Source organism: Streptomyces sp. NPDC002306, assembly GCF_053593435.1.
Window position 1 is genome coordinate 114,486 of the sequence record NZ_JBSFCK010000013.1, and the last position, 57,117, is coordinate 171,602.

51 protein-coding genes (2 of these 51 running past the window's edge) are annotated in these 57,117 nt (G+C 71.7%); 41 read left to right on the plus strand and 10 right to left on the minus strand.

The window, feature by feature from the left end:
* The 3 genes in view from ACWCQK_RS24960 to ACWCQK_RS24970 are tightly spaced (at most 59 nt apart) and all read left to right on the plus strand, a layout consistent with a single transcriptional unit that may run on beyond the window.
* On the plus strand, positions 1-606 hold the 3' portion of the coding sequence (locus ACWCQK_RS24960) for a lysophospholipid acyltransferase family protein (RefSeq protein ID WP_451158412.1). It extends 219 nt beyond the left edge of the window; only the last 606 of its 825 coding nucleotides appear in the window; its start codon lies off the left edge, out of view; it ends in the stop codon at positions 604-606.
* The gene (locus ACWCQK_RS24965) at positions 603-1,613 is read left to right on the plus strand and encodes an NAD(P)H-dependent glycerol-3-phosphate dehydrogenase (protein ID WP_451158414.1); all 1,011 of its coding nucleotides are present in this window, start codon (positions 603-605) and stop codon (positions 1,611-1,613) included. Before ACWCQK_RS24960 ends, ACWCQK_RS24965 begins: the two co-directional genes overlap by 4 nt.
* A gap of 59 nt (positions 1,614-1,672) precedes the next feature.
* The gene (locus ACWCQK_RS24970) at positions 1,673-2,830 is read left to right on the plus strand and encodes a D-alanine--D-alanine ligase family protein (protein WP_451158416.1); all 1,158 of its coding nucleotides are present in this window, start codon (positions 1,673-1,675) and stop codon (positions 2,828-2,830) included.
* Positions 2,831-2,890: 60 nt separating this feature from the next.
* Here ACWCQK_RS24970 and ACWCQK_RS24975 read toward each other — a convergent pair whose 3' ends face one another.
* Both ACWCQK_RS24975 and ACWCQK_RS24980 read right to left on the minus strand, forming a co-directional pair.
* Positions 2,891-3,382 (minus strand): DUF3515 domain-containing protein, encoded by a 492-nt coding sequence (locus ACWCQK_RS24975; protein ID WP_451158418.1) that lies wholly within the window; start codon positions 3,380-3,382, stop codon positions 2,891-2,893.
* A 20-nt stretch (positions 3,383-3,402) separates the two neighbouring features.
* Positions 3,403-3,636 carry an Lrp/AsnC family transcriptional regulator gene (locus ACWCQK_RS24980; protein WP_003997603.1) on the minus strand — a complete coding sequence of 78 codons (234 nt, stop codon included), beginning with the start codon at positions 3,634-3,636 and terminating at the stop codon, positions 3,403-3,405.
* Positions 3,637-3,842: 206 nt separating this feature from the next.
* Here ACWCQK_RS24980 and ACWCQK_RS24985 point away from each other — a divergent pair, with 206 nt between their 5' ends.
* On the plus strand, positions 3,843-4,808 hold the full coding sequence (locus tag ACWCQK_RS24985) for a thiamine-phosphate kinase (RefSeq protein ID WP_451158420.1): 966 nt from the start codon (positions 3,843-3,845) through the stop codon (positions 4,806-4,808).
* Positions 4,805-5,608 carry a bifunctional hydroxymethylpyrimidine kinase/phosphomethylpyrimidine kinase gene (gene thiD / locus ACWCQK_RS24990; RefSeq protein WP_451158422.1) on the plus strand — a complete coding sequence of 268 codons (804 nt, stop codon included), beginning with the start codon at positions 4,805-4,807 and terminating at the stop codon, positions 5,606-5,608. Before ACWCQK_RS24985 ends, thiD begins: the two co-directional genes overlap by 4 nt.
* Positions 5,609-5,716: 108 nt before the next feature.
* On the opposite strand, the gene rpmB is transcribed toward thiD, so the two are convergent.
* Positions 5,717-5,902 carry a 50S ribosomal protein L28 gene (rpmB, locus tag ACWCQK_RS24995; RefSeq protein ID WP_004924906.1) on the minus strand — a complete coding sequence of 62 codons (186 nt, stop codon included), beginning with the start codon at positions 5,900-5,902 and terminating at the stop codon, positions 5,717-5,719.
* Between the two features lie 249 nt (positions 5,903-6,151).
* Between rpmB and ACWCQK_RS25000 the strand changes: the two genes are divergently transcribed.
* Positions 6,152-7,912, plus strand: a complete 1,761-nt coding sequence (locus tag ACWCQK_RS25000) for a DAK2 domain-containing protein (protein WP_451158424.1) — start codon at positions 6,152-6,154, stop codon at positions 7,910-7,912.
* A 580-nt stretch (positions 7,913-8,492) separates the two neighbouring features.
* Here the strand turns inward: ACWCQK_RS25000 and ACWCQK_RS25005 are convergent.
* Together ACWCQK_RS25005 and ACWCQK_RS25010 are read right to left on the minus strand one after the other, a co-directional pair.
* Positions 8,493-11,420 (minus strand): tetratricopeptide repeat protein, encoded by a 2,928-nt coding sequence (locus ACWCQK_RS25005; RefSeq protein WP_451158426.1) that lies wholly within the window; start codon positions 11,418-11,420, stop codon positions 8,493-8,495.
* Positions 11,417-13,246 carry an HSP90 family protein gene (locus tag ACWCQK_RS25010; RefSeq protein ID WP_451158428.1) on the minus strand — a complete coding sequence of 610 codons (1,830 nt, stop codon included), beginning with the start codon at positions 13,244-13,246 and terminating at the stop codon, positions 11,417-11,419. Before ACWCQK_RS25010 ends, ACWCQK_RS25005 begins: the two co-directional genes overlap by 4 nt.
* Before the next feature lie 168 nt (positions 13,247-13,414).
* On the opposite strand from ACWCQK_RS25010, the gene recG reads away from it, so the two are divergent.
* The 8 genes from recG to mutM all read left to right on the plus strand — a co-directional run bounded on the left by recG (position 13,415) and on the right by mutM (position 22,015).
* On the plus strand, positions 13,415-15,631 hold the full coding sequence (recG, locus tag ACWCQK_RS25015) for an ATP-dependent DNA helicase RecG (protein WP_451158430.1): 2,217 nt from the start codon (positions 13,415-13,417) through the stop codon (positions 15,629-15,631).
* A 1,241-nt stretch (positions 15,632-16,872) separates the two neighbouring features.
* Complete coding sequence (gene rsmD / locus ACWCQK_RS25020; RefSeq protein WP_451158432.1) at positions 16,873-17,460, plus strand: 16S rRNA (guanine(966)-N(2))-methyltransferase RsmD; 588 nt, start codon at positions 16,873-16,875, stop codon at positions 17,458-17,460.
* 26 nt (positions 17,461-17,486) lie between these two features.
* On the plus strand, positions 17,487-17,966 hold the full coding sequence (gene coaD / locus ACWCQK_RS25025; RefSeq protein WP_451158546.1) for a pantetheine-phosphate adenylyltransferase: 480 nt from the start codon (positions 17,487-17,489) through the stop codon (positions 17,964-17,966).
* A gap of 133 nt (positions 17,967-18,099) precedes the next feature.
* Positions 18,100-19,194 (plus strand): cell division initiation protein, encoded by a 1,095-nt coding sequence (locus tag ACWCQK_RS25030; protein ID WP_451158434.1) that lies wholly within the window; start codon positions 18,100-18,102, stop codon positions 19,192-19,194.
* Between the two features lie 174 nt (positions 19,195-19,368).
* Positions 19,369-20,013, plus strand: a complete 645-nt coding sequence (locus ACWCQK_RS25035) for a YceD family protein (RefSeq protein ID WP_451158436.1) — start codon at positions 19,369-19,371, stop codon at positions 20,011-20,013.
* Between the two features lie 2 nt (positions 20,014-20,015).
* On the plus strand, positions 20,016-20,189 hold the full coding sequence (gene rpmF, locus ACWCQK_RS25040) for a 50S ribosomal protein L32 (RefSeq protein ID WP_007493396.1): 174 nt from the start codon (positions 20,016-20,018) through the stop codon (positions 20,187-20,189).
* Between the two features lie 19 nt (positions 20,190-20,208).
* Entirely contained in the window at positions 20,209-21,078 is an 870-nt protein-coding gene (rnc, locus tag ACWCQK_RS25045) for a ribonuclease III (RefSeq protein ID WP_451158438.1), read from the plus strand.
* 76 nt (positions 21,079-21,154) lie between these two features.
* The gene (gene mutM / locus ACWCQK_RS25050) at positions 21,155-22,015 is read left to right on the plus strand and encodes a bifunctional DNA-formamidopyrimidine glycosylase/DNA-(apurinic or apyrimidinic site) lyase (RefSeq protein ID WP_451158440.1); all 861 of its coding nucleotides are present in this window, start codon (positions 21,155-21,157) and stop codon (positions 22,013-22,015) included.
* Here mutM and ACWCQK_RS25055 read toward each other — a convergent pair.
* Entirely contained in the window at positions 21,988-22,389 is a 402-nt protein-coding gene (locus ACWCQK_RS25055) for a winged helix-turn-helix transcriptional regulator (protein WP_451158442.1), read from the minus strand. The two genes, mutM and ACWCQK_RS25055, sit on opposite strands and share 28 nt — an antisense overlap.
* 138 nt (positions 22,390-22,527) lie before the next feature.
* Here ACWCQK_RS25055 and ACWCQK_RS25060 point away from each other — a divergent pair, with 138 nt between their 5' ends.
* Positions 22,528-23,112 carry a flavodoxin family protein gene (locus ACWCQK_RS25060; protein ID WP_451158444.1) on the plus strand — a complete coding sequence of 195 codons (585 nt, stop codon included), beginning with the start codon at positions 22,528-22,530 and terminating at the stop codon, positions 23,110-23,112.
* A gap of 118 nt (positions 23,113-23,230) precedes the next feature.
* Here the strand turns inward: ACWCQK_RS25060 and ACWCQK_RS25065 are convergent, their stop codons facing one another.
* Positions 23,231-24,235, minus strand: a complete 1,005-nt coding sequence (locus ACWCQK_RS25065) for a CAP domain-containing protein (RefSeq protein ID WP_451158548.1) — start codon at positions 24,233-24,235, stop codon at positions 23,231-23,233.
* A 769-nt stretch (positions 24,236-25,004) separates the two neighbouring features.
* Here ACWCQK_RS25065 and ACWCQK_RS25070 point away from each other — a divergent pair.
* From ACWCQK_RS25070 to ACWCQK_RS25085, 4 genes are all read left to right on the plus strand, one after another.
* Positions 25,005-25,286: an acylphosphatase gene (locus tag ACWCQK_RS25070; protein ID WP_385780389.1), complete on the plus strand. Its 282-nt coding sequence runs from the start codon at positions 25,005-25,007 to the stop codon at positions 25,284-25,286.
* 380 nt (positions 25,287-25,666) lie between these two features.
* Entirely contained in the window at positions 25,667-25,870 is a 204-nt protein-coding gene (locus tag ACWCQK_RS25075; RefSeq protein WP_385780386.1) for a hypothetical protein, read from the plus strand.
* 244 nt (positions 25,871-26,114) lie between these two features.
* Positions 26,115-29,669 carry a chromosome segregation protein SMC gene (gene smc / locus ACWCQK_RS25080; protein WP_451158446.1) on the plus strand — a complete coding sequence of 1,185 codons (3,555 nt, stop codon included), beginning with the start codon at positions 26,115-26,117 and terminating at the stop codon, positions 29,667-29,669.
* Between the two features lie 251 nt (positions 29,670-29,920).
* Entirely contained in the window at positions 29,921-31,339 is a 1,419-nt protein-coding gene (locus ACWCQK_RS25085; protein WP_451158448.1) for a sugar porter family MFS transporter, read from the plus strand.
* 78 nt (positions 31,340-31,417) lie between these two features.
* On the opposite strand, the gene ACWCQK_RS25090 is transcribed toward ACWCQK_RS25085, so the two are convergent.
* Positions 31,418-32,389, minus strand: a complete 972-nt coding sequence (locus ACWCQK_RS25090) for an LLM class flavin-dependent oxidoreductase (protein ID WP_451158450.1) — start codon at positions 32,387-32,389, stop codon at positions 31,418-31,420.
* 158 nt (positions 32,390-32,547) lie between these two features.
* Between ACWCQK_RS25090 and ftsY the strand changes: the two genes are divergently transcribed.
* Positions 32,548-33,750: a signal recognition particle-docking protein FtsY gene (gene ftsY / locus ACWCQK_RS25095; protein ID WP_451158452.1), complete on the plus strand. Its 1,203-nt coding sequence runs from the start codon at positions 32,548-32,550 to the stop codon at positions 33,748-33,750.
* Between the two features lie 433 nt (positions 33,751-34,183).
* Here ftsY and ACWCQK_RS25100 read toward each other — a convergent pair whose 3' ends face one another.
* Positions 34,184-34,849: a bifunctional DNA primase/polymerase gene (locus ACWCQK_RS25100; RefSeq protein WP_451158454.1), complete on the minus strand. Its 666-nt coding sequence runs from the start codon at positions 34,847-34,849 to the stop codon at positions 34,184-34,186.
* A 457-nt stretch (positions 34,850-35,306) separates the two neighbouring features.
* On the opposite strand from ACWCQK_RS25100, the gene nsdA reads away from it, so the two are divergent.
* The 5 genes from nsdA to ffh all read left to right on the plus strand — a co-directional run bounded on the left by nsdA (position 35,307) and on the right by ffh (position 42,961).
* Positions 35,307-36,782, plus strand: coding sequence for a transcriptional repressor NsdA (gene nsdA / locus ACWCQK_RS25105; protein ID WP_451158456.1), 1,476 nt, complete (start codon positions 35,307-35,309; stop codon positions 36,780-36,782).
* A 313-nt stretch (positions 36,783-37,095) separates the two neighbouring features.
* Complete coding sequence (locus tag ACWCQK_RS25110) at positions 37,096-38,439, plus strand: ammonium transporter (RefSeq protein ID WP_451158458.1); 1,344 nt, start codon at positions 37,096-37,098, stop codon at positions 38,437-38,439.
* Entirely contained in the window at positions 38,436-38,774 is a 339-nt protein-coding gene (locus ACWCQK_RS25115; RefSeq protein ID WP_006379495.1) for a P-II family nitrogen regulator, read from the plus strand. Before ACWCQK_RS25110 ends, ACWCQK_RS25115 begins: the two co-directional genes overlap by 4 nt.
* Positions 38,775-38,799: 25 nt before the next feature.
* Positions 38,800-41,253: a [protein-PII] uridylyltransferase gene (locus ACWCQK_RS25120; protein ID WP_451158460.1), complete on the plus strand. Its 2,454-nt coding sequence runs from the start codon at positions 38,800-38,802 to the stop codon at positions 41,251-41,253.
* A 157-nt stretch (positions 41,254-41,410) separates the two neighbouring features.
* Entirely contained in the window at positions 41,411-42,961 is a 1,551-nt protein-coding gene (gene ffh / locus ACWCQK_RS25125; RefSeq protein WP_451158462.1) for a signal recognition particle protein, read from the plus strand.
* Between the two features lie 448 nt (positions 42,962-43,409).
* Here the strand turns inward: ffh and ACWCQK_RS25130 are convergent, their stop codons facing one another.
* A complete protein-coding gene (locus ACWCQK_RS25130; RefSeq protein ID WP_451158464.1) occupies positions 43,410-44,267 on the minus strand; it encodes an SAM-dependent methyltransferase in 858 nt (285 codons plus the stop codon).
* A gap of 198 nt (positions 44,268-44,465) precedes the next feature.
* Between ACWCQK_RS25130 and proS the strand changes: the two genes are divergently transcribed.
* The 16 genes from proS to dprA form a co-directional block, all read left to right on the plus strand.
* Positions 44,466-45,881 carry a proline--tRNA ligase gene (gene proS / locus ACWCQK_RS25135; RefSeq protein ID WP_451158466.1) on the plus strand — a complete coding sequence of 472 codons (1,416 nt, stop codon included), beginning with the start codon at positions 44,466-44,468 and terminating at the stop codon, positions 45,879-45,881.
* Between the two features lie 259 nt (positions 45,882-46,140).
* The gene (locus ACWCQK_RS25140; RefSeq protein WP_385780353.1) at positions 46,141-46,740 is read left to right on the plus strand and encodes a hypothetical protein; all 600 of its coding nucleotides are present in this window, start codon (positions 46,141-46,143) and stop codon (positions 46,738-46,740) included.
* 277 nt (positions 46,741-47,017) lie between these two features.
* Entirely contained in the window at positions 47,018-47,446 is a 429-nt protein-coding gene (rpsP, locus tag ACWCQK_RS25145) for a 30S ribosomal protein S16 (protein ID WP_451158468.1), read from the plus strand.
* A 2-nt stretch (positions 47,447-47,448) separates the two neighbouring features.
* Entirely contained in the window at positions 47,449-47,688 is a 240-nt protein-coding gene (locus tag ACWCQK_RS25150) for an RNA-binding protein (protein ID WP_033321114.1), read from the plus strand.
* Positions 47,689-47,796: 108 nt separating this feature from the next.
* A complete protein-coding gene (rimM, locus tag ACWCQK_RS25155; protein ID WP_451158470.1) occupies positions 47,797-48,342 on the plus strand; it encodes a ribosome maturation factor RimM in 546 nt (181 codons plus the stop codon).
* Positions 48,339-49,172, plus strand: a complete 834-nt coding sequence (gene trmD, locus ACWCQK_RS25160) for a tRNA (guanosine(37)-N1)-methyltransferase TrmD (protein WP_451158472.1) — start codon at positions 48,339-48,341, stop codon at positions 49,170-49,172. Before rimM ends, trmD begins: the two co-directional genes overlap by 4 nt.
* A 134-nt stretch (positions 49,173-49,306) precedes the next feature.
* Positions 49,307-49,657, plus strand: a complete 351-nt coding sequence (gene rplS, locus ACWCQK_RS25165; protein ID WP_451158474.1) for a 50S ribosomal protein L19 — start codon at positions 49,307-49,309, stop codon at positions 49,655-49,657.
* Positions 49,658-49,738: 81 nt separating this feature from the next.
* The gene (gene lepB, locus ACWCQK_RS25170; RefSeq protein WP_451158476.1) at positions 49,739-50,455 is read left to right on the plus strand and encodes a signal peptidase I; all 717 of its coding nucleotides are present in this window, start codon (positions 49,739-49,741) and stop codon (positions 50,453-50,455) included.
* The gene (gene lepB, locus ACWCQK_RS25175; protein ID WP_451158478.1) at positions 50,448-51,542 is read left to right on the plus strand and encodes a signal peptidase I; all 1,095 of its coding nucleotides are present in this window, start codon (positions 50,448-50,450) and stop codon (positions 51,540-51,542) included. Before lepB (ACWCQK_RS25170) ends, lepB (ACWCQK_RS25175) begins: the two co-directional genes overlap by 8 nt.
* On the plus strand, positions 51,430-52,419 hold the full coding sequence (lepB, locus tag ACWCQK_RS25180; RefSeq protein ID WP_451158480.1) for a signal peptidase I: 990 nt from the start codon (positions 51,430-51,432) through the stop codon (positions 52,417-52,419). The genes lepB (ACWCQK_RS25175) and lepB (ACWCQK_RS25180) overlap by 113 nt, the downstream gene beginning before the upstream one ends.
* Before the next feature lie 223 nt (positions 52,420-52,642).
* Positions 52,643-53,419: a signal peptidase I gene (gene lepB / locus ACWCQK_RS25185; protein WP_451158482.1), complete on the plus strand. Its 777-nt coding sequence runs from the start codon at positions 52,643-52,645 to the stop codon at positions 53,417-53,419.
* Entirely contained in the window at positions 53,409-53,957 is a 549-nt protein-coding gene (locus tag ACWCQK_RS25190; RefSeq protein WP_451158484.1) for an NUDIX hydrolase, read from the plus strand. Before lepB (ACWCQK_RS25185) ends, ACWCQK_RS25190 begins: the two co-directional genes overlap by 11 nt.
* A gap of 56 nt (positions 53,958-54,013) precedes the next feature.
* Positions 54,014-54,322, plus strand: a complete 309-nt coding sequence (locus tag ACWCQK_RS25195) for a DUF2469 domain-containing protein (RefSeq protein WP_003965949.1) — start codon at positions 54,014-54,016, stop codon at positions 54,320-54,322.
* 124 nt (positions 54,323-54,446) lie between these two features.
* Positions 54,447-54,848 carry a YraN family protein gene (locus ACWCQK_RS25200; protein WP_451158486.1) on the plus strand — a complete coding sequence of 134 codons (402 nt, stop codon included), beginning with the start codon at positions 54,447-54,449 and terminating at the stop codon, positions 54,846-54,848.
* Between the two features lies 1 nt (position 54,849).
* Positions 54,850-56,475, plus strand: a complete 1,626-nt coding sequence (locus tag ACWCQK_RS25205) for a YifB family Mg chelatase-like AAA ATPase (RefSeq protein WP_451158488.1) — start codon at positions 54,850-54,852, stop codon at positions 56,473-56,475.
* On the plus strand, positions 56,472-57,117 hold the 5' portion of the coding sequence (gene dprA, locus ACWCQK_RS25210) for a DNA-processing protein DprA (RefSeq protein ID WP_451158490.1). The gene runs 551 nt beyond the window's last position; the window shows 646 of its 1,197 coding nt (coding positions 1-646); the start codon lies at positions 56,472-56,474; its stop codon lies beyond the right edge, outside the window. The genes ACWCQK_RS25205 and dprA overlap by 4 nt, the downstream gene beginning before the upstream one ends.

Below are 57,117 nucleotides of genomic sequence, written 5' to 3' on the forward strand. Positions count from 1 at the left end.
GGCCTTTTCCGGAAGGGATTCGTCGGCGCCGCGATGCGCGGTACCGGACAGATCCCCGTCTATCGCGAGAGCACCGACGCGCTGAGCGCCTTCCGGGCCGCGATCGACGCCGTCGAGCGCGGCGAGTGCGTCGCCTTCTACCCCGAGGGCACCCTCACCCGCGACCCGGACGGCTGGCCCATGACCGGCAAGACGGGTGCCGCGCGCGTGGCGCTGCAGACCAGGTGTCCGGTGATCCCGGTCGCCCAGTGGGGCGCCAACGCGCTGCTGCCGCCGTACGCGAAGAAGCCCGACATCTTCCCGCGCAAGACCCACCACGTGCTCGCGGGCCCGCCCGTGGACCTCTCCCGCTTCTACGGCAAGGAGATGACCCCGGAACTCCTGAAGGAGGCGACCGAGGTCATCATGGCCGCCGTCACCCGCCTGCTGGAGGAGATCCGCGGCGAGCGGGCGCCCGAGACGCCGTACGACCCGCGCCAGGAACGGATCGAGCAGCGGCGCCGCACCCAGGCGCAGACGCTGGGGGAGCCGCAGTCGCCGCCCCGGCCGCGCGGCCAGGTGGACACGCAGGAGAAGGCCAGGCAGGAAGAGGGGCAGAGCAAGTGATCAAGCCGGTCAAGGCGGCGGTCTTCAGCGCCGGTTCGTGGGGCACCGCCTTCGGTATGGTGCTCGCCGACGCGGGCTGCGAGGTGACCCTCTGGGCGCGCCGCGCGGAGGTCGCGGAAGCGATCAACTCCACCCGGACGAATCCCGGCTACTTCCCGGGCATCGAACTCCCGGAGAACCTGCGGGCCACCACCGACCCGGCCGAGGCCGCCGCCGGCGCCGACTTCACGGTCCTCTCGATCCCCTCGCAGAGCCTGCGCGCCAACCTCGCCGAGTGGACGCCCCTGCTGGCCCGCGGCACGGTCCTCGTCTCCCTCATGAAGGGCGTCGAACTCGGTACGACGATGCGGATGACCGAGGTCGTCGAGGACGTCGCGAAGGTCGGCCCCGAACGGGTCGCCGTGGTCACCGGCCCCAACCTGGCGCGCGAGATCGCCTCCCGCAGGCCGGCCGCGGCCGTGGTCGCCTGCACCGACGAGGTCGTCGCCCAGCGCCTCCAGGCCGCCTGCCACACGCCCTACTTCCGCCCCTACACCAACACGGACGTGGTGGGCTGCGAGCTCGGCGGCGCGGTCAAGAACGTCATCGGCCTGGCCGTCGGCATCGCGGACGGCATGGGCCTCGGCGACAACGCCAAGGGCTCCCTGATCACCCGGGGTCTCGCCGAGACCACCCGGCTCGGCCTGGCCATGGGCGCCGACCCGCTGACCTTCTCCGGACTCGCCGGTCTGGGCGACCTGGTGGCGACCTGCTCCTCTCCGCTGTCGCGCAACCACACCTTCGGCACCAACCTCGGCAGGGGCATGACCCTCCAGGAGACCATCGCGGTCACCAAGCAGACCGCCGAGGGCGTCAAGTCCTGCGAGTCCGTGCTGGATCTGGCCCGCAGGCACGGTGTCGACATGCCCATCACCGAGACGGTGGTCGGGATCGTGCACGAGGGCAAGCCTCCGGTGGTCGCTCTCAAGGAGCTGATGTCGCGCAGCGCGAAGCCCGAGCGACGCTGAGCGAACCCGCCCCGCCGACGCTGACTCAGGGCCCTACCACCGGGTACTCTCAACGCGATATGAGCAGCGAGAACCTCCCCCAGAGCCCCGAGCAGCCGTCCCGTAAGCCGCGTGTGGCCGTCGTGTTCGGCGGACGCAGCTCCGAACACGGGATCTCCGTGGTCACCGCGGGCGCCGTACTGCGGGCGATCGACCGGACCAAGTACGAGGTCCTGCCGATCGGCATCACCCGGGACGGCCGTTGGGCCCTGACCGCCGACGAACCGGACCGCATGGCGATCACCGACCGCCGTACGCCGAGCGTCGACGAGCTCGCCGAGTCGAGCGAGGGCGGCGTGGTGCTCCCCGTCGACCCGGCCAACCGCGAGGTCGTCTACAGCGAGCCCGGTTCGGTGCCCAAGGCCCTCGGCGAGGTCGACGTCGTCTTCCCGGTGCTGCACGGCCCGTACGGCGAGGACGGCACCCTCCAGGGCCTTCTGGAGCTCTCCGGTGTCCCGTACGTCGGCGCGGGCGTGCTCGCCTCGGCCGTCGGCCAGGACAAGGAGTACATGAAGCGGGTGTTCACCTCGTTCGGGCTGAAGGTGGGCCCGTACGTGGTGATCCGGCCGCGCGAGTGGCGGCAGGACGAGTCGGCCGCCCGCAAGAAGATCGTCGACTTCGCGGGCGAGCACGGCTGGCCGCTGTTCGTGAAGCCCGCGCGCGCGGGCTCGTCGATCGGCATCACCAAGGTCGACGACCTCTCAGGGCTCGACGAGGCCATCGCCGAGGCCCAGCGGCACGACCCGAAGATCCTCGTCGAGGCCGCGCTGCGCGGCCGGGAGATCGAGTGCGGCGTCCTGGAGTTCGAGGACGGTCCCCGGGCCTCCGTCCCGGCCGAGATCCCGCCGCCGGACGCGCACGCGTACTACGACTTCGACGCGAAGTACATCGACTCGACGCCGGGCCTCGTGCCGGCCCCGCTGACCTCCGAGGAGACCGCGGAGGTACGGCGGCTCGCCGTCGACGCCTTCGAGGCGGCCTCTTGCGAGGGCCTGGTGCGGGCGGACTTCTTCCTCACCGAGGACGGGGAGTTCGTGATCAACGAGATCAACACGATGCCGGGCTTCACGCCGATCTCGATGTACCCGCAGATGTGGCAGGCGAGCGGGATCGGCTATCCCGAGCTGGTGGACCTGCTGGTCCAGGCGGCCCTGCGCAGGTCCACCGGACTGCGCTGACCCGCACCGGGGCGGAGCGGCGGGGGAAGCGCCAGGCCGGCGATTCCCCCGGAGAACGGCCTAGTCGGCGATCCCCTCCGGGATCGCCTTCTTGACGGCGGGCGCCAGGTCGACCAACGGCGCCATGCCGTCACCGGTGCGCCGCGCCGGAATCGCCACCTCGACGTAGGCCCTGCGCAGTGTCGTGGTGAAGCGGAACGAACCGTCGCCGCGCTTCTCCAGCAGCCACCCGACCCCGTCGACCTCGACCCCGTCGGCCTCCGGATCGCTCATCTTCCCGGGCCGGGGGACACCGCAGCGCAGTATGATCGCCGGGTTCCCCCAGCCCGCGGTCAGCGCGGAGGCGGGCTCGGGATCTCGTCGGCCGAGACCGTCCACCTTCGACGGCAGCGCCTCGTCCAGGTCCCGGCACAGCTTCGAGACCTTCGCGTCGGCGGCGGGAACCGCCGCCGACGCGCTGTCGTCTGCGGAGGAGCAGCCCGCGGCAGCGGCAAGCAGGACGAGCGCGGGCGGCCCGAGAACAGTGCGGAGCCGGTGACGGGAGAAGTTCACCGGCCAAGGGTAGACGGGGGCTACAGATGGACCACCGGGCAGGTCAGGGTACGGGTGATGCCGTCCACCTGCTGGACCTTGGCGACCACCATGCGACCGAGGTCGTCGACGGTGTCGGCCTGTGCGCGCACGATGACGTCATACGGTCCTGTCACGTCCTCGGCCTGGATCACCCCAGGAATCTTGCTGATCGTCTCGGCGACGGTCGACGCTTTGCCGACCTCCGTCTGGATCAGGATGTACGCCTGTACCACGGAACCTCCAGGGCGGCCACGAGGATCATGTGGGGAAAAGGAACGCCACGGTATCGCGTCGCCGCTCGCCGCGGGGAGACCTGCGGAGAGCGTGGCTTGCGCGCCGGGGTGCAGGCACGACAGAAGTTGACGGTCACCTCGACCGTATCGAGGACACTGGTGACGCGCGACCGGGTATGGACAGGGACAGAAGGGGAGCAAGGGTAATGAAGGGCACTGTTGGTGAGCTCGGGGAGTTCGGGCTCATCAGGGAGCTCACCTCCCGTCTCACCACCACCCCGGCGGTCCGGGTCGGCCCCGGCGACGACGCCGCCGTGGTCGCCGCCCCCGACCGCAGGGTCGTGGCGAGCACCGACATCCTGCTCGAGGGACGGCACTTCCGCCGCGACTGGTCCACGGCCTACGACGTGGGCCGCAAGGCCGCCGCGCAGAACCTCGCCGACATCGCCGCCATGGGCGCGGTGCCGACGGCGCTGCTGCTCGGGCTGGTGGTGCCCGCCGAACTCCCGGTGGCCTGGCCGACCGAACTGATGGACGGACTGCGCGACGAGTGCCAGGTCGCCGGCGCCTCCGTGGTCGGCGGCGACGTGGTGCGCGGGGACACGATCATGGTGTCCATCACCGCGCTCGGCGATCTGCGCAACCAGGAACCCGTGACCCGGGGAGGCGCGCAGCCCGGGGACATCATCGCGGTCACCGGCTGGCTGGGCTGGTCCGCCGCCGGGTACGCGGTGCTCTCCCGCGGCTTCCGCTCCCCGCGCGCCTTCGTCGAGGCCCACCGCCGCCCCGAGCCGCCCTACCACGCGGGGCCGGCCGCCGCCGGGCTGGGCGCGACCGCCATGTGCGACGTGAGCGACGGGCTCATCGCCGACCTCGGTCATATCGCGGAGGCCAGCAAGGTCCGGATCGACATCCGCTCCGGGGCCATCGACATCCCGTCCCAGATGAACGACATCGGTCAGGCCGTCGGCGTGGACCCGATGCAGTGGGTGCTGACCGGGGGAGAGGACCACGCGATCGTGGCGGCCTTCCCGCCGGACACCAAGCTGCCCGCCCGCTGGAAGGTGATCGGCGAGGTGCTCAACCCGTCGGCGCTGCCCCAGGTGACGGTCGACGGGGCGCCCTGGACCAGCAAGGGCGGCTGGGACCACTTCGGGGACATCGAGTCATGAGCGCGCCACCGAGGGTGCTGACGGTCGCGGGCTCCGACTCCGGCGGCGGCGCGGGCGTCCAGGCCGACCTGAAGACGATGCTCGCGCTCGGTGTGCACGGCATGAGCGTGATCACCGCGGTCACCGCGCAGAACTCTCTGGGTGTCCAGGGCGCTTGGGAGCTGCCGGCGGAGGCGGTGCGGGCCCAGTACCGCAGCGTCGTCGACGACATCGGCGTCCAGGCGGTGAAGACCGGGATGCTGGCCTCCGCCGAACTCGTCGAGACGGTGGCCGAGTTGCTCACCTCCACGGACGCGCCGGTCGTGGTGGATCCGGTGAGCGTCTCCAAGCACGGTGACCCGCTGCTGGCGTCCGCCGCGCTGGACTCCGTACGCACGAAACTGCTGCCGCTCGCGACGGTCGCCACCCCGAACCTCGACGAGGTGGCACAACTCACCGGCGTTCATGTCGCGTCGGAGACCGGGATGCGGGAGGCCGCGGCGGCCGTCCTGGCGTACGGGCCGCGATGGGTGGTGATCAAGGGCGGGCATCTCTCCGGAGAGGCGGTCGACCTGCTCACCGACGGCGCCGAGGAGCACTGGCTGCGCGCCCCCCGCCACGACAACCGGCACACGCACGGCACCGGCTGCACCCTCGCCTCCGCGATCGCGTCGCACCTGGCGCGGGGGCGGTCCGTGCCGGAGGCGGTGTCCGCAGCCAAGGAGTACGTCACCGGGGCGCTCGCGGCCGGGTTCGCGCTGGGCGGCGGCATCGGGCCCGTGGACCACGGCTGGGCCTTCCGCCCCCGGGCCGAGGGGTAGCCGTCCCGCTCGCTGTCCGTCGCCGCGGGCAAGGCAAAAAGCCGATCCACCCGAGGGTGGACCGGCTTTTTACAGCGAACCAGCAGTGGCCGCGCGCTTAGCTGTGCGTCAGCGCGAGACCTTGCCGGCCTTGATGCACGAGGTGCAAGCGTTCACGCGCTTCGGCGTCCCGCCGACCACGGTACGGACGCGCTGGATGTTCGGGTTCCAGCGGCGCGGCGTACGGCGGTGCGAGTGCGAGATGTTATTGCCGAAGCCCGGCCCCTTGCCGCAGACGTCGCAGTTGGCAGCCACGGGTCACTCCAAAGACTTCAGATGCACTTACGGTTGATCCCGGCATGCCGGGATCAGGACCAGAGGATCTGAGTGGCGGTGCCAGGGGGAGAGCCCGATGTGTATCGGGCAACCGGAGCAGCATACAACGACTGCGCCAGTACAACGAAACTACCATGGCTGGTCGGGGCCCTCGCCCACGCCCTCTTCCGGCGCACACCCCACCTGGGTCTACGCTGCCTCCCAGTCCAGCAGCTCAAGGAGGCGCAGGTGCCGCAGGTGCCGCAGACATTCTTCGATGCTCTCGCGGTACGTACCTGGTGCGGTCTCGCGTTGCAGGCGCTGGGCCGGGCGCGCGAGGAGATCGACGCGATCAACGTCTATCCCGTCGCGGACGGCGACACCGGCACGAACCTGTATCTGACGCTGGAGTCGGCCTTCGCGGCCGTCGAGGCGGCGTTCGCGGGGCACGAGGCCGGATCCGGCGCGGAAGCCTTCCCCGGTTCCTCCCCCGCCCTCCCCCCGCTGTCTCCCTCTCTCGCGGACGCCGCGCGCGCGATGGCGCACGGGGCTCTCATCGGGGCGCGGGGCAACTCCGGGACGATCCTCGCGCAGCTGCTGCGGGGCATGGCGCAGGTGTTCGCCGACGACGGTGAGGTCGCTCACACCGACGGTCGGGGACTGCGGCTCGCCCTGCGGCACGCGGCCGACTCCGCCCGCCAGGCCGTGGCCCACCCCGTGGAGGGCACGGTCCTGTCGGTCGCCTCCGCCGCGGCGGACGCGGCCGAGGGCGCCGAGGGGGACTGCGGGGCGGTCGCGCGGGCGGCCTATCAGGGGGCGCGCGCGGCCCTGGCCGCGACCCCGGCCCAGCTGGCGGTGCTGAAGCGGGCCGGAGTGGTCGACGCCGGGGGCCGGGGGCTGGTGACGGTGCTCGGGGCGCTGGTCGAGACGCTCACGGGGGAGAGCGGTGACCTCCGGGGCGACGCCGTTCCTGCCGGCACGGGCGCCGCCGGCCGCGTGGGCGACGACGCCGACGACATCCGTGCCGTCGACGCCGACGATGACGTCGAGGCCTGTGGGGACGGGCCCGCGGCTGTGGAGGAGGGCGGCCCCGCCTTCGAGGTGATCTACCTGCTGGAGGCCGAGGACGCGGCCGTGACGCGGCTGCGGACGCGGCTCGACGCCCTCGGTGACTCGCTCGTCGTGGTCGGCGGCGACGGGCTGTGGAACGTCCATGTGCACGTCGACGACGCGGGTGCCGCCGTCGAGGCGGGCGTCGAGGCCGGACGGCCGCACCGGATCCGGATCACCCACTTCGGCGCGGGCGACGTGCACACCCGGGGCGGCGGACGGCCGCCCCGGGAGCGGGTCCAGCGCGCCGTCGTGGCGGTCGTGCCCGGCGAGGGCCTGGCCGGGCTGTACACGGAGGCGGGCGCCACCACCGTGCTCGCGCGCCCCGGGGAGCCGCCCGCGAGCGGTGAACTCGTCGCCGCCGTACGCCGGGCCCACGCGCGCGAGGTGGTCCTGCTGCCCAACGACGCCGACCTGCGCCACACCGCCGCCGCGGCGGCCGAACAGGCCCGTACGGAGGGCATCCGGGTGGCCCTGATCCCGACCCGCTCCGCGGTCCAGGGCATCGCCGCGCTCGCCGTGCACGAACCCGACCGGCGCTTCGACGAGGACGTCGTCGCCATGACCTCGGCGGCCGGCGCCACCCGCTACGCCGAGCTCCTCGTCGCCGAACGCCAGTCCTGGACCATGGCCGGCATCTGCCAGGCCGGGGACGTCCTCGGCCTCATCGACGGCGACGTCGCCGTGATCGGGTCCGACGTCCTCGCCACCGCGGAGACCGTGCTGGACCGCATGCTCCAGGCGGGCGGCGAGCTGGTCACCCTCGTCCTCGGCGACGAGGCGCCCGAGTCCGTGGCGGCACACCTGGAGACGCGCGTACGGGAGACCTATCTCGCCGTCGACACGGTCGTCTACCGGGGCGGCCGGCAGGGAGCACTGCTCCTCATCGGCGTCGAGTAGCCGGACGGACGCCCGACACGTCACGGCACCGGGCGCTCGCGGTACCGGGCTGCCGAGTCGAACGATCGCGGTGCCGGACGGCGGCGCCGAGCGGTCCTGTCGCCGTGTGGTCGTGTCACCGTGCGGCTGCGTCGAGCAGCCGTGTCGCCGAGCAGCCGTGTCGCCGAGCAGCCGTGTCGCCGTGCGGCCGTGTGGCCGTGCGGCCGTGACGCGGGTCGGTTAGTGAGCGCGTTGCCGGTCGGCCCTGGGGGAGGGCGGGCGATCTGGTCGCCATGGCGGCAGGCGGCCGAGTCGCCGGGACCTTGAGCGGCCCGTCGTCGGAGCGCACGGCCGGGCGGCTGTGCGCTTGGGCGGCCGAGTCGTCATCGCACCGAGCGGCCCGCCGTCCGGCGGCCGAGCCGCATTGCCGAGCGCTGAGTCCACGACCGTCCAGAAGCCGCCCCGCCTCCGCTCGCGGCCCCCTCGCCGCCCCGCCTCCGTCCAGCGGCTCCCGCCGCCGTCCTCCGAGCGGCCCCCCCCGGCGCCCAGGAGCGGCACCCCGCCACGCGGGGCAGCGGCCCCCGCCGCCCCGCCCGCCGAGCTACTTCGGCGTCCCCTCCTCCAGTACCTGGAGCATCTGTTCGGCTTCCGTGCGTCGGGCCTGTGCCGTCTCGTCGTCGGGGGGCGTGTCGGCGTACGTCGTGAGCACCGCACGCGCGCGTGCGGTGGCGTCCGCCGGGCGGCCCAGGTCGGCCTCCAGCCAGCCCGCGGCGAGCTGGGCGGCGGTGCGGCTGTGCAGGCCTTCCGTCCCCAGGGAGTCGAACACGGTGACCGCCTCCGCCACCTGTGCCAGGGCCTCCTCGAACGCGCTCTGGATCGCGTCGTCCCCGGCGTCCTCGGAGACGGACCGTGCCAGCAGGTCGCCGAACTGCCGGCGGGTGTGGCCGAGTTCGGCGACGAGCCGCCCCCGGGCCGCCGCGTCGGCCGCCGACTCCAGCGCCGTCTCGCACTCGCGCACCGCGCCCGCCATCAGCTCGCGGGCCCCGTCCTGCCCCGCGTCGCCGCGCAGCGCCAGCCACGCGCGGGCGCGCAGCGAGCGGACCAGACCGTGGACGTTGCCGAGGGCGCGCCACAGGTCGCCCGCGCGCGTGTAGGCCCGGTCCGCCTCGCCGGGCAGGCCCGCATGCCCGAGGTCCTCGGCGGCGAGGTGGGCGAGCGTGGCGTGGTCGTGCTGCTCAGGCCAGTGCCGGGCGATCTCGGCCGCCCGGAGCCGGTGCTCGGCGGCGGCGCGATGCTCCCTGAGCTCGCTCAGACAGTCGCCCAGCCACCACTGCGTCTGCACGATCGCGCCGTCGCCGTGCGTCTCGGCGGACAGGTCGGGCAGTGCCGACTCCAGCACCTCCGCGGCCTCGGCCCACCGCCCCTGCCGTACCAGGAACCCGCCGAGCTGGTGCCGGGCCCAGGCGCCCAGCGTCGGCCCCTCGCCCGCCTCGTCGGCCCAGTGCGCCGCCTCCAGGGCGTGCTCCGCCGCCTCCTCGGCCTGGCCCCGGCCGCCGACGACCTCGGCGAGCTGGAGGTGCAGCTGGGCGCGCCCGACCGCCTCCAGGTGCGGGCCGCCGTGCTCCAGGGCCGCGCGCAGGGCGCGCTCCGCCTCCTCCGTGTCGCCCAGGTGGTGGGCCAGCCCGGCGAGCCGGGCCTCGTACTCCACCGCGAACCACGGCAGCCCCGCCCCGACGAACTCTGCCGCGGCCCGCGCGAACAGCTCCGCGCCCGTCGAGGCGTCCCCGGTCAGGGCCGCCAGCTCCGCGAGCATCGCCTGGGACTCGGCGGCGCGCGAGGCGAGCCGTACGTCGTCCCCGGCGTGCCCGTCGACGAGCGCGAGCACCTCACGCGCGGCCGCCTCGGCCTCGGCCAGGTCCGGATCCGGCGAGGGACCGTCGGCCTCGTGCACCCGCCGCATCAGGATCCGCGCGCGAGCCATCAGCACGGACGCGGTCTGTCGTAGGCCCGTGGCGTCCTGCGCGTAGAGGGCGAGCACCTCGTCGTAGGGGCCCGCGACCGCGGCGACCGCCTCGTCCAGCTCGCCGGTGAGGGCCCGCACGTACGACGCACGCGCGCGTGCCGCCAACGCCTCCCCGGGGTCGCCCGCCGCCGCGTACAGCTCGGCGGCGCGCTCGAACAGTTCGGCACCCTCGGGGCCCGCGTCCATCGCCTGATGGTCGGCGATCTCGGCCCGGTCGCGCGCGTCGAGCTCGACGCCCTCGGCGGCCCGGGAGACCGCGGCCCACGCCTCGACGGCGTTCGGCTGGAGGGTGTCCGACAGCCTGCGTGCCTCGGTCAGCAGCGCGGCGAGGTCGGGTTCTCCCGCCTGTTCGGCCGGGGGCGGCACCACGGGTGTGACGGCGGCCGCCGGCCGGGCTCCGCGCACCCCCAGCGGCAGCCGCTCCACCAGCGGACGCTGTGCCATCCGCGCGCGGGCCCGCTCGCTGACGTACGACGTGTCGTTGCGCGCGTCGAAGCGCTCGGCGAGGGCGAGGGCCTCCTCGCGCGCGTGGTCCGCGAGCTCGACCGCCGTCCACGCGCGGCCCGCCGGGCCCGGTACCCGCCGCTCGCCGAGCCCGAGTTCGGTGAGGCGGTTCATCAGCAGGGAGACCACCGCCATGAACTCCAGCCGGCTGCGCGGGTGCCCCGTGTCCGTGAAGTACGCCGGTCGCTCCGCCAGCAGTTCCAGGCCGCGCGCCTCGTTGCCGGTCAGCGCGCAGAACTCCACGTGGTCCGCGTACGCGCCGCGCATGCTCTCCATGGAGCGCACGAGCCGGAAACCCCGCAGATGGTTGGCGCGCGCCTCGTCGAGGCGGTCCAGGCGCAGCAGGGGTATCAGGGAGGAGGCGAGGACGGTGTGCGGTTCGTGGGCGCAGGAGAACTCGCCGTCAAGGACCGGCCGCCACAGTTCGAGTGCCTCGGTGTCCCGCGCCCGCTCCGCCTGCCACCAGCCCTGCCCGTGCAGCTCGCACGCGTGGCAGTCGGCCATGGTGTCGCGGTCGGCGGCCAGCCAGGCGGCGTACGCCCGCTCGGCCCGTTCCACGTCACCGACGTGCGCGGCCACGCTGAACTCCGCGCTGCGCACCGCCCGCTCGGAGTGGCCCGCCAGGCGGTAGCGGTGCTCCATCTCGCCGAGCCACTTCTCCACCGAGGCCAGCGGCACGTGCGGCTGGTCCAGCATCCCGGACGACATCCACTTGAAGACCCAGTGCAGCGAATGCGTCTCGTATTCGTCGAAGTCTTCGGGCCGCTCGTCCCACATGCGCAGCAGCCGCGCGAACGGGACGAACATCTTGTCCTTCTCGGAGCTGTAGTTGTAGACCTTCAGCTGGTGCCCGAGCGCCTCGATGACGGCGAGCGGGATGTTCAGCCGCTCCGCCTCGGTGAGCAGCTGCTCCGCGCGCGCGTTACGGGCCGGGCCCTCCGGCTCCTCGCCGTTCTCCGCCATCGCCCGGCGCAGTGAGTCGAAGTCCGTGATCTCACTCATCGGTGACCGTCCTCGCCATGGGTGGCCCACTCCAGCAGGCCGATGAACGCCCGGTTCAGCAGTGCCGAGTCGGCGGGCCGCAGCGGGCGCTGCGCCATCAGCAGCGCCTGCCCGTACAGGGACTCCGTGGCGGTGCCGATCAGCTCCGCGTCACGCAGTGAACTGATCCTGCGGATCAGCGGATTGAGATGGTTGAGCACGAGGCGCGCGCGGGGGGCGCTGCCGCGCAGGGAGCCCAGGATGCCCGCCCACAGGTCGTCGGCCTGCTCCTCGGCCTCCGCCCGTGCCTGCTCGTGCCGGGCCGCCCGGTCGTCCAGGTGCAGCGCGGGCACGGACAGCGGGTGGAACGCGCGCAGGACGACGTCACAGCCCAGCGGGTCGAGCTTGGCCCGCGCCGCCGCCAGGAAGCCCGAGAGCGCCAGCTCCTCGGCCGGGTCGACCACGTCCAGGTGGGCGGTCACGGTGTCCGCGTCCAACTCGGCGACCACCGTGCCGGGCCGCACCGACGGCAGGGCCTCGACGAGCTCGCTGTCGTACGTGTAGCCGCCGTTGATCACGCCCACGCCCTGGGCGGAGGCGATCGGGGCGACCTGCCGGTACTCCTCGACGGACCGCGTGAAGTGCACCACCGGGTGCCGCTGCGCGAACTCCTCCAGGGACAGCCGTCCGTCGGTCGTCTCGAAGGGCAGCCACGGCAGCATCGTGCGCAGCATCTCGCTGTCGTGCCGCGCGAGCGACTTCACGCCCAGGTGGTGCACCGACAGGAAGGCCGCGAGCCGCTCCGGGTCACCGGTCGCCAGTCCGGTCAGCCACGAGCGAATCCTTTCGCCGAGTGCCTCCCGCACCGCGGCCAGCGTCTCGTCCTCGTACAGCGACTCGCGCGAGGCCGTGGGCCGCAGACTGTCCGTGTCCAGCACACAGCGCACGAAGAAGGCCCAGTCGGGCAGCAACTGCTCGCCCCGCTCGGTCAGCAGCATGCCCTTGAGGTGGACGCGATGACCGGCCCGCTGGGCCGGACTGACCGCCGACGGCAGCACATAGGCCACACCGCGGATCCCGGCCAGCGGCACGTCCAGGTCGATCGAGTCCAGCGGGGTGAAGCCGAACAGCCCGTGACAGTGCCGGGCCAGGGCCACCCGCCGGGTGGCGGGGGACGGATACGGCCGGTCCCAGGGCGCCGGCAGGTCGGTGACCGCCTCGTCGCCCACCCGCACGTCGTACGGCAGCAGCGAACCGAAGTCCCGGGCCAGCGCCAGGACACGTGCCTCGGCCAGCCACTCGCGGGCCCCGGCGCGCGCCACCAGGTGCACGGTGGTGCCCGGCTCGGTCCGCGCGTCCTGCGGCAGGGTCCGCACGGTGTACGAACCGTCGTCCGTCGCCGTCCACTCCACGGGCGGGGCATCCGGCGTACGGGCGCTGCGGCTGACCACCCGGATCCGCTCGGCGACCACGAAACAGGCCAGCAGACCGATGCCGAACTGCCCGAGGAAGTCGGAGCGGGCCTCCTGCAGACCCTCGGCCCGCTTGGAGCTGCGGCCGATGGTGGCCAGCAGGTTGTGCACGTCGGTCTCGGTGAGGCCGACCCCGGAGTCCTCGACCCGGAGGGCGCCGTCCGTCACGAACAGCCGCACCCGGGCGGGTGCGTCGGGCTGTTCGGCCCGCCGGGCGGTGATCGCGTCCACCGCGTTCTGCAACAGCTCGCGCAGGTAGACCTTGGGGCTGGAGTAGAGGTGATGGGACAGCAGGTCAACCAGACCACGCAGGTCGACCTGGAACGTATGAGGTGACTGGGATGCCTGAGATGACTGTGAGGTCTGGGAGTCCATCGTCGCAGCGCCGCGGGTCGGGGGAGGCTCGGCGGCGCGGGGTCGGGCGGTCCCGGTGGGGCAGTGACCGCGGGGGATGGCCGGAGCGCGCCATCCTAGAGCCCGAACAGCCCGTCTGACCAGGGGATTCCCGAGACGTATACGGCAATGTCAGTGGTGTGGTGTGCAATGGATCTCGTGCCCGCACTGCAAGAACCCCTGAAAAAGGTGCTCGGCCCCGCCACCGCGAAGGTGATGGCCGAGCACCTCGGCCTGCACACCGTCGGCGACCTCCTGCACCACTACCCCCGCAGATACGAGGAGCGGGGCCAGCTCACGCACCTGGCCGACCTGCCCATGGACGAGCACGTCACCGTGGTCGCCCAGGTCGCCGACGCCCGCCTGCACACCTTCGCCTCCGCCAAGGCCCCCCGGGGCAAGGGCCAGCGCCTGGAGGTGACGATCACGGACGGCAGCGGCCGGCTCCAACTGGTCTTCTTCGGCAACGGCGTGCACAAGCCCCACAAGGAGCTCCTGCCGGGCACCCGCGCGCTGTTCGCGGGCAAGGTCTCCCTCTTCAACCGCCGCCTCCAACTGAACCATCCGGCCTACGAACTGCTGCGCGGCGACGGGGAGGGCGCCGAGGAGGCCGTCGAGAGCTGGGCGGGTGCCCTCATCCCCCTGTACCCCGCCACCGCCAAACTGGAGTCCTGGAAGATCGGCAAGGCGGTCCAGACCGTCCTGCCCAGTGCGCAGGAGGCACTCGATCCGCTCCCGGACTCCCTGCGCGAGGGCCGCGGCCTGGTCTCCCTCCCGGAGGCCCTGCTCAAGATCCACCGCCCGCACACCAAGGCGGACATCGCCGACGCCCGCGCCCGCCTGAAGTGGGACGAGGCCTTCGTCCTCCAGGTCGCCCTGGCCCGCCGCCGTCACGCCGACGCCCAACTCCCCGCGGTCCCCCGCAGGCCCGCTCCCGACGGCCTGCTCACCGCCTTCGACGACCGCCTCCCGTTCACCCTCACCGACGGCCAGCGCAAGGTCTCCAAGGAGATCTTCGACGACCTCGCCACCGACCATCCGATGCACCGCCTGCTCCAGGGAGAGGTCGGATCGGGAAAGACGATGGTCGCCCTGCGCGCCATGCTCGTCGTCGTCGACGCCGGCGGTCAGGCCGCGATGCTCGCGCCCACCGAGGTGCTCGCCCAGCAGCACCACCGGTCGATCACCGAGATGATGGGCGAACTGGCCGAGGGCGGCATGCTCGGCGGGGCCGAGCGGGCCACCAAGGTCGTACTGCTCACCGGGTCGATGGGCGCGGCCGCCCGCCGCAAGGCGCTGCTCGACCTGGTCACCGGCGAGGCCGGGATCGTGATCGGCACGCACGCGCTGATCGAGGACAAGGTGCAGTTCCACGACCTCGGACTGGTCGTCGTGGACGAACAGCACCGGTTCGGCGTCGAGCAGCGCGACGCCCTGCGCGGCAAGGGCAAGCAGCCGCCGCATCTGCTGGTCATGACCGCCACCCCCATCCCGAGGACCGTCGCGATGACCGTCTTCGGCGATCTGGAGACCTCCGTCCTCGACCAGCTCCCGGCCGGCCGCTCGCCCATCGCCAGCCATGTCGTCCCGGCCGCCGAGAAGCCCCACTTCCTGGCGCGGGCCTGGGAGCGGGTGCGCGAGGAGGTGGGCAAGGGACACCAGGCGTACGTCGTGTGCCCGCGGATCGGTGACGAGGACGACGACCCCAAGGCCGCCAAGAAGAAGCAGTCGCCGGAGGACGACGCCGAGAAACGGCCCCCGCTCGCGGTCCTCGACGTGGCCGCGCAGCTCGCCCGCGGACCCCTCCAGGGGCTCACGGTGGAGGTGTTGCACGGGCGGATGCCACCGGACGACAAGGACGCCGTCATGCGCCGGTTCGCCGCCGGTGACACCGACGTCCTGGTCGCCACCACCGTCATCGAGGTCGGCGTGAACGTGCCGAACGCCACCGCGATGGTGATCATGGACGCCGACCGGTTCGGTGTCTCCCAACTCCACCAGTTGCGCGGCCGCGTGGGGCGTGGCTCGGCCCCGGGGCTGTGTCTGCTGGTCAGCGAGATGCCGGAGGCCAGCCCGGCCCGCCAGCGGCTGAACGCGGTGGCCTCCACCCTGGACGGCTTCGAGCTCTCCCGCCTCGACCTCGAACAGCGCCGCGAGGGCGACGTCCTCGGCCAGGCCCAGTCCGGCGTCCGCTCCAGCCTGCGGGTGCTCGCCGTCATCGAGGACGAGGAGGTCATCGCGCAGGCCCGTGAGGAGGCGGCGGCCGTCGTCGCCGCCGACCCCGAACTGGAGCACCTGCCCGGCCTGCGCACGGCCCTGGACGCCCTGCTGGACGAGGAACGGGAGCAGTACCTGGACAAGGGCTGAGCCATCCTCCGAGGGACCGGCCGCTCGGGGACCCCGACGGGACGTGGCCGCGCCCCGGGCGCACCTCGCCCGCGACGAGAAGCATCCGCCTTCGACGACACGGGTCCGCGGGTCAGCCGCCGACGGCACGCGGTCCCCGGCTGCCAGCCGCCGACGGCACGCCGGTCCCCGGGCGCTCGTCAGGGGCGAGCGGTCACCGGCCGGCCGCCAGCCGTCACGTGTCGCCGGTCAGCCGTCACCGGTCGGCCGTCAGGTGTCGCCGGTCCGCCGTCATCGGCCAGCCGTCACCGGTCGGCCGGCCGTCAGCCGCGACCGGCGGGGACCGTGCGGCCTCCGCCGCCACGGGTCGCACCGGTCAGCCGTCGGCGGTCCGCTAGCCGCCAGTTGCCGCCCGGGACGAGAAGCATCCGCCGTCGGCGACACCGGCACACGGGTCACCGGGCGCCCGTCAGAGGCGAGCGGTCACCGGCTGGCCGCCAGCCGTCACCGGTCGGCCGTCACGTGTCGCCGCTCAGCCGTCACCGGCCAGTCGTCGGCGGTCGGCCGGCCGCCAGCCGCGACCGGCGGGGACCGCGCGGCCTCCGCTGCCACAGGTCACACCGGTCAGCCGTCGGCGGTCCGCAAGCCGCCAGTTGCCGCCCGGGACCGGCACGGCTTCCTCCGTCACTGGTCACCGGTACGTCCGCCAGTCCCTCGTCAGCCGTTGCCGGTTGCTGGTCCCCGATCAGCTGTTGGCGGTACAGCGGTCGACCGTCCCTTGTTCGCGCCGCGCTTTGGCCGCGAGCCTGCGTCATCTGTCGCCACCGGTCACCGGCACGCCGGTCACTGGTCAGCTGTCCGCGATTCAGCGGTCGCTGGGTCGGCGGTGCCGGCAGCCGTCGGCGGTCGCCATCGGTCGTCCGTGGTCGCGCCCTGGTCGCGAGCCTGCGGCATCCGTCGTCACCGGTCACCGGTCACCGGTCACCGGTCACCGGTCAGCCGCAAGCCTTCTGCCGCCAGCCGATCACCAGCAAGCGGCCAGCCTCCAGCCGCTGGCCGCAGGACCCACAACCCGCAAGCCCCCCGGCCCCCAGCCGCTGGCCGCAGAACCCACAACCCGCAAGCCGCAACCCGCCAGCCGCATACAGTCGCCGGCCAGCTCAAGGCGCCCCGGCATCCGCCATCCGCCATCCGCGCCCCGCGTCCGATGCGGTCGCCTGCCAGACTGGGAGCGTCCGTATCCCCATCGACAAGGACCCCAGATGACCCGCGTGATCGCCGGCGTGGCCGGCGGACGCCGCCTCGCCGTCCCGCCGGGCACAGGCACCCGCCCCACCTCCGACCGCGCGCGTGAAGGGCTCCTGTCCACGTGGGAGTCCCTGCTGGGCGGCCCGCTGGCAGGCGAGCGGGTCCTCGACCTGTACGCCGGTTCGGGGGCCGTCGGCCTGGAGGCGCTCTCCCGGGGCGCGGGCCACACCCTGCTCGTCGAGGCCGACGCCCGCGCGGCCCGCACGATCCGCGAGAACGTGAAGAGCCTGGGTCTGCCCGGCGCCGAGGTCCGATCGGGCAAAGCGGAACAGATCATCCAGTCGCCGGCGCCCGCGGAGCCGTACGACATCGTCTTCCTGGACCCCCCGTACGCCGTCTCGGACGACGATCTTCGCGAGATTCTGCTCACACTCCGCACCGGGGGCTGGCTCGCGGGCGAAGCCCTCGTCACCGTGGAGCGCAGCACCAGAGGCGGCGAATTCCGGTGGCCGGGCGGCTTCGAGGCCCTCCGGGCCCGTCGTTACGGCGAGGGCACGTTTTGGTACGGTCGCGCCGCCTCTACGTGCGAAGACGCACGATGACCGGACCGGAGAGCGAGGGATCCCAGTTGCGCCGCGCCGTCTGTCCCGGGTCGTTCGACCCCATCACCAACGGACATCTCGACATCATCGGAAGAGCCTCGCGTCTGTACGACGAGGTCTACGTCGCCGTGATGATCAACAAGTCCAAGCAGGGACTGTTCGAGATCGACGAGCGGATCGACCTCATCCGTGAGGTCACCGCCGACTACGGGAACGTGCGGGTCGAGGCCTTCCACGGCCTCCTCGTCGACTTCTGCAAGCAACGTGACATCCCGGCCATCGTCAAGGGCCTGCGCGCGGTCAGTGACTTCGACTACGAGCTCCAGATGGCCCAGATGAACATCGGTCTCTCGGGCGTGGAGACCCTGTTCGTGCCGACCAACCCCGCGTACAGCTTCCTGTCGTCCTCCCTGGTCAAGGAGGTCGCGACCTGGGGCGGAGACGTCTCCCACCTGGTCCCGTCGGCGGTCCTGGAGGCGCTCGGCCGGCGCCTGGAGAAGGACTGACCACGGCTTTGGGGCGGGTACGGAGACCCCCGGCGGCCGTGACAGCCCGTCACCCGGTGTCGGCCGGACACCCCATGGCCGTACAGTCGTCCCGTCCGTCTCCAACCCAGCTGTAGAGAGTGGCGAGCACACGATGGACGTGCAGAAGAAGCTCGACGAGGTCGTCGCGACGGTCTCCAGTGCCCGGTCGATGCCGATGTCGGCCTCGTGCGTGATCAACCGCGCCGAGCTGCTCGCGATGCTCGAGGAGCTGCGCGAGGCACTGCCCGGCTCCCTCGCGCAGGCCCAGGAGCTGATCGGCGACCGTGAGCACATGGTCGAGCAGGCCCGTCAGGAGGCCGAGCGGATCATCTCGACGGCGCACGCCGAGCGCGGTTCGCTGATCTCCGACACCGAGGTCGCCCGCCGCTCGCAGTCGGAGGCCGACCGGATCCTCGGCGAGGCGCACAAGGACGCCGAGGAGGTCCGTGCCGAGGCCGACGACTACGTCGACTCCAAGCTCGCCAACTTCGAGGTCGTCCTCACCAAGACCCTCGGCTCCGTGGGCCGCGGCCGCGAGAAGCTCCTCGGCACGGGCCCGGGCCTGGACGAGCAGGGCTACGAGGACGAGGACGCCCCCGAGCGCAGCCACGACCCGGAGACGCTGCGCCGGGACGCGGACGCGTACGTCGACACCAAGCTCGGCGCCTTCGAGGCGGTTCTCGCCAAGACCCTGGAGGCCGTCGGCCGGGGCCGGCAGAAGCTGCACGGCCGGATCGCCACCGACGACCTCGGCGCCCTCGCCGACGACACCTCGACCTTCCAGCACTCCAGCGACGCGGACTACCTCGCCGACCTCGCCGCCGTCGCGGACCGCCCGGCCGAACCGGCGCAGCCGGCCCAGCCCGCCCCGCAGGCCCAGCCGCAGTACGACCAGCAGGCCATGCAGCCGGCGTACGGCTACCAGCAGCAGCCGGACCCCTACGGCGGCTACCAGCAGCCCGCCTACGGCCAGCAGGACGCCTACGGCTACCAGCAGGCGGATCCCTACGCCCCGGCCTTCGACTACGGCCAGCAGGGCGGGGCGCCCGTACAGGGCTACGACGCCCAGCAGGGCGCGTACGACCCGCACCAGGCCCAGCAGCACCAGGGCCAGCAGGGCTACGCCCTGGAGGAGGCCAGCCTCTTCGACACCAGCATGATCAGCGCCGAGCAACTTCGGGCCTATGAGCAGGAGCGGGGCCTGTAGGTCCTCTTCGACCGAGGTCGTGCGGACGGCCGGTGGCCGGGAGCGGACACCGGATTGGGCCGAGAGCGAAAGGTCCAGTATCCTGGCTCTTCGGTCGCGTGTACGTCCGCGATCAGCGCTGCCCGGCGACACCGAAGGGCGGCGTCCCCTGAGCTCAGCAGATCGAAAGCAGGAATGGCTCTGAACGCCCGCCTCGACCACCGCAACCCTCTCGTGTTCGATACGCACGAGCTGGGCCGGCGTCCTGGCGCGCTCCAGCGCCTGACCCGCACGATCGACGCTCCCCGTGATCTGGGGATCGCGGAGGTCATCGGAGTGCCGGAAGGCGCCCCGGTGGAGCTCGAACTCCGACTCGAGTCGGTCATGGAAGGGGTGCTTGTCACAGGCACCGCCCGTGCGCAGGCCGAGGGGGAGTGCGTAAGGTGTCTGGAGCCGCTCGGGCTGGCGCTCGCAGCGGAATTCCAGGAGATGTTCTCGTACCCTGACGCCGACGACCGTGGCCGCCCCAAGGCGGAACCGGCCGACGACGCCGAGGAAGACGAGGACAGGCTCTTCATCGAGGACGGTTTGTTCGACCTCGAGCCCGTGCTGCGTGATGCGGTGGTGCTCGCACTGCCGATGCAGCCGGTGTGCCAGGAAGACTGTCCAGGACTGTGCACCCAGTGCGGAGTACGTCTTGCGGACGACCCGGACCACCACCATGACGCCCACGACATCCGTTGGGCGGCACTGCAGGGACTCGCCGGTTCACTCGGAGACGGCGAGAAGGACGAGATGAGCGGCGCCGAAGCGGGCGTCGACGAGAAGCAGGAGAAGTAGCCGTGGCTGTTCCGAAGCGGAAGATGTCGCGCAGCAACACGCGCCACCGCCGGTCGCAGTGGAAGGCTGCGGTCCCCACCCTGGTTGCGTGCGAGCGCTGCCACGAGCCCAAGCTGCAGCACATCGCGTGCCCGTCTTGCGGCACCTATAACAAGCGCCAGGTCCTCGAGGTCTGAGCGGCTGGTGAGAGGCTTCATGTCTGACGCCAAGGCGGAAACGACCGCCAAGAAAAAGGCGGACAACACGGCGGCCTCGTCCCACACGCTGTTGGAAGGGCGGCTCGGGTACAAGCTCGAGTCCGCCCTTCTGGTGCGTGCGCTGACCCACCGTTCGTACGCGTACGAGAACGGCGGTCTGCCGACGAACGAGCGGCTGGAGTTCCTCGGGGACTCCGTGCTCGGTCTCGTCGTCACCGACACGCTGTACACCACCCACCCCGACCTGCCCGAAGGCCAGCTGGCCAAGTTGCGGGCCGCGGTGGTCAACTCGCGTGCGCTGGCGGAGGTCGGCCGTGGCCTCGACCTGGGCTCCTTCATCCGGCTCGGCCGTGGTGAAGAGGGCACGGGAGGCCGGGACAAGGCGTCCATCCTCGCCGACACCCTGGAAGCGGTGATCGGTGCGGTCTATCTCGACCAGGGCCTCGACGCGGCGTCCGAACTGGTGCATCGCCTGTTCGACCCGCTGATCGAGAAGTCCTCGAATCTCGGTGCCGGCCTGGACTGGAAGACCAGTCTCCAGGAGCTCACCGCGACCGAAGGGCTCGGCGTTCCCGAGTACCTGGTCACGGAGACCGGTCCGGATCACGAGAAGACCTTCACCGCTGCCGCCCGCGTCGGAGGCGTCTCGTACGGCACCGGCACCGGCCGCAGCAAGAAGGAGGCGGAGCAGCAAGCCGCCGAGTCCGCCTGGCGGTCCATCCGGGCCGCCGCGGACGAGCGGGCCACGGCGGCAGCCGCGGAAGCGGAAGCAGCCGCGGTCGCCGAAGCCACCGCGGCCGCGGATTCCCCCGCGGCCGCGGATTCCCCCGCGGTCGCCGAAGCCGGCCCCGAGTCGGCATCCGCCTGACCGAACAGCGCAGCCGAGCGCCCGTCCCCGCCCGGGGCGGGCGCTCGGCTCATCCACCGCTCGTCACGGGGGTCCCATGCCCGAGTTGCCCGAGGTCGAGGTCGTACGGCGTGGTCTGGAGCGGTGGGTCGCCCACCGGACGGTCGCCGACGCCGAGGTGCTGCATCCACGGGCGGTCCGCCGTCACCAGGCCGGCGCCGACGACTTCACGCACCGCCTCAAGGGCCACCGGATCGGCGTGCCCAGCCGCCGCGGCAAGTACCTCTGGCTGCCCCTGGAGGACACCGACCAGTCCGTGCTGGCCCACCTCGGCATGAGCGGCCAGCTCCTGGTCCAGCCGCACGCGGCGCCCGACGAGAAGCACCTGCGCGTCCGGGTCCGTTTCACCGACGTCCAGGACACCGAACTCCGCTTCGTCGACCAGCGCACCTTCGGCGGTCTGTCGCTGCACGACACCACCCCCGACGGGCTGCCCGACGTCATCGCGCACATCGCCCGCGACCCGCTCGACCCGCTGTTCGACGACGAGGCCTTCCACCGGTCGCTGCGCCGCAAGCGCACCACCATCAAGCGGGCCCTGCTCGACCAGTCGCTGATCAGCGGCGTCGGCAACATCTACGCCGACGAGGCACTGTGGCGGGCCCGCCTCCACTACGAGCGGCCCACCGCGAGCCTCACCCGTCCGGCCACCACCGAACTCCTGGGCCACGTACGGGACGTGATGAACGCCGCGCTCGCCGTCGGCGGCACGAGCTTCGACAGCCTGTACGTCAACGTCAACGGGGAGTCGGGCTACTTCGACCGGTCGCTCGACGCCTACGGCCGCGAGGGACTGCCCTGCAAGCGGTGTGCCACGCCGATGCTCCGCCGCGCCTGGATGAACCGCTCCAGCTACTTCTGCCCGAAGTGTCAGCGGGCGCCGCGCGTCTCGTCGTAGGACGCACGCGCCGCCACCACGTCGTCCATGCCGCCCTCCAGGACCTGGATGAGGGCCAGCAGCCGCTGGGCGACCTCGCGGCCCAGCGGCGTCAGTTCGTAGTCCACGCGGGGCGGGTTGGTCGACTGCGCCTCGCGCAGCACCAGGCCGTCGCGCTCCAGCGCGTGCAGTGTCTGGGAGAGCATCTTCTCGCTCACACCGTCGACACGGCGGCGCAGCTCGTTGAACCGCAGTGAGCCCTCGTGCAGGGCGCCGAGCGTGAGCGCGCCCCAGCGTCCCGTGACATGTTCCAGCGCCTCGCGCGAGGGGCAGGCCTTGGCGAACACGTCGTACGGGAGGTTCTGGTCCGCGGTGCGCTCCTGCGTGCTGGTCATATGCCAAGCCTACGCGAACGCAGCGCTGACTGACAGGTTGCACTAACCAGAAGTTAGTGCTTTCCTTTTGTCATCGCCGGTGAGCTGCGCTGTCGCCTCACCGTGCTGCTTCCTTCCCCCTCCCGAGGAGTACCTGACGTGACCACCCCTGTTGTCTCCATCGCCTACCACTCCGGCTACGGCCACACCGCCGTTCTCGCCGAGGCCGTCCGGGCCGGGGCCGTCGAGGCGGGCGCCGAGGTGCACCTGATCAAGGTGGACGAGATCACCGACGAGCAGTGGGCCGCGCTCGACGGCTCGGACGCGATCGTGTTCGGCTCGCCGACCTACATGGGCACCGCGTCCGGTGCCTTCCACGTCTTCGCCGAGGCGTCCTCGAAGCGCTGGTTCGGTCAGGACTGGAAGGACAAGCTGGCGGCCGGCTTCACCAACTCCGGTTCCAAGAACGGCGACAAGCTGCACACCCTGCAGTTCTTCCAGATCCTCGCCGGGCAGCACGGCATGAACTGGGTCAACCTCGGCCTGCACCCCGGCTGGAACAACAGCGCGGGCTCCGAGCACGACCTCAACCGCCTCGGCGTCTTCGCGGGCGCGGCGGCTCAGACGAACGTGGACGAGGGCCCGGACGCCGTCCACAAGGCCGACGTGGCGACCGCGGAGCACCTGGGCCGCCGGGTCGCCGAGACGGCGAGGACATTCATCCAGGGCCGCACGGCCGCCTGAGCGGGGACCGGTCCGCCCAGGCGGCCACGCGGGTCCGTCCCTCACGGACCCGAGCGGGCCGTCGGGGCGACGGTCGAACGCACGGGGGCAGTGTGCGGGTCGCTGACCTGCGGCTGTCTCAGTAGCCGAAGTCCTGCGTCCACCACGGGCCGCCCTCGCCCAGGTGCACTCCGACGCCCAGCGTCTGGAAGTCGCAGTTCAGGATGTTGGCCCGGTGGCCGGGGCTGTTCATCCAGGCGTCCATGACGGCGGCGGCGTCGGCCTGGCCGCGGGCGATGTTCTCGCCGCCGAGGTCGCTGATGCCGGCCTTCGCGGCCCGGTCCCAGGGGCTGGCGCCGTCGGGGTCGGTGTGGTCGAAGAAGTTCCGCTGGGCCATGTCCTCGCTGAAGGCCTCGGCCAGCTCGGTCAGCGCGCCGTTCGCGGTCACGGCGCTGCAACCGACCTTCGCCCGCTCCTCGTTGACGAGCTTGAGCACCTCGGCCTCGGCCTGGGCCGTGGGGGACACCGCCACCGCCGCGCTGGACTGCCGCGGCTCCTTCGTGGCCGGCGCCTCGGTCGACGGCGTGGCCTCGGGCGCGGTGGGCGTCGCGGCCGGCGCCTTGGTCTCCGTCTCGGTCGGCGCCGGCGTGCTCGCGGGCGCCGAGGGGGCGGCCGTCGGCGAGGTCGCCCGGTCGGCGTCGCGACTGGTCGACGAGCCGTCCTCGCGCCCGGGCGCGGCACCGGAGGCACCGCCCTGCTCGGTCGCCACGTTGGACGGGGAGTTCGCCGCCTGGACGCTGTCGCTGGTGCCCGAGCCGCCGCCGAGCTTGTAGTTCTCCAGGCCGGGCACCACGCCGGAGGCGACGGCGACCGTGCCCAGCGCGACCGCGGCCGAGACACCGAGCAGACCGCTGCGGACCGGGGTCACGGTCCGCTTCTTGCGGCGGCGGTGCGCGGCGCGCCGAGCGCCCGCGTCGGGGGAGAAGGCGTCCGCCGCGAAGCCGCCGGATATGAAGTCGCTGGGCGAGAGGCGGTTGGACGTGAGGCCGCTGGGCGAGAGACGCTCGGAGGCGAGACCGCTGGACGAGTGACGGATGGAGGCGGGGCCGTCGGAGGCGAGCCGGTCGAGCCGCTCGGAGGCCAGCCGGTCCGGCCGGTCGGCGACGAGGCGGTCGGACGCGAAGCCGTCAGGCGCGAAACGCTCGGACGCGAAGTCTGGGGACGCGAAGCGCTCGGACGCGAAGCCTTCGGACGTGCGACCGGTTGAGCCGAAGCCGTCGGACGCGAAGCCTTCGGACATGAGACCGGTTGAACCGAAGCCGTCGGACGAGAGGCGGTCAGAACCGAAGCCCACGGACGCGTGATCGCCGGATCCGTAGCCACCCGACGCGAACCCGTCCGACGCGAAACCGCCCGACCCGAACCCCTCCGACGCGAAACCGGCGGACGGGAAGCCGTCCGCCGGGAAGATCGTGGTGTCGTCGGTGCGCGTGCGGTCCTCGTCCGAGGTGAAGAGGTAGGCGTCGCTCCGCGCGGTGGTCTCGCCGTAGGCCTCCGGGTTCAGGTAGGGCGCTATGCCCATCGTGCTGGGGCCGTCGCCGTACGCGTCCTGCGCCCCCCGGACGCCGTGGCCCCCGGTGTAAGAGGCCTGCGTCTCCGTGGCCCCCGTGGCGGCGCGGCCGGCGGCGGAGCGTCGGTGGCGTCCCATGTTCTGGCCTTCCTCGTCCATGCGGTCGACCCGGGCCCGTCCCGAGTCCCGATGGCCGCCCCCCCCAGTGCTTCCCGCGCACCATGGGACGACCTGCCTCACTCGATCGAGTGAGTTTCATATGAGATTCATTGGGTGGGGACGGTACCGCATGACGCTCGGGGAGGAAGTGCCCCGAGTGACATTGGCCGGTTAGGTTGCAGCCATGAGCGAGGATGTGCGACTGGTCGCCTGGGTGCGTGGACGGGTACAAGGTGTGGGTTTCCGATGGTTCACCCGGGCCAAAGCGCTGGAGATCGGCGGCCTGAGTGGCTTTGCTCTCAATCTGGGCGACGGACGCGTACAGGTGGTGGCCGAGGGGACGCGCGAGGGCTGCGAGGGACTCCTCGGCTGGCTCCACGGTGACGACACGCCCGGACGTGTCGACGGGGTCACCGAGATCTGGGACACACCCCGCGGTGGCTACGACGGCTTCGCCATCCGCTGAGCGCGTTCCGCGTGAAGCCCCTGACGGAAGCGGAGGAGTGTGCCACTGGCACGTGCCCCCAGCAGAAATTGCCTGGTGGTTGCCAAGAACCGCTTGCGGTGGCAAGCTCCGCACGTAAGGATGATCGCCACGCCCCGAGGGGCCCGCAGGAGTCGCGACGTCGCCGTTCTGAGGCCGCGTGCACCGGGTCGCCCGCCAATACGGGGCGTGATCGTGTTGACCGTCAAACTTTTTGGTGAGACGCTGAAAGCCCCGCGCACCTTAGCTGTTTGGCATGGATGAACGGCAGCACGAACTCAAGAGTGCCAAGCACCGCGGGTGCGAATCCCTCACGACCCACACCGCTTCGGTCGGTCACTCAGTGTGGAGGACCATCCATCATGGCAAAGGCGCTTCTCGGTTACGTCGGCGGCTCCGACCCTCGACTCCTCGCCGAGATGCGACGGCTCCAGCAGCGCGTACAGGACCTGGAATCCGAGCTCGTACGGATCCAGGCCGAGAACGAGACGCTGACGGCTGCCGCTTCTCACGACAGGATCATGGAGAGCATCGACGCACACCAGGCGGAGCCTGCGCTCACCTGATCGCTGCATCGCTCCACAACAGCACGCGCAGTGGTTGGGCGGCCCCGTATCAACCGCTAAGTAGTCAGAGTTTGCAAGGGACGCTTCGGCGTCCCTTCTTTCTGGCCCCCGTCCGCACTGCGCCCGCCTTCTCCGCCCCCGCGCATCCTTTCACCGTCTTTAACGTCTGGTGTGCCCTGCACGTTCACGGGTGAAACCGCGGGTTCATGGAGTGAGACATCGTCGGAAGGTAGAGTCCGGCGGCGTGCACCTCAAGGCCCTGACCCTCCGCGGCTTCAAGTCGTTCGCCTCGGCGACCACTCTCCGGTTCGAACCGGGGATCACCTGTGTCGTGGGGCCCAACGGCTCGGGCAAGTCCAACGTCGTGGACGCGCTCAGCTGGGTCATGGGCGAGCAGGGCGCCAAGTCGCTGCGCGGCGGGAAGATGGAGGACGTCATCTTCGCCGGCACCACCGGCCGCCCGCCGCTGGGCCGCGCCGAGGTGTCCCTGACCATCGACAACTCCGACGGGGCGCTCCCCATCGACTACGCCGAGGTCACCATCACGCGGATCATGTTCCGCAACGGTGGCAGCGAGTACCAGATCAACGGTGACACGTGCCGTCTCCTCGACATCCAGGAACTCCTGTCCGACTCCGGCATCGGCCGCGAGATGCACGTGATCGTGGGCCAGGGCCAGCTCGACTCCGTCCTGCACGCCGATCCCATGGGCCGGCGTGCCTTCATCGAGGAGGCCGCGGGTGTCCTCAAGCACCGCAAGCGCAAGGAGAAGGCGCTGCGGAAACTGGACGCGATGCAGGCCAACCTCGCGCGCGTGCAGGACCTGACGGACGAACTGCGGCGACAGCTCAAGCCCCTGGGCCGGCAGGCGGCCGTCGCGCGCCGGGCCGCGGTCATCCAGGCCGACCTGCGTGACGCGCGCCTTCGGCTGCTGGCCGACGATCTCGTACGGCTGCGCGAGGCGCTCGACGTCGAGGTCGCCGACGAGGCCGCCCTGAAGGAACGCAAGGAGGCCGCCGAGCAGGAGCTCAGGAAGGCGCTCCAGCGCGAGGCCCTGCTGGAGGACGAGGTCCGCCGGCTCAGCCCGCGCCTCCAGCGCGCCCAGCAGACCTGGTACGAGCTCTCCCAGCTCGCCGAGCGGGTGCGCGGCACGATCTCGCTGGCCGACGCGCGTGTGAAGAGCGCGACCTCCGCACCCCCCGAGGAGCGGCGCGGCCGGGACCCCGAGGACCTGGAGCGCGAGGCAGCACGGGTCCGCGAGCAGGAGGCCGAGCTGGAGGCCGCCCTGGAGGCGGCGCAGCACGCCCTGGACGACACCGTCGCCCACCGCGCGGACCTGGAGCGGGAACTCGCGGTCGAGGAACGGCGCCTGAAGGACGTGGCCCGCGCCATCGCGGACCGCCGCGAGGGGCTGGCCCGGCTGAACGGACAGGTCAACGCGGCCCGATCGCGCGCCGCCAGTGCCCAGGCCGAGATCGACCGGCTGGCCGCCGCCCGGGACGAGGCCCAGGAGCGGGCCGCCACCGCGCAGGAGGAGTACGAGACGCTCAAGGCGGAGGTCGACGGCCTCGACGCCGGGGACGCCGAACTCGCCGGGCGGCACCAGGCGGCGAAGGAACAGCTCGCCCACGCCGAGGCCGCCCTGACCGCCGCCCGCGAGGCGGCCACCGCGGCGGAACGCAGCCGGGCCGCGACCCGGGCCCGCCACGAGGCCCTCGCCCTGGGGCTGCGCCGCAAGGACGGCACCGGCGCGCTGCTGGGCGCGAAGGACCGCCTCACCGGCCTGCTCGGTCCGGCCGCCGAACTGCTGACGGTCACTCCCGGGCACGAGGTCGCGCTGGCCGCCGCCCTCGGCGCCGCCGCCGACGCCATCGCGGTGACCGGCCCGGCCGCCGCCGCCGACGCCATCCGCCTGCTGCGCAAACAGGACGCGGGCCGGGCGGCACTGCTGCTGAGCGGCACCGCCGACGAGGTACCGCCGAGCCCGGGGACGTCCGGTCCGCCGCTCGCCGCCGACCTGGTCCGCGCCCCGGCAGAGCTCGTGCCCGCCGTACGACGGCTGCTGCGCGGGATCGTCGTCGTCGCCACCCTCGAAGACGCCGAGGACCTCGTCCACGCCCGCCCCGAGCTCACCGCGGTCACCGCCGAGGGCGACCTGCTGGGCGCGCACTTCGCGCACGGCGGTTCGGCCGGGGCGCCGAGCCTGCTGGAGGTACAGGCGTCCGTGGACGAGGCCGCCGCCGAGCTCGAGGAGCTGGCGGTGCGGTGCGAGGAGCTGGCCGAGGCGCAGCACGCCACCGCCGACCGGCGCAAGGAGTGTGCCGCGCAGGTCGAGGAGCTGGGGGAGCGGCGCCGGACCGCGGACCGGGAGAAGTCGGCCGTGGCCCAGCAGCTGGGCCGGCTCGCCGGACAGGCGCGGGGTGCGGCCGGGGAGGCCGAGCGGTCCACGGCGGCGACGGCGCGGGCGCAGGAAGCGCTCGACAAGGCCGTACTGGACGCCGAGGAGCTCGCCGAACGGCTGGCCGTGGCGGAGGAGATGCCGGTCGAGGAAGAACCGGACACCTCCGTGCGCGACCGGCTCGCGGCCGACGGGGCCAACGCCCGGCAGACCGAGATGGAGGCGCGGCTCCAGGTCCGTACGCACGAGGAACGGGTCAAGGGGCTGGCCGGACGGGCCGACTCGCTGGACCGGGCCGCCCGGGCCGAGCGCGAGGCACGCGCGCGTGCGGAGCAGCGGCGGGCGCGGCTGCGGCACGAGGCGGACGTCGCGGAGGCCGTCGCCTCCGGCGCGCGGCAGCTGCTCGCGCACGTCGAGGTCTCGCTCGGCCGGGCGGACGAGGAGCGCACCGCCGCCGAGGCCGCCAAGGCCCGCCGCGAGCAGGAGCTGGCCGCCGCCCGCACCGCCGGACGCGATCTCAAGGCGGAGCTCGACAAGTTGACGGATTCAGTTCACCGGGGTGAGGTACTCGGCGCCGAGAAGCGGCTGCGGATCGAGCAGCTGGAGACCAAGGCGCTGGAGGAGCTCGGTGTCGAACCGGCGGGGCTCATGTCCGAGTACGGCCCGCACCAACCGGTGCCGCCCTCGCCCCCCGCCGAGGGGGAGGAGCTGCCGGAGGACCCGGAGCATCCGCGCAACCAGCCGAGGCCTTTCGTACGGACGGAGCAGGAGAAGCGGCTGAAGGCCGCCGAGCGGGCGTACCAGCAGCTGGGCAAGGTCAATCCGCTGGCCCTGGAGGAGTTCGCGGCGCTGGAGGAGCGCCACAAGTTCCTCAGCGAGCAGCTGGAGGACCTGAAGAAGACCCGTGCCGACCTCCTTCAGGTGGTGAAGGAGGTCGACGAGCGGGTCGAGCAGGTCTTCACCGAGGCCTACCGCGACACCGCACGCGAGTTCGAGGGCGTCTTCAGCCGGCTGTTCCCGGGCGGTGACGGCCGACTGCTGCTCACCGACCCCGACAACATGCTCACCACGGGTGTGGACGTCGAGGCGCGTCCGCCGGGCAAGAAGGTCAAGCGGCTGTCCCTGCTCTCCGGCGGTGAGCGGTCGCTGACGGCCGTCGCCCTGCTGGTGTCGATCTTCAAGGCCCGGCCGAGTCCCTTCTACGTGATGGACGAGGTCGAGGCCGCGCTGGACGACACCAACCTCCAGCGGCTGATCCGCATCATGCAGGAGCTCCAGGAGGCCTCCCAGCTGATCGTGATCACGCACCAGAAGCGCACGATGGAGGTCGCCGACGCGTTGTACGGCGTCTCCATGCAGGGCGACGGTGTGTCGAAGGTCATCTCGCAGCGCCTGCGCTAGTTGCGTGCCATCTACATCAGTCCTCGTCAGGGGCCTTTGTATCTTCACTTCTTGAACACGTAATGGGTTCCTTATTCCTGCAAGTCCCAAGTGATCGCGAAGTTGACTTCGAGACTTGAAGGCATAGTCTCTGCAACGTTGCTTTTACCTTCAGGGGTGAGTGGCGTGAACCTATGCGCCACTGGAACCACCACTGAGGGGCTTGCCCCCCACACCCCCGGCAGTGAGGCCGGTGGCCCGAGGAGTTACACGTGACCAGCACCGCGCAGGCACCCCAATCCGGAGCCGGGACGGCTCACCCCGAACATCTCGGGCACGTCATCTTCATCGCGGCGGCGGCCGCGATGGGCGGTTTCCTCTTCGGTTACGACAGTGCCGTGATCAACGGAGCCGTCGAGGCCATCCGCAGCCGCTACGACATCGGCTCGGCCGCGCTGGCGCAGGTCATCGCCGTCGCCCTGATCGGCTGTGCCATCGGCGCGGCGACCGCGGGCCGGATAGCCGACCGCATCGGCCGCATCCGCTGTATGCAGATCTCCGCGGCCCTCTTCACGGTCAGCGCCATCGGCTCCGCGCTGCCGTTCGCGCTGTGGGACCTCGCCTTCTGGCGCATCATCGGCGGATTCGCCATCGGCATGGCCTCCGTCATCGGCCCCGCCTACATCGCCGAGGTCTCCCCGGCCGCGTACCGCGGTCGTCTCGGCTCCTTCCAGCAGGCCGCGATCGTCGTCGGTATCGCCATCTCGCAGCTGGTCAACTGGGGCATCCTGAACGCCGCCGGCGGTGACCAGCGCGGCAAGATCATCGGGCTCGAGGCCTGGCAGGTCATGCTCGGCGTCATGGTCATCCCGGCCGTCCTGTACGGACTGCTCTCCTTCGCGATCCCCGAGTCGCCGCGCTTCCTGATCTCCGTGGGCAAGGACGACCGCGCCCGTGAGGTGCTCAAGGAGGTCGAGGGCGACAAGGTCGACCTGACCGCCCGCGTCGCCGAGATCGAGCACGCCATGAAGAGCGAGCACAAGTCCTCCTTCAAGGACCTGCTGGGCGGCTCCTTCTTCTTCAAGCCGATCGTCTGGGTCGGTATCGGCCTGTCGGTCTTCCAGCAGTTCGTCGGCATCAACGTCGCGTTCTACTACTCCTCGACGCTGTGGCAGTCGGTCGGTGTCGACCCGTCGGACTCGTTCTTCTACTCCTTCACGACGTCGATCATCAACATCGTCGGCACCGTGATCGCGATGATCTTCGTGGACCGCGTCGGCCGCAAGCCGCTGGCCCTCATCGGCTCGGTCGGCATGGTGATCGGCCTCGGACTGGAGGCCTGGGCCTTCTCCTTCGACCTGGTCGACGGCAAGCTCCCGGCCACCCAGGGCTGGGTCGCCCTGATCGCCGCCCACGTCTTCGTGCTCTTCTTCGCCCTGTCCTGGGGTGTGGTCGTCTGGGTCTTCCTCGGTGAGATGTTCCCGAACCGGATCCGCGCCGCCGCCCTGGGCGTGGCCGCCTCCGCGCAGTGGATCGCCAACTGGGCCATCACCGCGAGCTTCCCGTCGCTGGCCGACTGGAACCTCTCCGCTACCTACGTGATCTACACGGTGTTCGCCGCGCTCTCCATCCCCTTCGTCCTGAAGTACGTGAAGGAGACGAAGGGCAAGGCCCTGGAGGAGATGGGCTGACCCGCCCCCCGAGCTCGGGGAGAAGGGCCAAGTCCCCGCTGCCCCTCTCCTCGTTCCCGTAAGACGTACTGCCCCGGCTCAGTCACCGAGCCGGGGCAGTACGTCTTCGCAGAACAGCCGCAGACCGCGCCACCCCTCCTCGACCGGCATCCCGCCGGCCAGCGGGTGCAGCACGAGGTTGTCCAGCCCCAGCGCCACGCACGCGTCCGGCGTCAGTACGCGGTACACGCCCTCGGCGCGCAACTCGGCCACCGTGGTCGCCGCCGACCGCACGGCCGAGCGGATGTCGCCGGACTGCCAGGAGGCGTAGGTGCGGGCCTCGTGCAGGAAGTGCGTGCCGTACTCGGCCCAGGCCCGGTCCGGGTCCTCGGCGATGTGCAGGAGCGGCGTCTCGGCGGCGGGCATCATCGTCCAGCCCTCGGTGCCGTACTCCGCGAGCCGGTCCTTGTAGTACGTCTCCAGTTCCGGCAGGTGCGCGCTGGGGAAGAAGGGCAGTCCGAGACGGGCGGCCCGGCGGGCGGCGGCCTCGGAGGAGCCGCCCACCAGCAGCAGCGGGTGCGGGTCGGTGCCGGGGCGCGGGGTCACCCGTACGGTACGGCCGCGATAGGTGAACTCCTCGCCGGTCCACGCCTTCAGGACCGTCTCCAGCACCTCGTCCTGGAGCCGGCCCCGCCGCTTCCAGTCCACGCCGAACATGGCGTACTCCTCGGGCCGGTAGCCGATCCCGGCGACGGTCACCAGCCGCCCGCCGCTCAGCAGATCCAGTACGGCGATGTCCTCGGCGAGCCGCAGCGGGTCGTGCAGCGGGCCGATCACCGCCGAGACCGTCACCGCGAGCCGCCGGGTCGCGCCGAGCACCGCGCCCGCGAACGCGAACGGCGACGGCAGCCAGTTGTTCGCGACGCCGTGGTGCTCCTCCGTCTGCACGGTGGTGATCCCGTGCTCGTCGGCGTACCTCGCCATCTCCAGGGCCGCCGCGTAGCGCGCGTGCAGCGAGGCCGGGGTGGCGTCGGGCGCGACGAGGTTGAAACGTACGACCGTGACGGGCATGGGGGTCCCCCTTCGGGTTGGCGAGGGGGACGGTAGCTGACGAGGCGTCAGATGGCTACGGCGATGCCCCGGTGTCGTACGCCCGGGGGCGGCTCGCCGGATTGGAGGAAAGTACAAGCTGGGTCCGGGCGGAGCCCATGGCTGATACTGGACGGGTTATGGAAACCGTCATCCTTGCTGTAGTCATCGCCCTGGTCGTGCTCGGCGCGCTCGGCGGGCTCATCGTCGGCAGCCGGCGGAAGAAGTCGCTGCCCCCGCCGCCGCCCACCGTCCCCGACATCACCGCACCTCCGGCCGAGCCGCATGTCGGCGACGAGGCCGAGACGCCGCGTGAAGAACCGCGCCGCACGATAGAGGAGGTGGACCTCCCGGACGGCTCGGCCTCCGTCGCCGTCGAGGAACCCCCCGCCGCCGAAGCTCCCGGGATCGAGATCCCGGAGCCCTCCGCCGGGCGGCTGGTCCGCCTGCGCGCCCGTCTCTCCCGCTCGCAGAACGCGCTCGGCAAGGGTCTGCTCACCCTGCTGTCGCGCGAGCACCTCGACGACGACACCTGGGAGGAGATCGAGGACACCCTGCTCACCGCCGACGTCGGCGTGCTGCCCACCCAGGAGCTGGTCGAACGGCTGCGCGAGCGGGTGCGGGTGCTCGGCACCCGCACGCCCGAGGAGCTGCGCGCCCTGCTGCGCGAGGAGCTGCTCACCCTGGTCGGCACCGACTTCGACCGTGCCGTGAAGACCGAGCCGGAGACCGGCAAGCCCGGCGTCGTGATGGTCGTCGGGGTCAACGGCACCGGCAAGACCACCACCACCGGCAAGCTCGCCCGGGTCCTGGTGGCGGACGGCCGGACCGTCGTCCTCGGGGCCGCCGACACCTTCCGCGCCGCCGCCGCCGAACAGCTCCAGACCTGGGGCGAGCGGGTCGGCGCCCACATCGTGCGCGGGCCGGAGGCCGGCGACCCCGCCTCCGTCGCCTTCGACGCGGTGAAGGAGGGCAAGGAGATGGGGGCCGACGTCGTCCTCATCGACACGGCCGGCCGGCTGCACACCAAGACCGGGCTCATGGACGAGCTCGGCAAGGTCAAGCGCGTGGTCGAGAAGCAGGCCCCGCTCGACGAGGTGCTGCTCGTCCTCGACGCCACCACCGGGCAGAACGGCCTCGTGCAGGCCCGGGTGTTCGCCGAGGTCGTCGACATCACCGGCATCGTGCTGACCAAGCTGGACGGCACGGCCAAGGGCGGCATCGTGATCGCGGTCCAGCGTGAGCTGGGCGTGCCGGTCAAGTTGATCGGGCTCGGGGAGGGCGCGGACGACCTGGCGCCGTTCGAGCCGGAGGCGTTCGTGGATGCCCTGATCGGGGAGTGAACTCCGCCGGCCGAAACCGGTGTCCGATCGAAGAGGGGCCCTACCGCATGGTGCAGATGCGGTAGGGCCCTTCGGCTTGGGGCGCCGGGCGCGAGAGAGGGGGCACCAGGCGCGCCCCGCGCGGGTCCTTCGGGACGAGGTGCGGGGTCCCGCTCGCGCCGGTCTTTCGCGTCGGGCGCGGGGCTCGCGCCCGCTCGGGCCCTTGCTTGCGGGCGCCAGGCGCGCGCCCGCGCAGGTCTGTCGGGTCAAGGCGCCGGGCGCGCACACCTTTCGCCTGAGGTGCCGTGCTCGCGCCTGTCGGTGCTGTTCGGCGCCCGGCGCTCTGCGCGCGTCCGCTCGAACCCTTGTGTGAGGCGCAGGGCGCACGCTCGCGTGGGTGCTTCGTGTGGGGCGCTCGGTGTGTGTCCGCGCGCCTGGTCGTGGGGTGCTCGGCTCACGCCCGTGAGCGGTGTGCCACGTACGCCAGCGTGCCCAGCAGCAGACGCGCCGCCGGCGGCTTCGTCGCCGAGTCCAGGGCAGGGGGGCGCAGCCACTGCACCGGGCCGAGGCCGCCGCGGTCGGAGGGCGGCGCGGTCACGTACGTACCGGGGCCGAGGCCGCGCAGGTCCAGGGTGCACGGGTCGTCCCAGCCCATGCGGTAGAGCAGCTCGGGCAGTTCGGCAGCGGCGCCGGGGGCGACGTAGAACTGGGCGCGGCCCCCGGGGGTCGCGGTGACCGGGCCCAGCGGCAGGCCCATGCGCTCCAGCCGGACCAGCGCGCGGCGCCCGGCCGGCTCGGCCACCTCCACGACGTCGAACGCGCGGCCGACCGGCAGCATCACGGCGGCCCCCGGCACCTCCGCCCACGCCTCGCTGACCTCGTCGAGCGTCGCCCCGGCGGGTACCTCGGGTGCGAAGTCGAGCGGGTGCGCGCCCGGCGCCCGGCAGTCCGGGCGGCCGCAGGAACACACCCCCGCGGCGGCCCTGGCGCCGGGCACGACGTCCCAGCCCCACAGTCCGGTGAACTCGGCCACGGCGGTGCTCTCCGAGGAGCGGCCGCGGCGGCGCGAGGCGGACCGGATGTCGCGGATACCCCGACTGCTGCCGATCGTGAAGCCCATGCCCCCTCCAACGGGTCCGACGCACCGGTGGTTACGAGACGGACGCCCATCATGACTCTGAGTGACTTCGCGCGTTCCCGCTCCCCGATGCCGCGTGATCCGGGCGGCGCCTTGAAGCGCCCGGGGGTCGCGTGCTGGGCGGTGCGCGCCCCTGCATGCACCTCTCCGCTCACTCCCGGCCGTCCTATGTCAAGTGAATCGCGCGGAGGCCATCGTGAGTTCATTCGAAGGGGTGGCGAAAGGTGGCGATTGAGGGATCGCCATGGCTGGACCGGTGATCGTAGGATTACTTTGAGTGCACGAGACTCGGAGGCACATGCGCCAGTGGGTATGCCGGGGGCATCTCGGGTTTCCGTTCGAAGGGTGAGAACTTCGGGACGGACGGCCGTATTTACCGGCATTCTGATAGGGCTTGGCGCATTCGGCGACAAGAGGTCTCAGGGATGGGGGCGTTCCAGTGGGCGGCAACGGCGGAAGTGGAGTGAACGCTGACAAGCGCCCCAACGAGCTGCTCGGCTCGTGGTTCGTGCGCAGCGGTTGGTCCAAGGGCGAGCTCGCGCGCCAGGTGAACCGCCGAGCCCGCCAGTTGGGGGCCAACCACATCTCGACGGACACCTCGCGGGTGCGTCGCTGGCTGGACGGCGAGAACCCCCGCGAGCCCATCCCCCGGATCCTGTCCGAGCTGTTCTCCGAACGGTTCGGCTGCGTCGTCTCCGTCGAGGATCTCGGCCTGCGCGCCGCACGGCAGTCACCGTCCGTGTCCGGCGTCGACCTGCCCTGGACGGGCCCGCAGACGGTGGCCCTGCTCAGCGAGTTCTCGCGCAGCGACCTGATGCTGGCGCGGCGCGGCTTCCTCGGGACGTCGCTGGCGCTGTCCGCGGGCCCGGCCCTCATCGAGCCCATGCAGCGCTGGCTCGTGCCCTCGGTCCCCGGCCCGCGGCAGGAGCCGGACTCCACGCCGGTCTCCCGCGCGCGCGGCCGGCTGTCCCGGCCCGAGCTGGAGCTGCTGGAGTCCACCACGGTGATGTTCCGGCAGTGGGACGCCCAGTGCGGCGGCGGCCTGCGCCGCAAGGCGGTCGTCGGCCAGCTGCACGAGGTGACCGACCTCCTCCAGGAACCCCAGCCCGAGGAGACCTCCAGGAAGCTGTTCAAGGTCGCCGCCGAGCTGGCCGAGCTGGCCGGCTGGATGAGCTACGACATCGGGCTGCAACCGACCGCGCAGAAGTACTTCGTCCTGGCCCTGCACGCGGCCCGGGAGGCCGGCGACAAGCCGCTCGGCTCGTACGTCCTGTCCAGCATGAGCCGCCAGATGATCCACCTCGGGCGGCCCGACGACGCCCTGGAGCTGATCCACCTCGCGCAGTACGGCAGCCGCGACTGCGCGAGCCCGCGCACCCAGTCGATGCTGTATGCGATGGAGGCCCGCGCCTACGCCAACATGGGCCAGCCCGGCAAGTGCAAGCGGGCCGTGCGGATGGCCGAGGACACCTTCACCGACGCCGACGAGTGGGACGAGCCGGACCCCGACTGGATCCGCTTCTTCTCCGAGGCCGAGCTGTACGGCGAGAACTCCCACTCCTTCCGTGACCTCGCCTACGTCGCCGGCCGCAGTCCCGCCTACGCCTCCCTGGCCGAGCCCCTCATGCAGCGGGCCGTCCAGCTGTTCGGCCAGGACGCCGAGCACCAGCGGTCGTACGCACTCAACCTGATCGGCATGGCCACCGTGCACCTGCTGCGCCGCGAACCCGAGCGGAGCACGGGCTTCGCCGAGGAGGCGATGGGCATCGCGAAGAAGGTGCGTTCCGAGCGCGTCAACACTCGTATCCGAAAGACCGTGGACACCGCTGTACGCGATTTCGGGGAGCTCGCCGAGATCGTCGATCTGACCGCGAAGCTCGCCGTCGAGCTGCCGGAGACCGCGGAAGCGGTGTGAACCCCACCAGCCCCGGTCGCGGCCGGCCCTCCCGAACTGCCCGACTCGGCTCCCCCATGCCAGGTCATCGGAAGGCCGACCGCGGCCGGTTTCCTGCCTTCACCGAAGGTTGCGCCACGATAACGATCCCCGTGCCCACAATCCGGCGGTTCATCGAGGCGTAACACGCAAGCCGCCTTCGTCACCGCGGTGAAACAACGAGGGGCGTCGACCGAAACGGCGCTGCGTCAATCTCATGGCGCATAACCGGCCCACCCCTCACTCCGCCCAGGCTTCGCCCGCACGGGGCCGTACCAACGACGAGGAGACGCCGATGGCAGCAGCCATCACGCTTGCGGCAGACGCGCCCACGCTGTCGTCTGCCAACACAGGCTTCATGCTCATCTGTTCCGCCCTGGTGATGCTCATGACCCCGGGCCTGGCCTTCTTCTACGGAGGCATGGTCCGCGTCAAGAGCACCCTGAACATGCTGATGATGAGCTTCATCAGCCTGGGGATCGTCACCATCCTGTGGGTGCTCTACGGCTTCTCCCTCGCCTTCGGCACCGATCACGGCAGCCTCATCGGCTGGAACTCGGACTGGGTCGGCCTCAGCAACATCGGCCTGACGGAGCTGTGGGACGGCTACACCATCCCGGTCTTCGTCTTCATGGTCTTCCAGCTGATGTTCGCGATCATCACGCCCGCCCTGATCAGCGGCGCTCTCGCGGACCGGGTGAAGTTCAGCGCGTGGGCGCTGTTCATCGCCCTGTGGGCCACGGTCGTCTACTTCCCGGTCGCGCACTGGGTCTGGGGCGCCGGCGGCTGGGCCTTCGACCTCGGTGTGATCGACTTCGCCGGTGGTACGGCGGTCCACATCAACGCGGGTGCCGCGGCACTCGGCGTGATCCTGGTCATCGGCAAGCGGGTCGGCTTCAAGAAGGACCCGATGCGCCCGCACAGCCTCCCGCTCGTCATGCTCGGCGCCGGTCTGCTGTGGTTCGGCTGGTTCGGATTCAACGCCGGTTCGTGGCTGGGCAACGACGACGGCGTCGGCGCGCTGATGTTCGTCAACACGCAGGTCGCCACCGCGGCCGCCATGCTGGCCTGGCTCGCCTACGAGAAGATCCGCCACGGCGCGTTCACCACGCTGGGCGCCGCCTCCGGCGCGGTCGCGGGTCTCGTCGCCATCACCCCCTCGGGTGGTGCGGTCTCCCCGCTCGGCGCGATCGCCGTCGGCGCCATCGCCGGTGTGCTGTGCGCCATGGCCGTCGGCCTGAAGTACCGGTTCAACTACGACGACTCCCTCGACGTCGTCGGTGTTCACCTGGTCGGCGGTGTCATCGGCTCCCTGCTGATCGGCTTCTTCGCCACCGGCAAGGGCCAGTCGACCGCGACGGGCGTCTTCTACGGCGACCACTCCTTCGACCAGCTCTGGAAGCAGTGCGCCGGTGTCTTCGCGGTCCTCGCCTACTCGCTGATCGTCTCCGCGATCCTCGCCTTCCTCCTCGACAAGACGATCGGGATGCGCGTCTCCGAGGACGACGAGGTGGCCGGGATCGACCAGGCCGAGCACGCCGAGACCGCATACGACTTCAGCGGGGCCGGTGGTGGTGCCGCCCGGTCCGCCGTCCCGGCCGGGGCAGGCGGCACTGCGAGCAAGAAGGTGGACGCATGAAGCTCATCACCGCCGTCGTCAAGCCCCACCGGCTCGACGAGATCAAGGAGGCCCTCCAGGCCTTCGGGGTCCACGGACTGACGGTCACCGAGGCGAGCGGTTACGGTCGTCAGAGGGGACACACCGAGGTCTACCGGGGCGCCGAGTACACGGTCGACCTGGTCCCCAAGATCCGTATCGAGGTGCTGGCCGAGGACGACGACGCCGAGGGCCTCATCGACGTCATCGTCAAGGCGGCCCGGACCGGCAAGATCGGTGACGGCAAGGTCTGGTCCCTCCCGGTCGAGACGGCCGTGCGGGTCCGGACCGGCGAGCGCGGCCCGGACGCGCTCTAATCAGAAGACCGACAGGAGTCGCTGGGTGACGAGTACGGACATGCGCAAGGATGCAGAGGACTCGGGACCCAGCGGCTACGCGGCGGCCCGGCTGCGCCTCCTCACCGAGGGGGCGCGGTTCGGGCCGCCGCGCCGTGCGGCCCTCGCCGAACTGACCGACGACTGGCTGACCGGCCTGTTCGACGCGGGCAGCGGCGGACTGCGCGGGGCGTCACTGGTCGCGGTCGGCGGCTACGGGCGGGGGGAACTGTCCCCGCGCAGCGACCTCGACCTCCTGCTGCTGCACGACGGCGGCGACTCCGGCGCGGTCGCCGCGCTGGCCGACCGCCTCTGGTACCCGGTCTGGGACCTCGGCCTCGCCCTCGACCACTCCGTCCGCACCCCGGCCGAGGCCCGCAAGACGGCCGGCGACGACCTCAAGGTCCAGCTCGGTCTGCTCGACGCCCGGCACATCGCGGGCGACCTCGGTCTCACCGCGGGACTGCGCACGGCGGTGCTCGCCGACTGGCGCAATCAGGCGCCGAAACGCCTCCCCGAACTCCAGGAACTGTGCGCGGAACGCGCCGAACGTCAGGGCGAGCTCCAGTTCCTGCTGGAACCCGACCTGAAGGAGGCCCGCGGCGGCCTGCGCGACGCCACCATGCTGCGCGCCGTCGCCGCCTCCTGGCTCGCCGACGCCCCCCGCGAGGGCCTCGCCGACGCCCGGCGCCGGCTCCTCGACGTCCGCGACGCCCTCCACCTGACCACCGGACGCGCGACCGACCGGCTCGCCCTCCAGGAACAGGACCAGGTCGCCGCCGAGCTCGGCCTGCTGGACGCCGACACCCTCCTGCGACAGGTGTACGAAGCCGCCCGCGTCATCTCCTACGCCAGTGACGTCACCTGGCGCGAGGTGAGCCGCGTCCTGCGCTCGCGCGCCGTACGGCCGCGGCTGCGCGCCATGCTCGGCGGCGGCAAGCAGATCACCGAGCGCTCCCCGCTGGCGGAAGGCGTGGTGGAGCAGGACGGCGAGGTGGTGCTCGCCCGTGCCGCGCGCCCCGAACGCGACCCCGTGCTCCCCCTGCGTGCCGCGGCCGCCGCCGCGCAGGCCGGCCTCCCGCTCTCCCTGCACGCCGTACGGCGCCTGGCGGCCATCGCGCGTCCCCTGCCCACGCCCTGGCCCGCCGAGGCACGCGAACAACTGGTGACCCTGCTCGGTTCGGGCCGCCCGACCATCGAGGTCTGGGAGGCGCTGGAGGCCGAGGGAGTGATCACCCGGCTGCTGCCCGACTGGGAGCGGGTGCGCTGCCGCCCGCAGCGCAACGCCGTGCACATCTGGACCGTCGACCGGCACCTCATCGAGACCGCCGTCCGCGCCTCCGAGTTCACCCGCCGCGTCAGCCGCCCCGACCTGCTGCTGGTCGCCGCCCTGCTGCACGACATCGGCAAGGGCTGGCCCGGCGACCACTCGGTGGCCGGCGAGATCATCGCCAAGGACGTGGCCGCCCGGATCGGCTTCGACCGCGCGGACGTGACCGTCCTGGCCTGCCTGGTCCGCCATCACCTGCTGCTCGTCGAGACCGCGACCCGGCGCGACCTGGACGACCCCGCCACCGTGCGCGCGGTCGCCGAGGCCGTCGGCAGTCAGAGCACCCTGGAACTGCTGCACGCGCTCACCGAGGCGGACGCCCTGGCCACCGGCCCGGCCGCCTGGTCCTCCTGGCGCGGATCCCTCGTCGCCGACCTGGTGAAGCGGGTCGCGGCCGTGCTGGCCGGCGACGTCCTCGCGGAGCCCGAGGACGCCGTCCCCACCGCCGAGCAGGAACGCCTCGCCGTCGAGGCGCATCGCATGGGCGGCCCGGTCCTCTCGCTGCGCGCCCAGAGCGAGCCGCCGGCCGAACCGGAGCCGTCCGCCGCGCAGGATCCGGAACCGCTCGGCGTGGAACTGCTCATCGCCGTACCCGACCAGCCCGGCGTGCTGCCCGCGGTCGCCGGAGTCCTCGCCGTGCACCGCCTCACCGTGCGCACGGCGGAGCTGCGCGCCCTGCCGCTGCCGGACGGCGTCGGCGGCTCGGTCCTGCTGCTCGACTGGCGGGTCGCCGCGGAGTACGGCTCGCTGCCCCAGGCCACCCGGCTGCGCGCCGACCTCGTGCGTGCGCTGGACGGCTCCCTGGACATCACCACCCGCCTCGCCGAGCGCGACGCGGCCTATCCGCGCCGCCGGGGCGTCGTCGCGCCCCCCGCGCGGGTGACGGTCGCCTCCGCGGGGTCCCGCCTCGCCACCGTGATCGAGGTGCGCGCCCAGGACGCCCCGGGACTGCTGTTCCGGATCGGGTCGGCGCTGGAGGACGCGGGCGTACGGATGCGCAGCGCTCATGTCAGCACGCTCGGCGCGAACGCCGTGGACGCCTTCTACGTGACCGGTGCGGACGGTGTGCCCCTGCCGAGCGAGGAGGCGGCGTCCGTGGCGCGCAAGCTGGAGGAGACGCTGCGGGGGTGACCTCGCGGTCCCGCGCCCCTCGGCCGTGCTCCCCGCCGACGTGCCGGTCCAGGCCGTCTTCGGCCGCCGATTACCGCAGGCGGGGACGAATGTCTTGCGCGGCCGGATACCCTGGAAGACGCTCACCCCGCCCCCGACTCCGAGGACCGACGCCGCCGTGTTCGATACTCTCTCCGATCGCCTCTCAGCGACCTTCAAGAACTTGCGCGGCAAGGGGCGCTTGAGCGAAGCGGATATCGACGCCACGGCGCGTGAGATCCGCATCGCCCTGCTCGAGGCGGATGTGGCCCTCCCCGTAGTCCGCACGTTCATCAAGAACGTCAAGGAGCGGGCGCTCGGCGCCGACGTCTCCAAGGCCCTGAACCCGGCCCAGCAGGTCCTGAAGATCGTCAACGACGAGCTCGTCACGATCCTCGGCGGCGAGACGCGCCGCCTGCGCTTCGCGAAGCAGCCGCCGACCGTGATCATGCTGGCGGGTCTCCAGGGTGCCGGTAAGACCACTCTCGCGGGCAAGCTCGGCAAGTGGCTGAAGGACCAGGGCCACTCGCCGCTGCTGGTCGCGGCCGACCTCCAGCGTCCCAACGCCGTCAACCAGCTGAGCGTCGTCGCCGAGCGCGCCGGTGTCGCGGTCTACGCCCCGGAGCCCGGGAACGGCGTCGGTGACCCGGTCAAGGTCGCCAAGGACTCCATGGAGTTCGCCAAGGCCAAGGTCCACGACATCGTGATCGTGGACACCGCGGGCCGCCTCGGCATCGACCAGGAGCTGATGCGCCAGGCCGCGGACATCCGCGACGCGGTCAGCCCCGACGAGATCCTCTTCGTCGTCGACGCGATGATCGGCCAGGACGCCGTGAACACGGCGGAGGCCTTCCGGGACGGCGTCGGCTTCGACGGTGTCGTGCTGTCCAAGCTCGACGGCGACGCCCGTGGTGGCGCGGCCCTGTCGATCGCCTCGGTGACCGGCAAGCCGATCATGTTCGCGTCGAACGGCGAGAAGCTCGACGACTTCGACGCCTTCCACCCTGACCGGATGGCCTCCCGCATCCTCGACATGGGTGACCTGCTCACCCTGATCGAGCAGGCGGAGAAGACGTTCAGTCAGGAAGAGGCCGAGAAGATGGCCTCCAAGCTGGCGTCCAAGAAGGGCCAGGACTTCACCCTGGACGACTTCCTGGCCCAGATGGAGCAGGTCAGGAAGATGGGCAGCATCAGCAAGCTGCTCGGCATGCTTCCGGGCATGGGCCAGATCAAGGACCAGATCGCCAACCTGGACGAGCGGGACGTCGACCGTACGGCCGCGATCATCAAGTCGATGACCCCGGCCGAGCGCCAGGAGCCGACGATCATCAACGGTTCGCGTCGCGCCCGTATCGCCAAGGGTTCCGGCGTCGAGGTCAGCGCGGTCAAGGGCCTGGTCGAGCGCTTCTTCGAGGCGCGCAAGATGATGGCCCGCATGGCCCAGGGCGGCGGCATGCCCGGGATGCCGGGCATGCCGGGCATGGGTGGCGGCCCCGGCCGGACCAAGAAGCAGCCGAAGCAGGCCAAGGGCAAGCAGCGCTCGGGCAACCCGATGAAGCGCCGGCAGCAGGAGCTGGAGGAGGCCCAGCGCCGCGAGGCCGCGGCTCAGGGCGGTAACGCCTTCGGGCTGCCGGAGCAGGGCGGCAAGGACTTCGAGCTCCCGGACGAGTTCAAGAAGTTCATGGGCTGACCGTTCGTCCGGTACGGCGTCGGGGGTGCCCCTCCGGCGCCGCGGGCGCACGTGCGGGCGCGGCTTCCGCGCCGAAGCGCCCTTTCGGCCGAGGCACGCCGCACTCGTACGGGCCGAGCCGCCGTGCTCGTACAACCAGGGCATTCGCACTCATGCGACCGGTGCATGGGCACTCGTGCAGCCGGGGCGTACGCACTCGTACGGACGCGGTGTACGCGCTCGCGCAACCGGGGCTCCCGTACTCGTACGGCTGGAGCCCGCGCGCCGGCCGGGCCGGAGCCTCAGCTCCGGTTCGGGCACGGCTTTCCCACGCCTCCGGCCCGGACCGCGGTACCGGTCCGGCCAGGGCCTCCGCGCTGATCCGGCCCGAGCCTCCGCTCCGGTTCGGGCCCGGACTTCGCACCCGTCCGGGCAGCGCCTCTGTACCAGTGCGGCCGGGCTCTCCGTACTACCGCGTGCGGGCTATCAGGTACCGGAAGACGTTCGACATCCAGACCGTCCCGTCCGGACGCCGGAACGGATGCAGAGCCTCCGTCAACTCCTTGTCGACCTGCGCCTGGTCGGTGGCGGTGACGGCCGCGTCGAACAACCCGGTCGACAGCAGCCCGCGTACCGCGCTGTCCATGTCGGCGTACCCGAAGGGGCACGCCACGCGCCCGGAGCCGTCCGGCTTGAGACCGGCGCGCTGGGCCACCTCCTCCAGGTCGTCACGGCGGGCCGGGCGCCAACTGGCCGTGCTGCGCAGCGGATCCGCCAGCCTGGTGGCCACCCGCAGCACGGACGACGTGGCGCACCGCTCAGGCGGACCCCAGCCCGCCAGCACCACGGGTGCCCCTCGCCCGGTCAGCGGAGTCGCCGCCGCGAGCAGTTCACCGAGCCCCTCCGAGTCGCCCGCGAGGCACCCGATCGGCTCGAAGGCGGTCACCAGGTTGTACGCGGCTGTCCGCGCGTCGGCCGCGTCCTCGGGCGAGCCCTCGACGAGCCGGGTGTCCGTACGCGCGCGTGTGTCCCAGGCCGCGGGCAGCAGCCGTCGCCGGGCGAGGGCCAGCCGTTCGGGGGAGGAGGGTTCGACACCGGTGACCGAGGCGCCTCTGGAGGCGGCCATCAGCAGGGCCAGCCCGGAGCCACAGCCGAGGCCGAGCAGCCGCGTGGCGGGACCCACTTCCAGCCGCGTGTAGGCGGCCTCGTAGAGCGGAACCAGCATTCGTTCCTGGATCTCGGACCAGTCACGCGCGCGTGCACACAGGTCCACCCGGGGCGCCGGCCCCGAGTGAGGCAGGTGCTGCCGCACGAGCGTAGGTGTCATAGGAAAGCGCCCCAATCCGCCGAGAGTTGTCGCCGTGCTTGAATCCGTGACCCCGTGATGTGCACTTGCACTCCCCCCGTATGCCAGGAAACTCCCGGCTCGCGGTGTCGTCCAGGGGTTGCGGAGTCCGGTTTGCGGGTTGTCGGGGCATGTGGCGAGAATTCACGCCCCCGCAACGTGGGCCCGTACCATCTCGCCATGGCAAAGGCACCCGTACTCACGCCCAGGGCGGACGACTTCCCGCGCTGGTACCAGGATCTGATCGCCAAGGCCGAACTGGCCGACAACGGCCCGGTGCGCGGTTCGATGGTGATCCGACCGTACGGCTACGGGCTGTGGGAGCGGATGCAGGCCGAGATGGACGCCCGCATCAAGGAGACCGGCACCCAGAACGCGTACTTCCCGCTGCTGATCCCGCAGTCGTACCTCACCAGGGAGGCCGACCACGTCGAGGGCTTCGCGCCCGAGCTCGCGGTGGTCACGCACGGCGGTGGCAAGGAACTGGAGGAGCCCGCGGTCGTCCGCCCCACCTCCGAGATGATCATCAACGACTACTTCTCGAAGTGGGTGCAGAGCTACCGCGACCTGCCCCTGCTCATCAACCAGTGGGCGAACGTGGTGCGCTGGGAGCTGCGGCCCCGCCTGTTCCTGCGGACGTCCGAGTTCCTGTGGCAGGAAGGCCACACGGCGCACGCGACGTACGAGGAGGCGCGCGACTTCGCCGCGCGCATCCACCGCGAGGTCTACGAGGACTTCATGGTGAACGTCCTCGCGATGGACGTCGTCCCCGGCCGCAAGACCGTCAAGGAGCGGTTCGCGGGCGCCGTCAACACCCTCACCCTCGAAGGCATGATGGGCGACGGCAAGGCTCTCCAGATGGCGACCAGTCACGAACTGGGCCAGAACTTCGCGCGGGCCTTCAACACCCGGTACCTGTCCAGGGACGGCCGGCAGGAACTGGTCTGGCAGACCTCCTGGGGCTCGACGACCCGCATGATCGGCGCCCTGGTGATGATGCACGGCGACGACAACGGCCTGCGGGTGCCGCCGCGGCTGGCGCAGATCCAGGTCGTCGTGCTGGCGATCAAGGGCGACGACGCGGTTCTGGCCAAGGTCCGCGAGCTCGGCGACCGGTTGCGCACGGCGGGGATCCGCGTCCAGGTCGACGACCGCACGGACATCCCCTTCGGCCGGCGTGCCGTCGACTGGGAGCTCAAGGGCGTGCCCGTGCGGATCGAGATCGGGCCCCGTGACCTGGAGAACGGCACCGCGATGCTGGCCCGCCGTATCCCCGGCGGCAAGGAGCCGGTGGAGATCGGCGCCCTGGTCGACGCGCTCCCCGCGCTCCTCGAAGAGGATCAGGCGCTGCTGCTGCGCCAGTCCCGCGAACGCCGGGAGTCCCGTACCTCCGAGGTGTCGACGATCGAGGAGGCCGTCGAGGTCGCGGCCGGCGGTGGCTGGGCGCGCGTCCCGTGGGCGACCCTCGGCGAGGAGGGCGAGGCCAGGCTGGCCGACCACGCCGTGACCGTACGCTGTCTGGTCGCCGAGGACGGGTCGGTGCCGGACGACGGCGACGCACCCGGTAACGTCGCGATCGTCGCGCGCGCTTACTGAGGTAGCGCCTTCGCCACGAGAGCGGCCGAAAGGCCCCTTGCGTATCCGCGGACCACAGGTGTTCCGGCGCGTGGACAACGTCTACGCGCCGGGGCGTACGTCAGCCTACGCACCAGCTTGATACGAGCTGTGAGGCTTATCCGCAGATCAGCGCACCCGCCCTCGTCAGGACGCATCAGCGGCAACTGACTGGTACGTGCAAATTATTTGGGATGGCCCGGAATCGGAACACAGGGGCACCCCGGCTCGTTGTCATTACGTGAGCACGACACAGACACCACCTGTTCTCGCCGCAGAGCTGGCAGAGGCGTGGGCCGACATTCAGCGGTACCACCCCGAACTGCCCGACCTTGCCGCGCCAGAGTCCCTGATCGGGGAGTCGTCGTCCGCGTGCGGGCACGAGCTCTCCTTCGAGCGGCTGCTCCACGAGGCAGTCCACGGCATCGCCGCCGCGCGCGGTGTCCGTGACACCTCCCGGGCCGGCCGCTACCACAACCGCAGGTTCCTCGCGATCGCCGAGGAGCTGGGCCTGGACCACCCCGAGGAGCCGCATCCCAGCAGCGGCTTCTCGCTGGTCACGCTCAGCCCCGAGGCCAAGCGCCGGTACCGCCCGACCATGGAGCGCCTCCAGCGCGCCCTGAAGGCGCACACGGCGGCCACGTCCGCCGACACCACCCGGGCCTTCCGCGGCCCGGCCGCCCGCCACGGCTCGTCCGGCGGCGGGGTGCGCGTGAAGGCGGTCTGCGACTGCGGCCGCAACGTGCGGGTCGTCCCGTCCGTGCTGGCACAGGCGCCGATCGTGTGCGGCGGCTGCGGGAAGCCGTTCCGGATTCCGGAGATCGTGGGCGCGGCGGGCTGAGGGGCGCGGCTGCTCGTGGCAGCCGCGCCTCGACGGCGCGGGGCGGGGTGCACCCGACGTACGGCGACGCCTGCGACGGGTGCCCGTCAGGTGTGCCCGGGCGCCCCCTCGGCCGGAAGCGCCCCTCAGGGTGTGGCACAATGGCTAGCTGTACTCGACAGCCGCATAGGACCCCTCTCTCCTCCGGCTGACGCGTCCGTCGGGCACTCGGGTACCGCAACCCCACGCGGCCATCTCGCCGTGCCCAACCACGTCAAGACCAGGAGACACCACTTCCGTGGCAGTCAAGATCAAGCTGAAGCGTCTGGGCAAGATCCGTGCGCCTCACTACCGCATCGTCATCGCCGACTCCCGCACCCGCCGTGACGGCCGGGCCATCGAGGAGATCGGCAAGTACCACCCGACCTACCACCCGTCGGTCATCGAGGTCGACGCCGACCGCGTGGCGTACTGGCTGGGTGTCGGCGCGCAGCCGACCGAGCCCGTGCTCGCCATCCTGAAGAAGACCGGCGACTGGCAGAAGTTCAAGGGCGAGCCCGCCCCGGCTCCGCTGCTCGTGGCCGCTCCGAAGGCCGCGCGCCCGCTGTTCGACGCCCTCGGCGGCGACGACGCGGGCAAGGGTGAGGCCATCACCCAGAAGAAGAAGGCCGAGAAGAAGGACGAGGCTGCCGCTGAGTCGTCTTCGTCTGAGTCGACTGAGGCCTGAGCATGCTCGAGGAGGCTCTCGAGCACCTCGTGAAGGGCATCGTCGACAACCCTGACGATGTGCAGGTCGCCTCCCGTGACCTGCGTCGCGGGCGGGTGCTCGAGGTCCGGGTCCACCCGGACGACCTCGGCAAGGTGATCGGCCGCAACGGCCGCACCGCACGCGCTCTGCGCACCGTCGTGGGCGCCATCGGCGGCCGCGGTGTCCGCGTCGACCTCGTCGACGTGGACCAAGTCCGCTGACGCATTCGCAGCACCGGCTCGGGCCGGGGAGGGCCACTGGGCCGTCCCCGGCCCGATGTCGTATCGGCCGGCAGGTCGTAAGAGTCGTCTGACAGGAGATCGAGCACAGTGCAGCTGGTAGTCGCACGGATCGGCCGCGCCCATGGCATCAAGGGCGAGGTCACCGTCGAGGTACGTACCGACGAGCCGGAACTGCGGCTCGCGCCCGGAGCCGTCCTGGCCACCGATCCGGCCACGGCCGGCCCGCTGACCATCGAGACGGGCCGCGTCCACAGCGGCCGCCTCCTGCTGCGCTTCGAGGGCGTGCGCGACCGGACCGCCGCCGAGGCGCTCCGCAACATCCTGCTGATCGCCGACGTCGACCCCGAGGAGTCGCCCGAGGACGAGGACGAGTACTACGACCACCAGCTGATGGACCTCGACGTGGTGACGGTGGACGGCACCGAGGTCGGCAGGATCACCGAGATCTCGCACCTGCCCTCGCAGGACCTGTTCATCGTGGTGCGTCCCGACGGCAGCGAGGTCCTCATCCCCTTCGTCGAGGAGATCGTCACCGAGATCGACCTCGAGGAGCAGCGCGCGGTCATCGACCCGCCGCCCGGTCTGATCGACGACCGCGCCGAGATCGTCTCCTCCCGGGACGACAGCGCATGAGGCTCGACGTCGTCACGATCTTTCCCGAGTACCTCGATCCGCTGAACGTCTCGCTCGTCGGCAAGGCACGCGCGCGTGGCCGGCTCGACGTCCATGTGCACGACCTGCGCTCTTGGACGTACGACCGCCACAACACGGTCGACGACACGCCCTACGGCGGCGGCCCCGGCATGGTCATGAAGACCGAGCCCTGGGGTGCCGCCCTCGACGCGGCCCTCGCCGACGGCTACGAGACGGGCGCCCACGCGCCCGCGCTCATCGTGCCCACGCCCAGCGGCCGTCCCTTCACCCAGGAACTCGCCGTCGAGCTCTCCGAGCGCCCCTGGCTGATCTTCACACCGGCCCGCTACGAGGGCATCGACCGCCGGGTCGTCGACGAGTACGCCACCAGGATCCCGGTCTACGAGGTGTCCATCGGCGACTACGTCCTGGCCGGCGGCGAGGCGGCCGTCCTGGTCATCACGGAGGCCGTGGCGAGGCTGCTGCCCGGGGTCCTCGGCAACGCCGAGTCGCACCGGGACGACTCCTTCGCGCCCGGCGCCATGGCCAACCTCCTCGAAGGGCCCGTCTACACCAAGCCGCCCGAGTGGCACGGCCGCGGGATCCCGGAGGTGCTGCTCAGCGGGCACCACGGGAAGATCGCCCGCTGGCGGCGCGACGAGGCGCTCCGGCGCACCACGGCCAACCGGCCCGACCTGATCGAGCGTTGCGATCCCGCCGCCTTCGACAAGAAGGACCGCGAGATGCTCTCCATCCTCGGCTGGGCGCCGGATCCGGCGGGGGAGCCGTACGGCCGATTTTGGCGCAGGCCGGAAGGCATGGAAGAATAGGTCGCTGTTGTGCGCTGTCCGGCGTGCGCCCCTGCCACAGGGGGACACGACGCCCGTCCCGACGCGCAGAACTCTCATCCAGACCAACCGACTTCCGTTGATGACCTGTGGCATCACCGAAGAAAGCAGACGAAATGTCCCACCTGCTCGACATCGTCGACTCCGCGTCGCTGCGCAGCGACCTCCCGGCCTTCCGCCCGGGTGACACGGTCAACGTCCACGTCCGCGTCATCGAGGGCAACCGCTCCCGTGTGCAGCAGTTCAAGGGCGTGGTGATCCGCCGCCAGGGCGCCGGTGTCCGCGAGACCTTCACGGTCCGCAAGGTCTCGTTCTCCGTCGGCGTCGAGCGCACCTTCCCGGTGCACACCCCGATCGTCGAGAAGATCGAGCTCGTCACCCGCGGTGACGTGCGTCGCGCCAAGCTCTACTACCTGCGCGACCTGCGCGGCAAGGCCGCGAAGATCAAGGAGAAGCGCGACAGGTGATCGCGTGCCGCTGCTCGTGAGCCGTAGGTGAGCGAGGCGGCAGGAAGGTGTCGGAGCGGGGCCGGATAACATCTGGCACCGATGGACACCGAAGCACGACCGACGGAGCGCGACCGCTCCTCCCGCCCTTCCGGATCCGAGGAGATCCCGGACACACAGGGGCCGGAGGGACGGTCGCGTTTCTCGTTGCTGTCGTGGATCACCGAGTGGCTGCCGGGCGGACGGATCTCGCTGGGCCTGTTGATCTGCCTGCTGTTTTTGCTCCTTCTCAACACTTTCGTGGTGCAACCGTTCCGGATTCCGAGCGGATCCATGGAAAACGGATTGAGGGTCGGGGACCGCGTTCTCGTAGATAAGTTGGCGTACCGTTTCGGTGCCCGGCCGCAGCGCGGTGACGTCGTCGTCTTCGACGGCACCGGGTACTTCGGGCACGCCGACTACATCAAACGCGTTGTGGGTGTGGGGGGAGACCACGTGGTCTGCTGCGACAAGGACGGGAGGATCCAGGTGAACGGCGGGTCTGTCGACGAGTCGACGCTCCTGTACCCCGGTGACAGCCCTTCCACGGTGCCTTTCGACGTGCGGGTGCCCGAGGGCACGTTGTTCGTCCTGGGCGACCACCGCGGTGTCTCCAGCGACTCCCGCGACCACCTCGGCTCGCCCGGCGGCGGCATGATCCCGGTGGACGACGTGATCGGCCGCGCCGCCTGGATCGTCTGGCCGGCCGGACATCTCACCCGCCTCGAGCGCCCCGGCGCCTACGCGCGCGTGCCGGCGGTGGAGGGCGCGCATGGGTAACCGCGGCAGACCGCGCGGTGTCACGGGCGCCGCCGCCGACAACCTCCTGCCCACGGGTGTCCGACGTGCCGCCAGCCCGGCCGGCGGGCGCAGCCGGGCCGAGCGGCGTCAGCTCCAGCGCAGGGTCAAGCGGCGCCGCAGGCGTGGCGCGGTCAAGGAGATACCCCTCCTCGTCGGCGTCGCGGTCCTGATAGCGCTGGTCCTGAAGACGTTCCTCGTCCAGGCGTTCGTGATCCCGTCGGGTTCCATGGAGCAGACGATCCGCATCGGCGACCGTGTGCTGGTCGACAAGTTCACCCCGTGGTTCGGCTCCAAGCCGCAGCGCGGGGACGTCGTGGTGTTCAAGGACCCCGGCGGCTGGCTCCAGGACGAGCAGACCACCACCAAGAAGAGCGACCCGGTGGTCGTCAAGCAGGTCAAGGAAGCACTCACCTTCATCGGCCTGCTCCCGTCCGACAACGAGAAGGACCTCATCAAGCGGGTCGTCGGGGTCGGCGGGGACCACGTCAAGTGCTGTGACGCCCAGGGACGGGTGACGGTCAACGGCGTGCCGCTCAGTGAGAGCGACTATCTGTATCCCGGGAACGCCCCGTCGACCACGGAGTTCGACATCACCGTCCCCCAGGGACGGCTGTGGGTGATGGGCGACCACCGGGCCAACTCCGCGGACTCCCGCTCGCACCAGAACACCGACTACGGCGGCACGGTCCCCGAGGACGAGGTGGTGGGCCGCGCCATGGTCATCGCCTGGCCGCTGGGTCACTGGAACAGTCTCAAGGAACCGCAAACATTCTCTTCCGTGGCCGACTCGGAGGCCGGGACGACCGCGGGTCCCCAACTGTCGCATAGGGTTGCTCCCGACGATCCGAATGGAACGATCCAACTCCCGAGCCCTGCGGAACTCCCGCTCGTTATGGGAGTGGTGGGCCTGCGGCGCGTACGCAGTAGGCGGCGGCACAGAGTAAGGAGTTGGCGTGGGGGATGTGGCGGTTGGCGCACGGTCGGGCCACGACGGCGAGGAACACCGCGGGCGCCCCGTGGAAGCCGATGTCCCGGCCGCGGACAGCGCCGTGACCTCCGGGAGTGACTCCGGGGCGAGCGGGAACGGCGCGACGCCGGACCCGCGGGGCCGGACCGAGGGCCAGGGATCAGGAGGCTCCGCGCCCCAGCCGCGCAAGCCGCGCTCCTTCTGGAAGGAGCTGCCGATCCTGATCGTCATCGCGCTGGTGCTCGCGCTGCTGATCAAGACGTTCCTGGTGCAGGCGTTCTCGATCCCGTCCGACTCGATGCAGAACACCCTCCAGCAGGGTGACCGTGTCCTGGTCGACAAGCTGACCCCCTGGTTCGGTTCGGAGCCCGAGCGCGGCGAGGTCGTCGTCTTCCACGACCCCGACGACTGGCTGGCGGGCGAGCCCACGCCCAACCCGAACGCCATCCAGACGTTCCTCAGCTGGATCGGCCTGATGCCGTCCGCGGAGGAGAAGGACCTCATCAAGCGGGTCATCGGCGTCGGCGGCGACACGGTCGAGTGCAACGGCACGGGCCCGCTGAAGGTCAACGGCAAGGCGCTCCAGGAAGGGTCGTACGTGTACCCGGGCAACACGCCGTGCACGGTGGACGACCAGGGTGGCCAGTTCAAGGTGAAGGTCCCCAAGGGCTTCATCTGGGTCATGGGCGACCACCGGCAGAACTCGCGTGACTCGCGCTACAACCAGAGCGACAAGAACCACGGCATGGTCCCGGTGGACAAGGTCGTCGGCCGTGCCATCGTCAAGGCCTGGCCGATCACCCGCTGGGGCACGCTGCCCGTCCCGGACACCTTCGACCAGCCGAACCTCGGCGACCAGTCCTCGGCCGCCGGCGTTCTGCCGATGGCGCCGCAGGGCATCGCCCTCGTCGGTGTGGTGCCGTTCGCGGTGTGGCGGCGCAGGCAGAACGTGAAGGCCGCGTCCGAGACCCGCTGAAGTTCGTCCGACGAGGGCCGGACCGGCTGATGCCGGTCCGGCCCTCGTCGGCCGACCGGTCCGGCGCTGCTCGGTCGACGGTCCTGGACGCCTGAATGCGGGTGCGGGCGGACCCTCCTGTTCCGTTCGCCTCGTGAAGCCGCCGTGGAGCTTGCGACCTCGGAGCTCTGGACGAGGGAGAGGGGCTGCCCCTCTTCGGTACCGCCGGGTAGGGTGCGGGTCCATGGGTGGCGAGAGCACTACGCGTACGGCCCCGCGCAGCGGTGGCACCGGCAAAGGCCCGGCGGGCAGCCGGACCGGACAACGTCTGTCCGGCCTGGCCGTAGCGCTGGGCCTCGTGCTGTTCCTGGCGGGATTCGCGTGGGCGGCGCTGATCTACCGGCCCTACACCGTGCCGACGAGTTCGATGACCCCGACCATCGACGCCGGGGACCGGGTGCTCGCGCAGAGCGTCGACGGCGGCGAGGTGCGCCGGGGCGACGTCGTCGTCTTCCGCGACAGCACCTGGGTCGACAACGCCCCGGTGGTCAAGCGGGTCGTCGCGGTCGGCGGGGACACGGTCTCCTGCTGCACGAACGGCAAGCTCACCGTCAACGGCAAGCAGATCGTGGAGCCGTATCTGCCCAAGGGCAGCCTCGCCGAGATCAAGGACTTCCCGACGGTGACGGTCCCCAAGGGGCGCCTCTTCCTGCTCGGTGACGAGCGTCAGGGCTCCCTGGACTCCACCGCCCACCTCACGGACGCCGCCAGAGGCACCGTCGCCAGCGCCGCCGTGACCGCACGCGTCGACGCCGTCGTCTGGCCCATGAACGGCATGCTGAAGCGGCCCACGGGCTTCCAGGCACTCGGCGGCCTCTCCGAGCCGGGACCGCTGCGCACGATCGGCATCATGATCGTCGCCGGCGGCGCGCTGGTGCTCCTCGGCGGTGCGTACGGCCCCGTGGCCAACCTGCTGGGCGGTCGCCGACGCGCCCGGACGGGGACCGCCGGTGCCCGCTGAGGCCGCGGACGCGGGCGGCGACGCGACGGCGTGCGAGAACGCGGACTCCTACCAGGGGGGACTGCGCAAGGTGGCCCGGGTCGTGCTGCTCGACCCCGACGACCGCGTCCTGCTGCTGCACGGTCATGAACCGGACGATCCGGCCGACGACTGGTGGTTCACACCCGGTGGCGGACTGGAGGGCGACGAGACCCGTGAGCAGGCCGCCCTGCGGGAACTCGCCGAGGAGACGGGCATCACCGAGGTCGAACTCGGCCCGGTGCTGTGGCGGCGCAGGTGCTCCTTCCCGTTCGCGGGCCGCCGCTGGGACCAGGACGAGTGGTATTTCCTGGCCCGTACGAACCAGACCGCGACGCGCGCCACGGGGCTCACCGAACTGGAGCGGCGCAGCGTCGCCGGAGCGCGCTGGTGGACGTGTCGGGAACTGAGCCAGGCACATGAGACGGTGTATCCGACCAGACTCGCCGAGCTGCTGCGCAGGGTGCTCGACGAGGGTCCCCCGGCCAGGCCCGAGATCCTTGACACGGAAATCGTCTAGGTGCCGCGGGTACTGGCGCACAATGGTGGGATCGCACGGCTGAAGGGGAACATGCCATGAGCGCCGAGGACCTCGAGAAGTACGAGACCGAGATGGAGCTGAAGCTCTACCGGGAGTACCGCGATGTCGTCGGTCTGTTCAAATACGTGATCGAGACCGAGCGACGTTTCTACCTGACCAATGACTACGAGATGCAGGTGCACTCGGTCCAGGGTGAAGTGTTCTTCGAGGTGTCCATGGCGGACGCCTGGGTCTGGGACATGTACCGGCCTGCTCGCTTCGTCAAGCAGGTCCGTGTCCTGACGTTCAAGGACGTGAACATCGAGGAGCTCAACAAGAGCGACCTCGAGCTGCCGGGCGGCTGACGGTCTCAGGCGGTCATTCTCTCCGCCGCCTCTCCGCCGTCGCCCCGGGATCCCTCGTAGGGGTGACGGCGATATCCACAACCACCGAGTTATCAACCAAGATCCACTTCGTCGGGTCGGATGCGTGACGGTTGGCGCCGGAGGTGGTGCCGACATGAAGACGCAGCAGGCACGCAGCGCACTCGGCAAATACGGCGAGGGACTGGCCGCCCGGCGGCTGGCCGAGGCCGGAATGACACTCCTGGAGCGCAACTGGCGTTGCGGCAGGACCGGGGAGATCGACATCGTCGCCCGCGAGGGCGAGGTCCTGGTGGTCTGCGAGGTGAAGACCCGCAGGGCGGGCCCGTTCCAGCACCCCCTGGCGGCGATCACGCCGGCCAAGGCGGAACGCCTGCGCGGCCTGGCGCAACGGTGGACGCAGGAGCACGGGGGAGCACCGCCCGGCGGGGTCCGCATCGACCTGGTCGCCGTGCTGCTGCCGCGCCGCGGCGCGCCCTCGGTCGAGCATGTGCGGGGGGTGGGCTGAGATGGGCTTCGCGCGTACGTGCTCCGTGGCGCTGGTGGGCGTCGAAGGCGTGGTGGTGGAGGTGCAGGCCGACCTCGAACCAGGCGTCGCGGCCTTCACCCTGGTCGGGCTGCCGGACAAGAGCCTGACGGAGAGCCGGGACCGGGTGCGGGCCGCGGTGGTGAACTCCGGCGACGCGTGGCCGCAGAAGAAGCTCACGGTCGGGCTGAGCCCGGCGTCCGTGCCGAAGGCCGGCTCCGGGTTCGATCTCGCCGTCGCCTGCGCGGTCCTCGGCGCCGCCGAGCGCATCGATCCCCGTGTGCTCGCCGACATCGTGATGATCGGTGAGCTGGGCCTGGACGGACGGGTGCGGCCGGTACGGGGCATCCTGCCGGCCGTGCTGGCCGCGGCCGAGGCCGGATACGAGCAGGTCGTCGTGCCGGACTGCGCCGCCGCCGAAGCCTCGCTCGTGCCTGGCGTGTCGGTGCTCGGTGTCCGCAGTCTGCGGCAGTTGATCGCCGTACTGGCCGACGAACCGGTCCCTGACGACGAACCCGACGAGCCGGGGCGCCCCGACCCGCTCCTGGCCGGACTGCGGCTGCCCGGGACGGGCGCGGCCACGGGCATGCACAGCCTCGGCGCCGCCGAGCACGACCAGGGGCACGACCTCGCGGACGTCGTGGGCCAGATCTCCGCCCGCACCGCGGTGGAGGTGGCCGCCGCGGGCGGGCATCACCTGTTCCTCGAGGGCCCGCCCGGCGCCGGAAAGACCATGCTCGCCGAGCGGCTGCCGGCCGTGCTGCCCCCGCTGCTGCGGGAGGATTCGCTGGAGGTCACGGCGGTCCACTCGGTGGCCGGACTGCTGCCGCCGGGCAAACCCCTCATCGACGTCGCGCCCTACTGCGCCCCGCACCACTCGGCCACCATGCAGGCGCTCGTCGGCGGCGGCCCCGGCATCGCCCGGCCGGGCGCGGTCTCCCTCGCCCATCGTGGGGTGCTGTTTCTCGACGAGTGCCCGGAATTCAGCGGCCGGGCCCTGGACGCCCTGCGCCAGCCCCTGGAGGCGGGGCACGTCATCATCGCCCGCAGCGCGGGTGTGGTGCGGTTCCCGGCGCGGTTCCAGATGGTGCTCGCGGCCAATCCGTGCCCCTGCGGGCGCTTCTCCCAGCGGGACACGTCGTGCGAGTGTCCGCCGTCGGCCATCCGGCGCTACCAGGCCAGACTCTCCGGGCCGCTGCTCGACCGGGTCGATCTCCGGGTCGAGGTCGAGCCGGTCGGCCGGGCCGAACTGGCGCGGCGGGGCGCGGCCGGCGAGTCCACGGCGACGGTCGCCGAGCGGGTGCGGGCCGCGCGCGAGCGGGCGGTGGCGCGGCTCGCGGGCACCCCCTGGCGGACGAACAGCGAAGTCCCGGGACGGGAACTGCGCGACCGCTGGCACGCCCTGGGCGGCGCGATGGACGAGGCCGAACGGAACCTGGAGCGCGGTGTGCTCACGGCCCGCGGACTCGATCGCGTCCTGCGCGTCGCCTGGACCGTCGCGGACCTGGTCGGTCACGACCGGCCCGATGCCACGGACGTCGCGCTCGCCCTTCAGCTGCGCACCGGCGTCCCGCGTGGCGTACCGATGGCCATCGGGGCCCTGACGTGAGCGGCGGCGAGGCGCCGGACGACGGTCTTGACGTGAGCGGCGGCGGGGCGCCGGACGACGACCTGCTCGCGCGTGTCCTGCTCACCCGGGTCATCGAGCCCGGGGATGAGACCGGCGGGCGATGGGTGCGACGGTTCGGCGTGCGCGAGGTGGCACGGCGGCTGCGGGACGGCGGGGCCGTGCTGCCCGGGGCGAGCGAGCGGCGCTGGGCCGGGCTGCGGGAGCGGGCCGCGCGGGCCGAGCCCGCACGGGATCTGGCCGTCGCCCGGGCGGCCGGGGTGCGGTTCGTGGGGCCCGGTGCGGCCGAGTGGCCGGGACAGCTCGACGACCTGGACGACGCCCGCCCCCTGGGGCTGTGGGTGCGGGGACGGCCGAGCCTGCGGGTGTGGGCACTGCGCTCGGTCGCCGTGGTGGGGGCACGGGCCTGCACCGGGTACGGCGCCCACATGGCGGCCGTGCTCGCCGCCGGACTCGCCGAGCGCGGCTGGGTGGTGGTCTCCGGCGGCGCCTATGGCATCGACGGGGCCGCCCACCGGGGTGCCCTCGGGGCGGGCGGGGCCACCGTCGCCGTCCTCGCCTGCGGCGTCGACCGGCCCTACCCGCGCGGACACGCCCAGTTGATCACCCGGATCGCGGAGCAGG

What these genes read in the sequence shown, in the direction of transcription:
- ACWCQK_RS24970 (WP_451158416.1), top strand. Translation starts at nt 1,673, where the DNA reads ATGAGCAGCGAGAACCTCCCCCAGAGCCCCGAGCAGCCGTCCCGTAAG.
- ACWCQK_RS24985 (WP_451158420.1), top strand. Translation starts at nt 3,843, where the DNA reads ATGAAGGGCACTGTTGGTGAGCTCGGGGAGTTCGGGCTCATCAGGGAG.
- thiD (WP_451158422.1), top strand. Translation starts at nt 4,805, where the DNA reads ATGAGCGCGCCACCGAGGGTGCTGACGGTCGCGGGCTCCGACTCCGGC.
- ACWCQK_RS25005 (WP_451158426.1), bottom strand. Translation starts at nt 11,420, where the DNA reads ATGAGTGAGATCACGGACTTCGACTCACTGCGCCGGGCGATGGCGGAG.
- ACWCQK_RS25010 (WP_451158428.1), bottom strand. Translation starts at nt 13,246, where the DNA reads ATGGACTCCCAGACCTCACAGTCATCTCAGGCATCCCAGTCACCTCAT.
- recG (WP_451158430.1), top strand. Translation starts at nt 13,415, where the DNA reads ATGGATCTCGTGCCCGCACTGCAAGAACCCCTGAAAAAGGTGCTCGGC.
- rsmD (WP_451158432.1), top strand. Translation starts at nt 16,873, where the DNA reads ATGACCCGCGTGATCGCCGGCGTGGCCGGCGGACGCCGCCTCGCCGTC.
- ACWCQK_RS25030 (WP_451158434.1), top strand. Translation starts at nt 18,100, where the DNA reads ATGGACGTGCAGAAGAAGCTCGACGAGGTCGTCGCGACGGTCTCCAGT.
- ACWCQK_RS25035 (WP_451158436.1), top strand. Translation starts at nt 19,369, where the DNA reads ATGGCTCTGAACGCCCGCCTCGACCACCGCAACCCTCTCGTGTTCGAT.
- rnc (WP_451158438.1), top strand. Translation starts at nt 20,209, where the DNA reads ATGTCTGACGCCAAGGCGGAAACGACCGCCAAGAAAAAGGCGGACAAC.
- mutM (WP_451158440.1), top strand. Translation starts at nt 21,155, where the DNA reads ATGCCCGAGTTGCCCGAGGTCGAGGTCGTACGGCGTGGTCTGGAGCGG.
- ACWCQK_RS25055 (WP_451158442.1), bottom strand. Translation starts at nt 22,389, where the DNA reads ATGACCAGCACGCAGGAGCGCACCGCGGACCAGAACCTCCCGTACGAC.
- ACWCQK_RS25070 (WP_385780389.1), top strand. Translation starts at nt 25,005, where the DNA reads ATGAGCGAGGATGTGCGACTGGTCGCCTGGGTGCGTGGACGGGTACAA.
- ACWCQK_RS25075 (WP_385780386.1), top strand. Translation starts at nt 25,667, where the DNA reads ATGGCAAAGGCGCTTCTCGGTTACGTCGGCGGCTCCGACCCTCGACTC.
- ACWCQK_RS25090 (WP_451158450.1), bottom strand. Translation starts at nt 32,389, where the DNA reads ATGCCCGTCACGGTCGTACGTTTCAACCTCGTCGCGCCCGACGCCACC.
- ftsY (WP_451158452.1), top strand. Translation starts at nt 32,548, where the DNA reads ATGGAAACCGTCATCCTTGCTGTAGTCATCGCCCTGGTCGTGCTCGGC.
- ACWCQK_RS25100 (WP_451158454.1), bottom strand. Translation starts at nt 34,849, where the DNA reads ATGGGCTTCACGATCGGCAGCAGTCGGGGTATCCGCGACATCCGGTCC.
- ACWCQK_RS25110 (WP_451158458.1), top strand. Translation starts at nt 37,096, where the DNA reads ATGGCAGCAGCCATCACGCTTGCGGCAGACGCGCCCACGCTGTCGTCT.
- ACWCQK_RS25115 (WP_006379495.1), top strand. Translation starts at nt 38,436, where the DNA reads ATGAAGCTCATCACCGCCGTCGTCAAGCCCCACCGGCTCGACGAGATC.
- ACWCQK_RS25130 (WP_451158464.1), bottom strand. Translation starts at nt 44,267, where the DNA reads ATGACACCTACGCTCGTGCGGCAGCACCTGCCTCACTCGGGGCCGGCG.
- proS (WP_451158466.1), top strand. Translation starts at nt 44,466, where the DNA reads ATGGCAAAGGCACCCGTACTCACGCCCAGGGCGGACGACTTCCCGCGC.
- ACWCQK_RS25150 (WP_033321114.1), top strand. Translation starts at nt 47,449, where the DNA reads ATGCTCGAGGAGGCTCTCGAGCACCTCGTGAAGGGCATCGTCGACAAC.
- trmD (WP_451158472.1), top strand. Translation starts at nt 48,339, where the DNA reads ATGAGGCTCGACGTCGTCACGATCTTTCCCGAGTACCTCGATCCGCTG.
- rplS (WP_451158474.1), top strand. Translation starts at nt 49,307, where the DNA reads ATGTCCCACCTGCTCGACATCGTCGACTCCGCGTCGCTGCGCAGCGAC.
- lepB (WP_451158476.1), top strand. Translation starts at nt 49,739, where the DNA reads ATGGACACCGAAGCACGACCGACGGAGCGCGACCGCTCCTCCCGCCCT.
- lepB (WP_451158478.1), top strand. Translation starts at nt 50,448, where the DNA reads ATGGGTAACCGCGGCAGACCGCGCGGTGTCACGGGCGCCGCCGCCGAC.
- lepB (WP_451158482.1), top strand. Translation starts at nt 52,643, where the DNA reads ATGGGTGGCGAGAGCACTACGCGTACGGCCCCGCGCAGCGGTGGCACC.
- ACWCQK_RS25195 (WP_003965949.1), top strand. Translation starts at nt 54,014, where the DNA reads ATGAGCGCCGAGGACCTCGAGAAGTACGAGACCGAGATGGAGCTGAAG.
- ACWCQK_RS25205 (WP_451158488.1), top strand. Translation starts at nt 54,850, where the DNA reads ATGGGCTTCGCGCGTACGTGCTCCGTGGCGCTGGTGGGCGTCGAAGGC.